We start from the raw sequence: 40,790 nt of genomic DNA on the forward strand, positions 1-40,790 counted from the left end.
CACCTCCGACTCGGACGTGGTCACCGCGCTGCTCGCGCACGCCTCCGCCGATTCCAGCATCGAGCAGGCCGCGATGGAGTTGCTGCCCACCTTGAAGGGCGCGTTCTGCCTGACCTTCATGGACGAGCACACCCTCTACGCCGCGCGCGACCCGCACGGGGTGCGCCCGCTGTGCCTGGGCAGGCTGGAGCGTGGCTGGGTCGTTGCCAGCGAGACTGCGGCGCTGGACATCGTCGGCGCGGCGTTCGTCCGGGAGATCGAGCCCGGCGAACTGCTGGCGATCGACGCCGACGGCGTGCGCTCGATGCGCTTCGCCAACCCCGAGCCCAAGGGCTGCGTCTTCGAGTACGTGTACCTGGCCCGGCCGGACAGCACCATCGCGGGCCGGTCGGTGCACGCCACCCGGGTGGAGATCGGCCGTCGCCTGGCGAAGGAGCATCCGGTCGAAGCCGACCTGGTGATCCCGGTGCCCGAGTCCGGCACGCCCGCCGCGGTCGGCTACGCGCAGGGGTCGGGGGTGCCCTACGGTCAGGGCCTGATGAAGAACGCCTACGTCGGGCGCACGTTCATCCAGCCCAGCCAGACCATCCGGCAGCTGGGCATCCGGCTCAAGCTCAATCCGCTGCGCGAGGTCATCCGGGGCAAGCGCCTGATCGTCGTGGACGACTCGATCGTGCGCGGCAACACCCAGCGCGCGCTGATCCGGATGCTGCGAGAGGCGGGCGCGTTGGAGATCCACGTGCGGATCGCCTCGCCGCCGGTGAAGTGGCCGTGCTTCTACGGCATCGACTTCGCCTCGCGTGCGGAGCTGATCGCCAACGGCGCGGGGACCGAAGGCGACGTCGCGGACATGGTCGAGGGCGTGCGCCGGTCGATCGGCGCCGACACCCTCGGTTACATCTCCCTGGACGGCATGGTCGCCGCCACCGAACAGCCGCGCTCGCGGCTGTGCTGCGCGTGCTTCGACGGCAACTACCCGATCCCGCTGCCCACCGAGGCCGCGATCGGCAAGAACGTGCTCGAGGGCATGCTCACCGGCCAGTCCGAGGCGGCGTTGCTGAGCGACAACGCGAATGCGAGCGCACTGAGCCGCCCGTGAACGCGCGGAGTCGCTGAGCGCTCCGTGCTCACCCGTGCCGATGGGATCGTCCGCTTCCGATCCCACCGGAAATATCGCTCGCTGCGGCGCGTAGTGGTTTCGTGCTTTGCCGCTGTGGGTAGTGTGATCCGTTGTCGCGCACTGGGATCTGGCGTGCTCGAGACATCGCCCGCGCCAATTCTGGACGTACGACCGGTTTTTCTCCGCGTCGTAGGCGTCACGCATAACGCCTGCTGACGACGCCACGGATTTTCTTCGGAAACGTAACGTGCCGAAAATGCTTCGTAGGTACGGTGCCGATCAGATCGGAAGTTCACCCGTGTCCGTACCGGGCCTGCGATCCAGGCGAACGCGGTGCGGCGCTCGAGAAGTGGGGCCGTGATGAGGATTTCGAGGGTTGGGCGCCGGACCGGGAGGCGAGCCGTCGCGACCGCCGGCTTGCTGGCGCTGGTCGCGTCGGTGCTTGCGGGCTGTGGTTCCGGGCGAACGGGCGAGGGCGGTGACGGCGCCGGACTGGTGACCGGCACCACCGACAAGATCTTCGCGCTCGATCCGGCGGCCGCCTACGACAACGGGTCGCTGGTCGCCGAGACGCAGATCTACCAGTACCTGCTCAACTTCGCGCCCGGCGACGCGACGCCGCGACCGGACGCGGCGCAGAAGTGCGAGTTCACCGCGCCCACGGTGTACACCTGCACGTTGAAGGACGGCCTGAAGTTCGCCAACGGCAACCCGCTCACCGCGACCAGCGTGAAGTTCTCCTTCGACCGGATGCTGCGGATCAACGACCCGAACGGGCCCGCGGCCCTGCTGGGCAACCTGGAGAAGACCGACGTGGTGGACGCGCGCACCGTCGCGTTCACCTTGAAGGTGGCCGACGACCAGACCTTCCCCGCCATCCTGCCCACCCAGGCGGGCCCGATCGTCGACGAGAAGGTGTACGCGCCGGACCGCGTGATGCCGGACGAGGACGTGGTGCGGGCCAAGGGTTACTCCGGTCCGTACACCATCGCCAGTTACGACAAGAACAAGCTGGTCGAGTACCAGGCGTTCGCCGACTACAACGGCATCCTCGGCACCCCCGAGACGAAGACCGTGTCGACGAAGTACTACGCCACCACCGACAACATGAAGCTCGACCTGCAGAACGGATCGCTGGACGTCGGGTACCGGTCGTTCACCCCCACCGACATCGAATCGCTGCGCAACGACGGCAGAGTCGCCGTGCACGAGGGCCCCGGTGGCGAGCTGCGCTATCTCGTGTTCAACCTGAACACGATGCCGGGCGGCACGCCGGAGCAGAAATTGGCTGTGCGCAAGGCCGTCGCCTCCACCGTGGATCGGACCGCGCTGGCCGACAGCGTCTACAAGAAGACGTATCTGCCCGCGTATTCGTCCGTGCCGCAAGGCATGCCGGGCGCGACCGAGCCGTTCAAGGACATCTACGGAGCCCAGCCGAACAGGGACCAGGCGGCGAAGTTCCTCGCCGACGCCGGGGTCGCGACGCCGGTCGAGCTGAAACTTCAGTACAACCCCGATCACTACGGTTCCAGTAGTTCCGAGGAGTACGCGGCGATCAAGTCGCAGCTCGAGGCGACGGGTTTGTTCCGAGTCGACCTGCAATCCACCGAGTGGGTGACCTACCAGCGCGAACGAGCGCGCGACGGGTACCCGATCTACCAGTTCGGCTGGTTCCCGGACTTCCCGGACCCGGACAACTACCTCTCGCCGTTCTTCGGCCCGAACAATTTCCTGCAATCGCACTTCGAGGACCCCGGCATCTCCGCGCAGTTGATCGCTCAGGCGACCCAACCGGACAAGGACAAGCGACTCGCGCAGATCGGGCAGGTGCAGCGTGACCTCGCGCAGAACTTCCTGCCGATCATCCCGCTGCTGTCCGGCAAGCAGATCGCGGTGGCGGCCGCGGGCGTGCGAGGCGTGGAGCAGACGCTCGATTCCTCGTTCAAGTTCCGCTATACGGTGCTGAGCAAGTGAGCTCCGGCGACGCGGCCGGGTCGAGGACGACGATCGCGCCGGAGCTCGCGCGCACACCGATCCCCGCCCGGCGCTTCGGCATGCCGCGCCGGGGAAAGGGCGGCGAGGAGCCCCGTCACTCGGCGCTGCTGCGCTACCTGGGCATCCGTCTGCTGCTGATTCCGGTGACCGCGTGGATCCTGGTGACGGTCGTGTTCTTCCTGATGCGCGTGGTCGGCGACCCGATCAGTGCCGCGATGGGCGGGCGGATGACCCAGGAACAGATCGCGGCCCGCAAGGAGGCGGCCGGGCTCAACCGGCCGGTTCTGGCCCAGTACCGGGACTACCTCGCGGGGCTGCTGCGCGGGGACCTCGGGCGCTCGCAGGACAACCGGGAGATCAGCGAGGTGGTGCTCACCTACGGCGCGGCCTCGCTGGAGCTGGTGTGCTGGGCGCTGGTCGTCGCGTTCGCGATCGGCGTCCCGCTGGGCAGATACGCCGCGACCCACCGCGATTCGGCCGCCGATACCACGCTGCGGTTGCTGGCCATCCTCTGCTACGCCGCGCCGGTGTTCTTCGTCGGCCTGCTGCTGAAACTGGTGTTCGCCGTGCAACTGGGCTGGCTGCCGGTGGCGGGGCGCGCCAGCACCAACGTGGAACTGCGACTCCAGCATGTTTCGCCGAAGACGAACGTCATGGTGATCGACGCGATCCTCTACGGCGACACCGGATACCTGCTCGACGTACTGAGGCACGCCGTGCTCCCGGCCATCGCGCTCGGTCTGCTCACCGCGGGCATCTTCTTGCGGCTGGTGCGGATCAACCTGATCCAGACCCTGCGCGCCGACTACGTGGAGGCGGCCAGGGCCCGCGGCCTGTCCCGGCGCGTGGTGACCGGGCGGCACGCCTTCCGCAACGCGATGATCCCGATCGTCACGGTGATGGGCATGCAGATCGCCATGATGCTCGGCGCGTCGGTGCTCACCGAGACCACGTTCGAATGGAAGGGCCTCGGCTATCAGTTCGCGCAGTACCTGTCGGCGCGCGACTTCATCGCCGTGCAGGGCATCGTCGCGTTCATCGCGCTCATCGTGGCGGTGCTGAGCTTCGTGGTGGACGTGCTGGTGGCGCTGATCGATCCGAGGGTGAGGTTCTGATGACCGCTCCGGAGCTGTGGAACGAACCGCTGGTCACGCCGCCCGCGGCGCGCCGGGGTGTGCCGGGCCTGCGGCTGTTCGGCATGACCGCGGGCTTGCAGCGCGCGACGCTGGTCTTCGGGCTGGGCCTGGTCGGTGTGTTCGTGGTCGCCGCCGTCTTCGCCCCGCTGATCGCGCCGTACGGGTTCGCCCAGAGCGCCGCCGACGGGGTCGATTTCGCCCGCCAGCAGGCGCCGTCGGCCGAGCACTGGTTCGGCACCTCGGTGCGTGGGGAAGACGTCTTCTCCCGGGTGATCTACGGCGCGCGGACCGCGCTGTGGGTGATCACGATCTCGCTGGCGCTCTCGCTGCTGATCGGGGTGCCGCTCGGGCTGCTGTCCGGCTACGTCGGCCGGTGGCCGGACCGAGTGCTGGTGTTGTTCACGGACGCGATGTACGCGTTCCCGACGCTACTGCTGGCGATCGTGGTGTCCATCGTGGTCGCGGGCGGCCGCTCGACCAGCCTGGGCGGTGTGCTGTCCGCCGCGGTGGCCATCACGGCGGTGTTCGTACCGCAGTACTTCCGGGTGGTGCGCAACGCGACCGTGGCGGTGAAACAGGAGCCCTATGTCGACGCCGCCCGGGTGACCGGCGCGTCGACCACGCGCATCCTGTTCCGGCACATCCTCGCCAACGTCACCCAGTCGTTGCCGGTGATCGTCACGCTCAACGGGTCGGAGGCCATCCTCACCCTGGCGGGCCTGGGCTTCCTCGGTTTCGGCATCGAACCGACGCAGGCCGCGGAGTGGGGCTTCGACCTGAACAAGGCGCTGTCGGACGTGTCCAACGGCATCTGGTGGACCGGCGTCTTTCCCGGCACAGCCATCGTGCTCGTGGTGCTCGGTATGACCTTGGTCGGTGAAAGCCTGAACGAAGTGCTCAACCCGATCCTGCGCACCCGCCGGGCCGCGACGGTCGCGGTGCCCGCGACTGCTACCTCCGAAGGCCTTTTCGGCGAGCAGGACGCCGTGGATGCCCGAGGGAAGGACGCGACCGATGGCTGAGCCCACCGCGACAGAGCGGCCTCGCCCCGCCTTGTCCATCGAATCGCTGTCGGTCACCTTCGCCACCGACGCCGGGCCGGTGCCCGCGGTCACCGGCGTCTCCTACGAGGTCTATCCCGGGGAGGTGCTGGCCATCGTCGGAGAATCCGGCTCGGGCAAGTCGGTGAGCGCGCGCACGGCGCTGGGGTTGTTGCCGGAGACCGCGACGGTGCGCGGCCTGGTCACCCTGGGGGCCGAACAGGTCACGGCGATGAGCGAGAAGCAGCTCACCGCACTGCGCGGCGGCGCGATCTCGATGGTGTTCCAGGAACCCGGTCTGGCGCTGGACCCGCTGTTCACCGTCGGCTTCCAGATCGGCGAGGCGCTGCGGGCGCACACGAACCTGGGCAAGAAGGCCGCGAAGGCACGAGCGGTGGAACTGCTGCGCCTGGTCGGATTGCCTGATCCGGAGCACCGGGTGGACTACTACCCGCACCAGCTCTCCGGCGGGCAGAAACAACGCGTGATGATCGCCATCGCCATCGCCTGTGAGCCGAAGGTGATCATCGCCGACGAGCCCACCACGGCGCTGGACGTCACCGTGCAGGCCGAGATCCTCGCCTTGCTGCGGGAACTGCGCGACCGGACCGGCAGCGCGATCGTGCTGATCACCCACAACATGGGCGTGGTCGCCGATATCGCCGACCGCGTAGTGGTTATGCGGGACGGCGCGGTGGTCGAGCAGGCACCGGTCGACGAGCTTTTCGCACGACCCACCACGGACTACACCCGTGCTCTGCTGGCGGCGGTGCCGCATCTGGGCACCGAGCAGTCCGAGCACGGCCCGGCCGCCTGCGCCCCCGCCGAGGGCGATCCGGTGCTGGATGTCCGTGACCTGGTGGTCGAATTTCCCGGCCCGTTCGGCCGGCCGCGGTCGCGCGCGGTGGACGGGGTGAGCCTGCGCATCGGAGGCGGGGAGACCCTCGGTCTGGTCGGCGAGTCCGGCTCGGGCAAGTCCACCATCGGCCGCTGCGTCGCGGCGCTGCAACGACCGACCTCGGGGACGGTGCGGGTGCGTGGCCAGGACATCGCGGGGCTGTCACCGCGCAAGCTGCGTCCGATCCGGCGGCGCTTCGGGTTCGTCTTCCAGGACCCGGCCAGTTCGCTGAACCCCCGGCTCACCGTGGGCGAGTGCGTGGCCGAACCGCTGATCGTGCATCGGGCAGGCAGTTCCGCCCAGATCCGCGCCAAAGTGCGCAGCCTGCTCGACGACGTGCGGCTGCCCGCGGGCGTCGAACGCCGGTATCCGCACGAGCTGTCCGGCGGGCAGCGTCAGCGCGCCAGCCTGGCCCGCGCCCTGGTGCTCGACCCGGACCTGCTGGTCGCCGACGAGCCGACCAGCGCGCTGGACGTCTCGGTGCAGGCGGCGGTGCTGGAGCTGTTCGGTCAGTTGCAGCGCGAATGCGGCTGGGCGTGCCTGTTCATCAGCCACGATCTGGCGGTGGTCGATCAGCTCGCCGACCGGATCGTGGTGTTGCGCGACGGAGCGGTGGTCGAGCAGGGTGATCGTGATCGCATCCTGCGCGCGCCGCGGGAGGAGTACACGCGGCGTCTGGTCGCGGCGGTGCCGGTGCCCGACCCGGTGCGGCAGCGCCACCGCCGGGCGCTGGCGGCCGGATTGTTCGACGGGAACGAGATGGACTGATGGTCCCCCTGTACGGCTCGCGCTGCCCTATTGTCAAGAGGGCGAGCCAACACCGGTGCGGGGTCGTTATCCGGCTCCGGTAGCGTGAGCAGGCATCTATCCGCCGATTCGGTTTGGAGCTTTCCCCGAAGATGACTGAACAGACCCCCAGTGGTGGTGCCTCGTACGCCGCGGCAGGCGTGGACATCGAGGCAGGTGACCGCGCAGTCGAGTTGTTCGGGCCATTGGCGAAGAAGGCGACCCGGCCCGAGGTCCAAGGCGGCCTCGGCGGTTTCGCCGGGCTGTTCGCGTTGAAGGGCGGCTACCGGGAACCGCTGCTGGCGGCCTCCACCGACGGCGTGGGCACCAAGATCGCGGTGGCGCAGGCGATGGACAAGCACGACACCGTCGGCCTCGACCTGGTCGCGATGGTGGTGGACGACCTCGTGGTCTGCGGCGCGGAGCCGCTGTTCCTGCAGGATTACATCGCCATCGGCAAGGTCGTGCCGGAGAAGGTCGCCGAACTCGTCTCCGGTATCGCGGAGGGCTGTGTGCGCGCCGGTTGCGCGCTGCTCGGCGGCGAGACCGCCGAGCATCCCGGGCTGATGGATCCGGACGACTACGACCTGTCCGCGACCGGTATCGGCGTGGTCGAGGCCGACGCGGTGCTGGGGCCGGACCGGGTCCGTCCCGGCGACGTGGTGATCGCGATGGGGTCCTCCGGTCTGCACTCCAACGGCTACAGCCTGGCCCGCAAGGTGCTGCTCGACATCGACCGCATGTCGCTCACCGGACACGTCGAGGAATTCGGCCGCACCTTGGGTGAGGAGCTGCTCGAACCGACCAGGATCTACGCCAAGGACTGCCTCGCGCTGATCGCGGAGACCGACGTGCGCACCTTCGCCCACGTCACCGGCGGTGGTCTGGCGGCGAACCTGGCCCGGGTGCTGCCCGCGGGAATGGTGGCCGAGCTGGATCGCGGCACCTGGAACCCGGCGCCGGTGTTCAAGATGATCGCCCAGCGCGGCCGGGTGGAGCGGGCCGAGATGGAGAAGACGTTCAACATGGGCGTGGGCATGGTCGCCGTCGTCGCTCCGGAGGACGTGGACCGGGCGCTGGCGGTGCTGACCGCGCGGCACATCGAGTGCTGGACGCTGGGCACGGTCAAGAAGGCGAAGGACGCCGACGCGGTGCGCGCCGTGCTGGTCGGTGACCATCCGCGGTTCTGACCGCGGCGAAGACACGTCAGAGTCCCGCATCCTCGTTCGATGCGGGACTCTGGTGTGTTGCAAGCCTTTTCGGCGCCTGTGACGTCAACCCGCGACAACGATCGAAGGGGGAGGCCCGTCGGCCTCCCCCTTCAGACGTGAATCCGAGTCAGCGGCGCCAGTCGTCGTAGTCGTCCTCGTCCCAGCGAGACAAGGAGTCGTCCGCGTCGTGCTCATCGGACAGCACACCACTCCGCTGGGAGGTGGGGCTTCCCGAAAGCTCGCGCTGAAGGCTCGCGAAGTCGGTCGGCGTCGAGCTGTACTTCAGCTCGCGTGCGACCTTGGTCTGCTTTGCCTTAGCCCGGCCACGGCCCATGGCTGACCCCCTCGCGTCACAGCGGGGCGGCCTGGGGTTTGGTGGCGGCCCCGTTCGAATTAATACTCTTCCTGACAGACACTTTAGCGTGTGTCCGGCGGTCTCGCTTCCAGGAGTGGGTGAAGAACTCCGGAACTGGGCCGTTTGCCCGCCTGTCGCCCCGGCGTGGAATAGCTAGACGACCCCGGGTATCGCGCGAATCACACCGACTCGAGCACCGCCGCCGAGCACCGCGGGGGCCGCCAGCTCCGCGTGCGCATCGGTCCACTCGATCCCCATCCGGTGCAGAATCGCCAGCGTCAGCGGCATTCGCGCACGATCGTGGCCGTCTTCGATCTTGTACGCGAAAGCCGATCCATCCGGCAGCGCACCGGCGTGCACGCCGTCCGCGCCGATCTTGCACACCAGGCCGGGGGTGGCCAGCATGACGAGCAGATCGGGTGCGTTCGTGCCGGAAATCACTCGCGGATGGGCGCGGATCGCGTCCGCGACCCGGCGTTCGGGAGTGCCGGGCGCGGCCGTCGCCATGGTCGAGAACACCCGCGCGAGGTTGATCAGCGAGACCGGGATGATCGGCAGTCCGCAGCCGTCGATGCCCAGATCGGCCTCCGGCTCGCCGGTCAGCTCGGCCACCGTGGCGAGCACCGCGCGCTGCAGCGGATGCGCCGGGTCCTGGTAGCCCTCGGTGGGCCAGCCGTTGACCGCGCAGGTCGCGAGCATCGCCGCGTGCTTGCCCGAGCAGTTCATGTAGAGCGGGTGCGGCTGCTGTCCTCCGGCGAGCAGCGCGGCGCGGGCGCGCTCGTCGTAGGGCAGATCGGCCGGGCACGCGAGGGCCGAATCGGCGAACCCGAAGCGGTCCAGCAGCCTGCGCACCAGCGCGATGTGGTCCGGCTCGCCATAGTGCGAGGCGGTGGCGACGGCCAGCTCGGCGTCATCGATGGGCTCGAAACCGTTGCGTAGCAGCGTGATCGCCTGCATCGGCTTGTTCGTCGAGCGCGGGAAGATCGGCAGGTGCACTTCGCCGAGCTCGCGGGTGGGCTCGCCCGCGGCGTCGAGCAGCACCACCGAGCCGCGGTGCACGCATTCGCGGAAGCCCGAGCGGACGACTTCGACCAGTTCCACACTCACAGGCGCGCTCCCGTGCCGAGATCGTCGGTGTCGGCCGTCATATCCCGGTTCGCGGCGGCCGCACTCCCGTGCCGGTGGGTGGCGGACGCGGTGGCGTCCCGGTTCGCGGCGGCGCGCGCGGCGTTGGCATGCCGGCGCGCGTGCCGTTCGACCTGCATGCGCACGTCGTCGGAAACGGTCGGCTCGTCGGCGAGCAGGATGGCCAGCAGGTCGAGATCGGCGCCGGTGAACACGTCGCGAACGGTGATGCCGTGCTCGGGGACGTGCACCACCGAGATCCGGTCGCCCGCCCCGATCGTTCCCTCGGTGAGCACCCGCAGATAGGCGCCGGTGTCGCTGCGCAGCGCGAACCGCTTCACCCATTGGCGCTCACCGCTCCAGTGCTGGAACGTCGCGCACGGCACGCGCGGCGCGCTCACCTCGAGCAAGGTGTCGCCGACCGACCAGCGCGCGCCGACCACCGAGTCGCTGATCGGAAGCCCGCTGACACGCAGGTTTTCACCGAACCACCCGGCGGGCAGTTCGCGGCCCAGTTCCGCGCCCCAGCGGCGGGCGTCCTCGTCGGCGTAGGCGTAGACGGCCTGGTGCACGCCGCCGTGGTGCTTGGTGTCGCAGACGTGGTCGCCGGCCAATCCGAGCGCGCGCACCGCGACCCGTCCCGTTACCGGCCTCTTGTCGATGGCGGTGCGGCCGACCCGGCCCGGCACCTCGAGGTCGGCGTGCACGACGCAGGCGGCGAGGACCTCGCCGGAATCACCGACGCGCATGGGCAGCGCTCCTCTCGTCACGAATGGGGAGCTCGGCACTGAGCAAGGGTGGGGCTGTCGGCCGGGGCACGTCCCAAGCCGGAGGGTGGTTCGGCAACTGGTCAGCGCCCGCGCAACCGGTCGACCGCGATCCGCCCCGCCTGCGGTTCGTCGTCGGCGGGCACCGAATCGGGATCGATGGACGCCGCGACCGTGCCGGCGACCAGCGCGGTGTCGGCCGGAACCGCGCGTTTGACCAGGGCGAGGGCGATCGGGCCGAACTCGTAATGGTCGACGACCGTGCCGAGCCTGCCCACCGCGCGACCGCCCGCGGTGACGTCGTCACCGATGGCGGGGCGTTCGTCCGCCGAGCCGTCCAGATGCAGCAGCAGCAGGTGCCGCGGCGGCTTGCCGAGATTGTGCACCCTGGCCACGGTCTCCTGACCGCGATAGCAGCCTTTGTCCAGGTGGACCGCACCGTACTCGGTCACGCCGCCGATCCAGCGCGCCTCGTGCGGGATGGTCCGCTCGTCGGTGTCCAGGCCGATCCGCGGGCGAACGGCCGCAACGCGCAGCGCCTCGAACGTCCACATACCGGCGGGCACGGCGCCCGCCGCGGTGAGCCGCGCCCACTGGTCGGCGAGCTGGTCGCGCGGAACGACCAAGTCGAAGGAGTCGGCCGTCGGCCACGGCATCCGGCGCAGGAAGCCACCGCCGGGCAGCGGCGCCGCCTCGTACACACCGGGCAGAGCGGCGATGCCGAGGGTTTCGGTCAGTCCGGCGACACCCGGCCCGAGCAGGCTCAGCACCGCGTGGTCGGCGGCTTCGACCGGCTCGGCGGCGGCCCAGAAGACCATCTTCCGCAGGAACGCCAGCAGGTCGGGGCCACGCTCGGCCTCGGTATCGATCCAGACGACGCCGTCCAGTTCGGTGAGCACGAAGTGATGCTGCACCCGGCCGTTCAGATCGAGATCGAGGTTCTCCGCGGACTGCCCGTCGCCGAGCGCGGCGACGTGCTGGCTCGAGATGGTGTGCAGCCAGGTGAGCCGCTCCGCGCCGGTGATGCGCAGAACGAAGCGATGCGAACGATCGACGACAGCCGCGCGCTCCACCGCGGCGCGCTGTTCGCCGAACGGATCGCCGTAGTGCCAGGCGACGGCGGCATCGGGTGAACCCGCCGCTCCCGCGACGGCTCCCGACACACTGAGGAGGGGGCTGGGCGCAACGACCACGGACACCTCTCCCACTCTAGGCGGGGCCGCCGGGTGGGGCGAGAACCGGGCCGCCGCGTCCGAGTCCGGCATAGCGGATCGGCATTGTGCGAGCACTACGACCGGCGCTGTGGAGAACCTTGACAAAAGGTCTTGCGAAAGCGGCCGTGACGTAGGCATTGTCCGCCCCTACCGCCTACGCTCGTCGCATGGTGGATCGAGTTCTGGTAACTCTCGATGGCGCGGTGCGGGATGCCGATGCGCCGTTGTTGTTTGCGGACGATATCGGCGTATTGCGTGGCGATGGTGTTTTCGAGACGGTGCTCGTGCGCGCGGGCGTCGCGTGCGCGATCGAATTTCATCTAGGCAGACTGCGCCGCTCCGCTCAGGCGCTCGATCTGCCCGAGCCGGAGCTGGGCAAATGGCGCGAGGCGGTGGAGACCGCCGCCAAGGAGTGGGGCAGCGACCGCGAAGGGGTGATGCGGCTGGTGCTGACCCGCGGCCGCGACTCCGAGCTGGCAGGCACGGCCGACAAGGTCAAGACCGGCGACCTCGCCGCCGCCGTGCCGGTGCCGACGGCCTTCGTGCTCGTGGCGCCGGTGCCCGAGCGCGTGGAGAAGGCCCGCACCGAGGGCATCGCCGTGGTGACCTTGTCGCGCGGCATCTCGGTCGACCTCGCGCAGGCGGCGCCGTGGCAGTTGCTCGGGGCCAAGACCCTGTCCTACGCCACCAACATGGCCGCCCTGCGGTTCGCCGCGCGGATGGGCGCGGACGACGTGATCTTCACCAGTACGGAGAACCGGGTGCTGGAAGGCCCCAGGTCCACCGTCGTGATCGCGCGCGACAAGCAGCTGATCACGCCGCCCGCGAAGAACGGGGTGCTGCCCGGCGTCACCCAGCGCGCGCTGTTCGCCGAGGCCGAGAAGGCGGGCTGGCAGTGCCGCTACGAGTCGCTGTTCACCGCCGACCTGCTCACCTGCGACAGCATCTGGATGCTGTCGAGCATCTCGCTGGCGGCGCGGGTGAATTCGCTGGACGGGCTGCGGATGTCGGCGCCGGACAACGCCGCGGAGATCATCGAATTGGTCGATCGCGGCATCGAACGAGCGGGCGCCATCGGCGACTGGTGACGCTGTTCCGCGTCTCCGGGTATCCAGGCCGTACCGGTTGAGCAGCCGGGGGTTTGCGTCGGGTCCTGCGTTGTGGTGGGTGGGTTCTGGCGTCCCCGGTGAGTTACCCATGTGCTCGCGAGATCAGTTGTCCCGTCAGGGAGGTGTGGTCGGCGGGCTAGTGATCGCATTGGGGAGGCTGGCCGCGGTGTCGGCGGGTCAGTTGTCGGCGAGTTCAGTTGTCGCGTTGCGGTTCAGGCGGGCGGCGGTGTCGGCGGCCTAGTTGTCGCGTTCGGGCGGCGGTGTCGCCGGGCCGATTGGCGCGTTGGCTGGTGGGGCGCGGAGTTGGCGTGATCAGTTGTCGTGTCCGCGTGCGCGTCGGGCCGATGGCGATGGCTCCTACCGATCGCGGCTGTCCGTGATCTCCGTCCTAGTCGGCGGGGAGATGGGTGGCAATGAGCACGGGAAACGGCTGGTGAGGGCGGGAATGTCCGGGTTGCCGTGTTCCAGGACTCATTTTTGCGGGGTGCCTCCGGCGTTAGTCTTACTACGACACGTCGTAGACACAGGAGGTCGGCTTGAACGCCTTGGACATCTCCCGATGGCAGTTCGGCATCACGACGGTCTATCACTTCCTTCTGGTGCCGCTGACCATCGGACTCGCACCGCTGGTCGCGGCCATGCAGACGGCGTGGGTGATCACCGGCAAACAGCACTGGCTGCGGCTGACCAAGTTCTTCGGCAAGCTGTTCCTGATCAACTTCGCGCTCGGCGTGGCGACCGGCATCGTGCAGGAGTTCCAGTTCGGGATGAACTGGAGCGAGTACTCCCGGTTCGTCGGTGACGTCTTCGGGGCCCCGCTGGCGCTGGAAGGCCTGATCGCCTTCTTCATGGAGTCGACCTTCCTCGGACTGTGGATCTTCGGCTGGACCCGATTGCCGAAAGTGCTACACCTCGGCGCGATCTGGATGGTCGCGATCGGCGTGAACGCCTCGGCGTACTTCATCGTCGCGGCCAACTCGTTCATGCAGCACCCGGTCGGCGCCCGCTACAACCCGGAAACCGGTCGCGCGGAGTTGCACAGCATCGTGGAACTGCTCACCAACAACACGTTGCTGGCGGCCTTCCCGCACGTGGTGGCCGGATCCTTCCTCACGGCGGGCACTTTCGTCGCCGGCATCGCGGGTTGGTGGATGGTGCGCAACGCCCGCGGCGGCAACTCGGCAAAAGCGGCCGAGGCCCGCGAGATGTGGCGACCGGCCGCGCGGGCGGGCATCGTCGTGATGATCGTTTCGCTGGCCGCGCTGGTCTACACCGGCGACGTACAGGGCAAGCTGATGTTCGAGCAGCAGCCGATGAAGATGGCCTCGGCGGAATCGCTGTGCCACACCGCGACCAACCCCGCCTTCTCCGTGCTCACCGTCGGCACGCACAACAACTGCGACAGCGTGACCCACGTGCTCGAAGTGCCGTATGTGCTGCCCTGGCTGGCCGAGGGCCGGTTCACCGGCGTCACGCTGGACGGCGTCGTCGACCTGCAGAAGGCATACAACGAGCACTACGGCGTCGGTGACTACCGGCCGAACCTGTTCGTCACCTACTGGTCCTTCCGCGCCATGATCGGCCTGTCGGCGGGCTCGGCACTGCTCGCGCTGGCCGGGCTGTGGCTCACCCGGCGCGGTCGGGTACCGGACCAGCGCTGGTTCTCCTGGCTGAGCCTGCTGGTCATCCCGACGCCGTTCCTGGCCAACAGCGCCGGATGGGTGTTCACCGAGATGGGCCGTCAGCCCTGGGTCATCGTGCCCAACCCCACCGGTGACCCGAACCTGCGCCTCACCGTGCAGCAGGGCGTGTCGAACCATTCGCCGGGCGTCGTGCTGTTCTCGCTGATCGTCTTCACGCTGCTGTACGGCGCGCTCGCGATCGTGTGGTTCTACCTGATGCGCCGGTACGTGATCCACGGGCCCGATCCGGCCGCGCCGGTCGCGTCCGAGTCGCACGACAAGGACCAGGCCTCGGGCGGGCGTCGCGCCGAAGAGCCCGCCGTCGAACAACTTTCGTTCGCCTACTAGGAGCCGGCGATGAGTTTGCAAGAGTTCTGGTTCGTCTTGATCGGCGTGCTGTTCACCGGCTACTTCGTGCTGGAGGGCTTCGACTTCGGCGTCGGCATGCTCATGCCGATCCTCGGCAAGGGGTCCGACGCGCGCAGGCGCACGGTGCTCAACACGATCGGCCCGGTGTGGGACGCCAACGAGGTCTGGCTGATCACCGCGGGCGCCGCGATGTTCGCCGCGTTCCCGGAGTGGTACGCCAGCTTGTTCTCCGGCTTCTATCTGGCATTGCTGCTCGTGCTCGTCGCGCTCATCCTGCGGATCTGTGCCATCGAGTACCGCGGCAAGATCGACGACCCGCGCTGGCGGGCCCGCTGCGACATCGGTATCGGCATCGGTTCCTGGGTACCGGCGCTGGCTTGGGGCTGGTTGTTCGCCAATGTGGTGCACGGGGTCCCGCTGAACGAGAAGAAGCAGTTCGCGGGCTCGGTGGCCGACCTGTTCGGGCCCTACGCGGTGCTCGGCGGGTTGGCGACCGGACTGCTGTTCGCGCTGCACGGTGCGATGTTCCTGGTGCTGAAGACCGCGGGCGTGGTGCGCGACGACGCGCGGCGCACGGCCCGGTTGCTGCTGGTCCCGGCCGTGCTGGTGGTCGGCGGATTCGGCGTGTGGACCCAGCTGTCCTACGGGACCGGCTGGACCTGGATTCCGCTGGCGCTGGCCGTCGGCGGCCTCGTCGTGGCGACGGCGGCGGATCTCGCGCACCGCGACGGGTGGGCGTTCACCGGCACCACGCTGACCGTCGCTGCGGCCACCGCGCTGCTGTTCGGGTCGCTGTTCCCCAACGTGCTTCCCTCGACCATCGACGCGGCATTCGATCTGACGGTCTACAACGCGTCTTCGACGCCGTACACGCTGAAGGTGATGAGCTGGGCCGCGGCGCTGGTCACGCCGGTCGTGCTGCTGTACCAGGGCTGGACGTACTGGGTGTTCCGCAAGCGGATCACCGTCGAGCAGATTCCGGCCTCGGTCGGGCTGCCCCTGCGGCACGGGCAGGATTGATGCCATGGCCCGTCCGCCGATCGATCCGCGCCTGTGGCGGTACGCCCGCTCGGCACGCAGCTACCTGGCGCTGAGCGTAGCGCTCTCGCTGGTCGTCACCGCCGCGATCGTGGTGGCGGCGGTGACGATCGGACGGGTGCTGGCCGGGGTAGTCACCGACCCGGGCCTGCGCACCCTCGGCGCGTGGACGGCCGAACTGGTCGTGCTGGCGCTCGCGATCGCGGGGCGGGCGCTCGCCACCTGGTGGCAGTCCCGGCTGGCGCACCGGGCGGGCGCGAGCGTGGTTGCGGAACTGGAGAGCGCGGTGCTCGGCGCCGGCGCGCGCCTGTCCCCCCGCGAACTCGACGCCCGCCGAACGGAGTTGGCGGTGGTCGTCGGCACGGGATTGTCCGGACTGCGCGGCTATCTCGTCGGCTACGTGCCCGCGCTGTTGCTGGCGGTGCTGGTGCCGCCGATCGTGCTCGCCGTCATCGCGGCCCACGATCTCACCTCCGGCGTGATCGTGGTGGTCACGTTGCCGCTCATCCCGATTTTCATGATCCTCATCGGCCTGCTGACCCAGGGTCGGGCCGAGGCCACGCTCGCGGCGACCACCCGGCTGTCGGACCAACTGCTCGACTTGTTCGCGGGCATGCCGACATTGCGTGCGCTCGGACGGGAGACGGGCGCCGCCGAAGCGGAACCCCCTTCGCGAGAAGGGCAGCAGGGCGGCGCCGGGGGCACCATGCGGCACCGCGTGCGCGATCTCGGTGACGCGCTGCGGCAGCGCACCATGCGCGCGCTCCGCATGGCCTTCCTGTCCTCGATGGTGCTGGAGATGCTCGCCACGCTGAGCGTCGCCCTGATCGCGGTGTCCATCGGGTTGCGGTTGGTGTTCGGTGAGATGAGCCTCTACGCGGGCTTGGTGGCGCTGGTGCTCGCGCCGGAGGTGTATCTGCCGTTGCGCATGGTCGGCGAACGGTTCCACGCCGCTCAGGACGGTATGGCGGCCGCGGACAAGGCGTTCGCGATTCTCGACGACACGCCTCCGGGGCGGGACGACATCCCGACCGGCGCGGGTGCGGCGGCAGCGGAGCAGCCGAGGCCCCGCGGTGCGGGCAAGGGCCGGTCCACTACGGCAAAGGCGGCGACGGAACGGCGCGGAAGTTCCGTGAGCCCCGGCACGGTGGAACTCCACGATCTCTGGGTCCAGGCCAGGGACGGGTTCGCGCCCGCGGGTCTGTCCGCGACGTTGCGGCCCGGCTCGCTCACGGTGCTCGCCGGTCCCAACGGAAGCGGCAAATCGACCGCGCTGCAAGCCATCCTGGGTCTGCTCGGGCCGGACCGAGGCGCCGTGACCGTCGACGGTGTCGACGTCCGCGCACTGGACCCGGAGCGATGGTGGGCGCGCGTGGCTTGGCTGCCGCAGCGGCCGGTGCTGGTGCCGGGCACGTTGCGAGACAACCTCGAATTGCTCGGTGCGCGTCCCGTGGATCATGCCGCACGCGGCCCGGTACGCCTCGTCGACGATCTCGAAGCCGCCTGTCTGGCCACCGGTTTCGACGCCGTGCTCGACGATCTGCCCGATCGGTGGAACACCGTGGTCGGCCCCGGCGGCATCGGCCTGTCGCTCGGTCAGCGCCAACGCCTCGCGCTGACCAGGGTGCTGGCCTCCGACCGCCCGATCCTGCTGCTCGACGAGCCGACCGCACACCTCGACGCCGCCGCCGAAGCCACCGTGCTGGCCGCCCTCCAGCTCCGGGCCCGCGCAGGCGCCACGGTCGTCGTCATCGGCCACCGCCCGACCGTCCTGGCCGCCGCCGACCACGTTGTGGAGGTCCGCTCCGATCGAGCGGTGGGTGTCCCGGTCGCCGCCGACCACGTTGTGGAGGTTCGCTCCGATCGAGCGGAGGGTGTCCCGGTCGCCACCGAGCACGTCGCTCAGGTTCGCGCCGAACGCGGGAAGATGCTGCGGTGAGCGCCGCGAATAGTACGGCCGTCGGTGCGCACACCCTCGACCAGGAAGGACCGGCAGTCGGTGCTCGGCGATGGCACGATCGATTCGGCGCGCTGCGGCTGGGCCTCCGCTACGCATTTGCGCGGCGCGTCGAGGGACCGGCCGTTCGCGAATCGGTGGCTGGTGGATCGGCCTCCGCGATCCGACACGGGAGCCGGGCGAGAGGAGCGATCGCGATGACGCGGGCAGTCCCGCGCGACACCGGCGCCACGGTGCTCGGTGATCTGCGGCGGATGTGGGCGCTGCTGGAACTGTCCCGCCTGCGGGTCGCGGTGGCGATCGGGTGGGGCGTACTGGCGCTCGGCAGCGGGCTCGGGCTCGCGGCGCTGGCGGCGTGGCTGATCGCGCGGGCCTGGCAGATGCCGCCGGTGCTGGACCTGAGCATCGCCGTGGTCGCGGTGCGCGCGCTCGGCATCTCGCGGGGCCTGTGCCGGTACCTGGAACGTCTCGCGACGCACGACGTCGCCCTGCGAGCCATGACCACGGCGCGAACCACGGTCTATCGGACGCTGGCCCGCTCGGACCACTGGCTGCGCCGGCCCGCGGCCGCGCGCGGCGGTGACGACCGGCCGGACGCGTGGCCCGAAGAGACGAAGCCGCCGCGCCGCGGTGATCTCCTGGTCCGGATCGGCAGCGACATCGATGACTTGGGTGCCGTGGTGGTCCGCGTGTTCGTGCCGGTCGCGGTCGCGGTCGTCCTCTCGGTCGTGGCCGTCGCGCTCCTGGCCACGATCTCGCCGCTCGCGGCCGCGATCCTCGCGGGTGCGCTGGTGCTGTCGGGCATAGTCGCGCCGTGGTTGTCGGCCAAGGCGGCGTCGGAAGCGGAACGCGGCGTGCGCGCCGACCGGGCGGAGTTCACCGCACAGGCACTCACGGTCCTCGACCACGCCGCCGAACTGCGCGTCGCCGGTCGCCTCGACGCCGCCCTCGACGCGGCCTGCGACGCCTCCCGCCGGGCGGTCGTGGCCGAGGATCGCGCCGCCGCCCACAGCGCGTGGTCGGCCGCCGCCACGCCGCTGTCCATCGGAGCCGCCGTACTCGGCGCCTTGCTGATCGGCATCACCGTCTACGGTCCCGACGGCGGCACCGCGGGCGCGATGACACCCATGGCGCTGGTGATCCTTGTTCTGCTGCCCCTGTCCGCCTTCGAAGCGGTCGGCCCGCTGCCCGCGGCGGCGCAGGCCATGACGACCGCCCGTGCGGCGCTGCGTCGCCTGGACGGGCTGGAAGCCGATTCACCCACCGGCACGTCGACGGACCCCCGGGAGGCTGCCCAGCCACTGCACGCCGGGGAGTCGGCGAACGTCGCGCGACTCGAAGCCCCCGTGCCGGAACTGCCACGGGGACGGCGGATCGCGGTGGTCGGCCCCAGCGGCGCGGGCAAGACGACTCTGCTGATGAAGTGGGCAGGGTTGTTCGACGTCTCGCGCCCCGGCGTCACCTTCTTCGCCGAGGACGCGCACGTGTTCGGCACCTCCGTGCTGGAGAATCTGCGGGTCGCGCGCGGTGATCTGACCGCGGAAGAGGCCGAGAAGGCGTTGCGGACCGCCGGTCTCGGCGAATGGCTGGACGGGCTGCCGGAGGGAGTGCACACCGATCTGGTCGGGGGAGCGGCCGCGGTGTCGGGCGGCCAACGCCGCCGGATCCTGCTCGCGCGGGCACTCGTGTCACCGGCGCGGGTGTTGCTGCTCGACGAGCCGACCGAGCACCTGGAAGCCGAGGCCGGGGCGCGACTGCTGCGCGACCTGCTCGACGCGGAGAGCGGTCTCGTCGCACCCGATCGCGTCGTGATCGTCGTCACGCATCAACTGCCCCATGACCATCAGGCCGACGCGGTGCTACGGATCGCCGCATCAGGCGAGGTCACAACCGATTTCGCCGGTGACGAACCAGCGCGCCGCGCGGCCGTTTCAGCCCACCGAGAAATTCCGTTGCCGAGCTACTGACGCATCGCTAGATTCGTTCGTACACGAGGAAGGAGGTGGTTCGAAGAATGGATATTCATAGGACACGTGAGGTGGCTGTCCGCTAGCGCCACCGCTGCAGGTGGATTTCGCCCGCGCGAGCGCTGAGCGAATTCCAGGCAGTCACCCGGCCCCCGAGCCCCGGTCTGTCCGACCGGACCCGTGCGACGCAAGAAGCACTGGTATGGCTCGGGGGCTGTTCTGTTTCCGCCTCTCCGGATATTCAGGCGTACCAGTGGGTGGGTGGCGGCGGCCCGCGAAAGGGCGGCGCTTCTCAGGATGACTCCGCGTAACAAGTGAGGATTGCGGCGGCGCGGTCACGCAGAGAGGTGCGTAACCACTGCGGACTCAAAGCTTCCGCGTCCGTGGCGAGCTGCCACAGCGCCCACTCGGCGTGTCTGGGATCTTGAAAGGTCACCTCCAGCCGCAGCAGGCCGTCTGCGTCGGCTTCTTCGGAGCGAACCGCAATCGCGGTGCTCACCAGGTCCTCTCGCCGCGCCGGATTCACCCGCACCAGGACGGTGACCTGGTCGCCGCCGATCCGAAACCGCGTGCTCCGTTCCTGCCAGGCCCGGTCCAGATCGACCCGGTCCGGTCGTTGGGCGGGTTCGGGAAGTTCCTCGGCGGCCAACACCCGCGACAGCCGGTAGGTGCGGTCCGCGCCGGACCTCGTGGCCAGCAGATAGCCCTGGCCGCGTACGGTGACCAGCCCGATCGGGTCCACCGTGCGCCACTGCGGGGCCTGGTCCACCGCCGCGTAGCGGATGCGCAGCTTGTGTCCGGCGAACACCGCGCGCCGCACCTCGGTCACGATGGTGTCGGGCACCTCCTCGGCAACCAGCCGCCGCGAGAGGAGGTCGGTTTCCGGTTCGATGAGCAATCGCCGGGCCGCGTCGCTCGCGGTGGCCCGGTAACTTTCCGGCAGCGCGTCGACCACCTTGAGCATGGCCGAGGCGAGCGCCGAGCCGAGGCCGAAAACCTGCGCGCCGCGCCGTGACCCGGCGACCAGCAGGGCGAGCGCCTCGTCGTGATTCAGTCCGGTGAGCTCGGTCTGGAAACCGGGCAACAACGCGAAACCGCCGTGGCTGCCGCGTTCGGCGTAGACCGGGACGCCTGCCGCGGAGAGGGCTTCGATGTCGCGCAGCACGGTACGGGTGGACACCTCCAGCTCGCGGGCGAGCGTGTCCGCGGTCAACCGACCGCGCTGACGCAGCAGCAGCACCAGCGAGACCAACCGGTCGGCGCGCATACGAAAAACCTACCGGAATACCTGACCGAAGATGTCGTGATTTGTTGGGAGGCTGATGGGCGTACGGATTCTCGATGGATTGGAGCTGATGTGGTGCTGGAACGAACGGCGGTCAACCCGGTGACGTGGGCGGCGGAGCTGGGATTCAACCAGGGTGAGATCGTCTCCGGGCACACCCGGACCCTGTACTGCTCCGGGCAGACCGCGATGAGCGGCGATGGCAAGCCCCAGCATGACGGTGACATGGCGGCACAAGTGGCGCTGAGCCTCGACAACCTGGAGGCCGTGCTCGGCGAGGCCGGCATGTCCCTGGCGAACCTCGTCCGGCTCAATGTCTACACCACCGACGTCGATCTGCTCTTCTCGCACTACGGCGTGCTGGCCTCGCGGTTGGGCGCGGCCGGGGTGGCACCGACCACCACGATGCTGGGTGTGACACGGCTGGCGATCCCCGGCCAGATGGTCGAGCTCGAGGGGACCGCCGTCGCGTGAGATGACCTCGCGCGCCCGCTACTCGTGCCGGTCGAACCGGTACGAGTAGCACGGTTGATCACCTGGTCGCGCGGCAGAGCCCGGATCAGCCGATGTAGCGCTGGAGACGGGCGGACAGGCGGGGTTCGAGGGGGCCGTCGGCTACCACGCGCTCCTCGACGTAGGCCAGGTCGCCGCCCTCGACGATGCCGTAGAGGCGCTTGGCGCCGCCTACGACGACGCCGGACTGGCTGCGGATCACCACGTCGGTGGCCAGTTCCCAGGACGACTGGGTCAGCGCCTGCCCGTAGAACAGCTCCACGATGCCGCCGCTGTGCGCCAGCAGCAATTCGATGACCTCGTCGTCGCCGTCGATGCCGACCCGCCAGAACCCGCTCTCCCGCAGGTCGGGGCCGTCGTAACCGCCCTCCGCGCCGATGACCCAGGACCGCGACTCCCAGGCCAGGTAGTCGCCGCCGTCGTGCGAGACGACGATCTGCTGGCCGAACCGGTAGTCGCCGCGCTCGGGGTCGTTGCCCTCGCCCTCGCCGCGCCACACGCCCACCAGGGGGAGCAGCGCGAGCATGGAGGCGCTCAGATCCGGGCCGAGCCGCAGATTGGCGGTGTCGTCGGGCAGCGGAAGATCCGGCAGGACCGGGATGTTCCGGGCGCCGGTCGACTTCGCCCGTTCGGCGGCGTCGGCCACGGCCTGGTCGCCGCTGCGGCGGCCGGCGGCGTCGGCCGGAGCGTTACCGTTCAGTTGTTCACTCGCTCGCTCGGCCGGGTTGGAACCTTCGCTCGCGAGTTCGCTCATGATTCGGTGAACAGCCGGTAGAAGACGTAGAGGCCGAACCAGCCGATCAGCACGGCCACGGCCACCAGCAGAATCTCGAAGAAGAGGACCACGATCCCGAGTCTAACGACCCGCTCGCGGCGGCACGCAAACGGCCCCGGCGCTTCCGCGGAGCGGAAAACGACCGGGGCCGTCGGCGTGAGTGCGATGTATTACTTGGCGACCGCGACGTCCACCGAGTGGATGCCCGCGCCTTCGGGGCGCACCTCGGCGGAGCCGTTGCCCGCCGAGGACAGCGCGCGAACGGTCCACGAGCCGGGAGCCGCGAAGAACCGGAAGTCACCGGTGCCCGAGGCGACGACCTCGGCGGTGAAATCACCGTTGCCGTCGAGCAGGCGCACGAACGCCCCGCCCACCGGCTGGCCGTCGGTGCTCAGGACACGGCCGGTGATGACCGTCTCCTTCTCCACGTCGACTCCGGCCGGGATGGCCTGACCCTGAGTAGGTGCTGCACACATATCGATTACTCTCCCAACTCGATCGGAGCGCCGACGAGGGAGCCGTATTCGGTCCAGCTCCCGTCGTAGTTCTTGACGTTCTGGTGGCCGAGCAGCTCCTGCAGCACGAACCAGGTGTGCGAGGAGCGCTCGCCGATCCGGCAGTACGCGATGGTCTCCTTCTCGCCGTCCAGGCCGGCTTCTTTGTAGATCTCGGTCAGCTCGGCGTCGGACTTGAAGGTGCCGTCCTCGTTCGCGGCCTTGCTCCACGGCACGTTGATGGCGCCGGGGATGTGGCCCGGACGCTGGCTCTGCTCCTGCGGCAGGTGCGCGGGCGCCAGGATCTTGCCGGTGAACTCGTCAGGAGAACGCACGTCGACCAGGTTCTTCGTGCCGATGGCGGCGATGACCTCGTCGCGGAAGGCGCGAATGGACAGGTCGGGCGCGGAGGCCTTGTACTGGGTGGCGGGGCGGTTCACCGGCTCGGTGGACAGCGGACGGCCGTCCAGCTCCCACTTCTTGCGGCCACCGTCGAGCAGCTTGACGTTGTTGTGGCCGTACAGCTTGAAGTACCAGTAGGCGTACGCGGCGAACCAGTTGTTGTTGCCGCCGTACAGGATGACCTCGTCGTCGTTGGAGATCCCGCGCGCCGAGAGCAGATCGGAGAACTGCTCCTGGTTCACGAAGTCGCGACGAACCTGATCCTGCAGGTCCTTCTTCCAGTCGAGCCGGACGGCACCTTCGATGTGACCACCGTCGTAGGCGGAGGTGTCCTCGTCGACCTCGACGAAGACGACGCCGGGGGCGTTGAGGTTCTCTTCGGCCCAGTCAACGGAGACCAGGACATCGGAGCGAGCCATTGTTTTCCTTTCAGAGATGACGTGCAGGGTCAGTTCGATGCCGGTGACGGGCTCCGGCGGAGGCGGGCTGCCAGCGGATAGATCCGGCAGCCCAGGCAGATCCCGAACGCCGCGTTCAGGAACGCCGCGAACAGGGCGAAGCCGGCGAATACCGCGCCGACGACTGTGGAGCCGAGCGCGAAGCCCAGCAGGCTGACGGCCGCGAAGACGAAACCGAGCAGCTGCGCGAATCGCAGCGGAGCCGTCGGCTCGGTCGCACCGGCCGGCGCGAGACGCGGCGCGACGACGGCCGCGTAGATCCGACCGTACGGGTGGCGGCGCGGGCCCAGGGCGGCGCCGAGCGCGAAGACGACCGCCTGCAGGGCGATCAGGACCGCCGCAGCGACCGGCGAGACCGCGGCGGCGAGCAGGACGAGGACGAGCACGCCGGTGGTGACCCAGGCGACGAAACGCGGTCCGCGTACGTCGACCTGGTCGGTGGCAATGGGAGTGGTTCCGGAACTGTTACGGATCTCGGTGGACATTGTGCGTACTCCTGCGCTGAATAAGTCCGATGACTGAAGATTTGCCAATTCGCCGGGGGATCGTTCGATCACTCGCGCGGCGGACAAAGGTCGGCGTCAGGAAATCCCGGGGAAGCCGACCGATCAGCGGCACAGGCAGCAACAACCACCGAGCCGACACAGATCCACTGTGCGGCGTCGGGTGAGCATCAGCTCGTGGTTGGAAAGCACGTCAAGCAGTTTACCCAATTCGGCGGGAGAATTGGACCCGGGGTGGATCACTTCCGTCCAGGGGGCTTGTCCGCGCAGCTCAGGCCGCCGCGGTGAGCGGCTCGAGGGCGGAGTGCAGATCGGTGTCCTTGGGCACGCCGGAGATACGGAACCGCTCCCGGCCCGCGGTGTCGAAGACGAACGTGGTGGGCAGCGAGAGCACGTTCAACTCCCGCGCGAGCGCGGGCTCGGCGTCGATGTCCACCTCGATGTCCTGCGGCGGCTGCGGTGATCCCGCGAGCTGGCCGGTGACATTGGCAACTACGCGGCGAACCGCCGCGCACGGGCCGCACCATTCGGCGGAGAAATGCAGCACGGTGGGACCGGCTCCGGTCACGCCGACGGCGGCGAGCAGTTCGGCGCGGGCCGGCTCGGACGCGTCGATGCTCGCGCCGGCGCGGACCTTGCCTTCGCGCCTGCGCAGCAGGATGCCCACCGCCAGCGCGGCGAGCAGTACCACTGCCAAAATGGTGATCTGGATCATGGTCGCTGCAATCGGTCGAGGTCGATCGTGACGTTCACGCCCTTGCCCTCCACGACGATCTGACCGCCCTGGGCGGAGACCTTGGTGGGCCGGACACCGAACGGCAACTCCTTGGTGTCGATGGTACGGGTGAACCGGGCGAGCACCGCGGGGCGATCGGCCTCGGTGATCACCGCCACAGGCATGGTCTCGGTGCCGGGCGGGCCGCGATAGAAGCCGGTCGCGACGATCTTCACCTGGTCGCCGTCGAGGAACAGATCGGCTTGCACGCTGACCTTCTCCCCGCCGTACTGCGCGCCGGGGGTCTCCGGCAGGGTGCCGGTGAGCACCAGTGCGCCGGTGGTGGTCATGCCGGAACCGCCCGATCCACCGGTCCCGTCGGACTTGTCCGCGGGCCGCGAATGCACCTGGAGATCGGGAATGGTGAACAGCCTGCCCAGTTCGGTGGGCTCCACGCGCAACCGGCTGTCCACCCGCTCCACGGGGACGGCACGCAGACTGCCGTCGACCAACTCGCCGACCGGCAGCCGCACCCCGGTCAGCGTCGCCTCCAGCGCGGTCTCGCCGGGGATGTCCGCGCGCTTGGCGCGCGCCCTGATCTCCACGTGGTCGTAGCGGCTGTCCCAGGCCTGGCCGAAGAACGGGAAACCGTGAATGGTCACCTCGGGATCGGCGGTGAGATCGGCGCCGTCGCGCAGCGCTCGGGACACGCGGTACTCCGAGTAGGCGGCGGTGCTGAAGTCGGCGACGACGGCGAATCCCGCCAGACACAGCAGGCCGATGATCAGCTTGCGCATGCTCCCCCGTCTCTCCGGGTCTCGGGCCGCGGCGGCTGGGAGCCGCGCGGCGCACGTCCTGGTGTCGTGCCGGGCGTCCCGCCGGTGGCAGGGCTGCCCGGTACGCAACCCATGTAGGCACCATATCGGTTGTCCCGCGCCGGGCTCCCGGGTGGCGGCGGGTGCGGCCGCACACCCGGAATGCGTGGTCATGCCTTGTTACGCGCTAATCTTGCATCCGATTACCTGTGATTAGCGACGCGGCCGCGGCGGTGCTGCCGCATCCGCGTGGCTACGAGATGGGAGGAGGGCCCTGTGGAGCTGCTCCTGCTTACCTCCGACCCCAACCCCGAGTCGGTGTTGCCCTCGCTGGCGTTGCTGGCCCACAACGTGCGGCCCGCGCCCACCGAGGTGGCCTCACTGCTCGAGGCAGGCACCGCGGACGTCGCCCTGGTGGACGCCCGGACCGACCTGGCCGCCGCCCGCGGCCTGTGCCGCCTGCTCGGCAGCACCGGGTCCTCCGTGCCGGTCGTCGCGGTGCTCACCGAGGGGGGCCTGGTCGCGGTGAACGCGGACTGGGGACTCGACGACATCCTGCTGCCCGGCACCGGCCCCGCCGAGCTCGACGCCAGGCTGCGGCTGCTCGTGGGGCGCAACGGCGGCGTGGCCAGCCCGGAGAACACCGGCAAGATCACCCTCGGTGAGCTGGTCATCGATGAGGGCACCTATACCGCGCGGCTGCGTGGCCGCCCGCTCGACCTCACCTACAAGGAGTTCGAGCTGCTGAAGTACCTCGCGCAGCACGCGGGCCGGGTGTTCACCCGCGCGCAGCTGCTGCAGGAGGTGTGGGGCTACGACTTCTTCGGCGGCACCCGCACCGTCGACGTGCACGTGCGGCGGTTGCGCGCCAAGCTCGGCAGCGAGTACGAGTCGCTGATCGGCACGGTGCGCAATGTCGGTTACAAGGCCGTGCGCCCGTCGCGCGCGGCGGCCAAGGGCGAGCCGGTGAATTTCCCGGAGGACGAGAACGAGGGCACCGACGATTCCCCGCTCACGCCGGTCAACGGCTCCGCACAGTGAATTCCCGCGGTCGGTGGCCGGAGTCCCGATAGTGCGGGCATCGGCCGAAATGCCGCGGGCTTCTGCGACGTTTCCAGGAGCGGGTCCCGCGCGGGGCCGGCTGGCTCGATGAACGGAGGCCGATGAGCGGCGCGACGACAGAGTGGACCGACCGTCCCGACCCGGGCACGGCGCGGGCGATCACCGATCTGCTGGCGCGTGCCACGGCGGCGGACGGGGTCGCCCCGATCTCGGAGCAAGCCGTGCTGTCGCTGACTTCGGGCGACGGCGCCGGAGCGCGCCATCTGCTCGCGCGACGCGACGGTGCGATCGCCGGTTACGCGAATCTGGTGCCTGCGCACGGCGGACATCCCGCGATGGCCGAGGTGGCGGTGGATCCGTCCCAGCGCGGCCACGGGTTGGGGACCGATCTGGTCACGGCCGCCCTGGCCGCGGGCGGTCCGGGCGCGCGGGTCTGGGCGCACGGCGACCGGCCGGCGGCGAAAGCCGTCGCGGCGCGGCTCGGGCTGCGTACGGCGCGGGAGCTGTGGCAGATGCGGCGCTCCTTGGCTACTTCAGAGCTACCGGAATTGGCGGTGCCGGAGAGCATCACGGTGCGCACCTATGCCGGTGCCGCCGACGACGCGGAATTGGTACGGGTGAACGGCGCCGCCTTCGCCTGGCATCCCGAGCAGGGCGGCTGGACCGCACGCGACATCGAGATCCGCCGGGCCGAGTCGTGGTTCGACCCGGCTGGCCTGTTTCTCGCGTTCGATGCCGCCGTCCCCGACCGGCTGCTCGGTTTTCACTGGACCAAGGTGCATTACGCGGAGGATCCGCCGCTCGGGGAGGTCTACGTGGTCGGCATCGACCCCGCTGCGCAGGGGCGCGGCCTCGGTCGGCTGCTCACCCTGGCCGGCTTGCGCCACCTGCGGGATCGCGGGGTGCCCGAGGTATTGCTCTACACCGAGGCGGACAACGTCGCCGCGGTGCGCACGTATACCCGGCTCGGCTTCGCGCCCGCCCACGTCGACGTCGCCTACGCCGCGGCTGAATAGCAAGCGGCAGACCGGCTATCGCCGAGTAAAACTGGGGCAAACGTCACATGCACCAGGGGCAATCGCGCCAGCCTGTTCACTCTCCGTTCACTCAGGTCGGTCCAACTGTCAACCACGTGACCTTAGGTTGTGTGAGGGCAGCACACTGCTGCCTGGTGCGCAAGTTCCCCGCGAACAGCACCACGACACCCGTCCGGGCCGGTGAGGGACCGGACGAGTAGGACGCCATTCCGGAGGAATACGTGAATTTCAAGCGCAGCAGCGCCCTGGTCGGTGTGCTGGCCGTCGGCGCCATGACGCTGGCCGCCTGTGGCAGTGACGACAACACCTCGACCGACACGGGCAACGTGGCCAAGGTCGACGTCGCCTGTGGCGGCAAGGAGGCCCTCAAGGCCAGTGGCTCCTCGGCGCAGAAGAACGCGATGGAGCGCTTCATCGCCGCGTACGAGAAGAACTGCGACGGCGCCACGCTGAACTACACCTCCAGCGGCTCGGGCGCCGGTGTGAGCGAATTCATCGGCGGACAGACCGATTTCGGTGGCTCCGACTCGCCGCTGAGCTCGAAGAAGGACGAGCCGAAGAAGGCCGCCGAGCGCTGCGCCTCGCCGGCGTGGAACCTGCCGACCGTGTTCGGCCCCGTCGCGATCACCTACAACATCGACGGCGTGACCGACCTCGCGCTGGACGGCCCGACCGCCGCCAAGATCTTCAACGGCGCCGTGACCACCTGGGACGCTCCCGAGATCAAGGCGCTGAACCCGAACGCCAAGCTGCCGTCCGAGCCGATCGCGGTGATCTTCCGCAGCGACGAGTCGGGCACCACGGACAACTTCCAGCTCTACCTGGACGCCGCTTCCGACGGCGCCTGGGGCAAGGGCGCGGGCAAGGCCTTCAACGGCGGCGTCGGCGCGGGCTCGAAGGGCAACGAGGGCACCTCGGCCGCGGTGAAGACCACCAAGAACGCCATCACGTACAACGAGTGGTCGTTCGCGAAGGCGCAGAACCTCTCGATCGCGCGCATCATCACCTCGGCCAGCAAGGACCCGGTGACGCTGAGCGTCGAGTCGGCGGGCAAGGCGATCGAGTCGGCGAAGATCTCGGGCCAGGGCAACGACCTGATCATCGACACCTCCTCGTTCTACAAGCCGTCGGCGGCGGGCGCGTACCCGATCGTGATGCCGACCTACGAGATCGTGTGCTCGAAGTACGCCGACGCGAACACGGCCAAGGCGGTGAAGGCTTTCCTCACCTCCGCGGTCACCAACGGTCAGCAGGGTCTGGACGAGGCCGGGTACATCCCGATCCCGGAGCAGTTCAAGACCAAGCTGACCACCGCCATCAACGCCATCTCCTGATAGCAGACCCCACATGACCGTGCACGACGAGGTCGCCGCCGCTGGTCAGTCGGATTCGACCGACCAGCGAGCAGGCGGAGATACTGCGCTCATGCCGAGCAAGCCGAGCAACGAACCGGCCGCCAGGAGCGGTCGCCCGCACAGCCCCCGAGCGGAGATCATCTTCCGCTCGCTGGCGACGACCGCGGGTGCGATCATCGTCGCTGCCATCGCGCTGATCGCGCTGTTCCTGCTGATCCGAGCGGTGCCGTCGGTGCTGGCGAACGAGGCGAACTTCTTCACCAGCACCGACTTCAACACCTCGGATGCCAACAACCTCCGTTTCGGCATCCGCGATCTGTTCATGGTGACGGTGCTGAGCTCGATCTTCGCTCTGGTGCTCGCCGTTCCGATCGGCATCGGCATCGCGCTGTTCTTGACGCACTACGCGCCGAAGACGCTGGCGCGGCCGTTCTCGGTGGTCGTCGATCTCCTCGCGGCGGTGCCCTCGATCGTGTTCGGTCTGTGGGGAATCCTGGTCCTGGCTCCGCAATTGGAGCCGATCCAGACCTTCCTGAACGACAACCTCGGATGGCTGTTCCTCTTCTCGGACGGCAATATCCCGCTGGCCAGCGGCGGCACGATCTTCACAGCGGGCGTCGTGCTCGCGGTGATGATCCTGCCGATCATCACGTCGGTCAGCCGTGAGGTGTTCAACCTCACCCCCCGCGCGCACATCGAGGCGGCGCAGGCGCTCGGCGCGACGAAATGGGAAGTCGTGCGGATGACGGTGCTGCCCTACGGTCGCAGCGGCATGATCGCGGGCGCCATGCTCGGCCTCGGCCGCGCGCTCGGCGAGACGATCGCCGTACTCATCGTGCTGAAGACGGCCGCGCAGCCGGGACAGTGGTCGGTGTTCGACGGCGGCTACACCTTCGCCTCCAAAATCGCCTCGGCCGCGGCGGAATTCAGTGACCCGCTGCCGACCGGCGCGTACATCGCGGCAGGCTTCGTGCTGTTCGCGCTGACCTTCGTCGTGAATGCGCTGGCTCGTCTCGCCGCGGGCGGAAGGGTGAACGGGTGATGACCACCTCGACTCTGGACCGGCCGATCAAGCCGCCCACCTTCCGGGATGTGAGTTTCTCCCGCAAGGTGCGCAACAACCTCGCGACCGGCTTGGTCTGGCTGGCGTTCGGTATCGCGCTCGTGCCGCTGGCCTGGGTGCTGATCATGGTGATCACCAAGGGGATCGGCGCCGTGGTCCGGCTGAACTGGTGGCAGAACTCCCTGAAGGGTGTGCTGCCCAATCAGGTCGCGGGCGGCGTCTACCACGCCATCTACGGCACCCTCGTGCAGTCGCTGGTCGCGACGGTGATCGCCGTGCCGCTGGGCATCATGGCCGCGGTGTATCTGGTCGAGTACGGCCGCGGCGTGCTGGCCAAGACCACCACCTTCATGGTCGACATCCTGGCCGGCGTGCCGTCGATCGTCGCGGCGCTGTTCATCTTCGCGCTGTGGATCGCGACCCTCGGCTTCCCGCAGAGTTCGCTCGCGGTGTCGCTGGCGTTGGTCTTGCTGATGTTGCCGGTGGTGGTTCGCAGCACCGAGGAAATGCTCAAACTGGTGCCCGACGAACTACGCGAGGCGTCCTACGCGCTGGGCATCCCGAAGTGGAAGACCATCGTCCGGATCGTGGTGCCGACCGCGCTGCCCGGCATGATCAGCGGCATCCTGCTTGCGATCGCCAGGGTGATGGGTGAGACCGCTCCCGTGCTGGTGCTGGTCGGCTACAGCAAGTCGATCAACACGAACATCTTCGACGGCAATATGGCGTCGCTTCCGCTGCTGATCTACCAGGAGTTGGCGAACCCCGAAGCTGCCGGACGCGAGCGGGTCTGGGGCGCGGCTCTGACCCTCATTCTCATCATCGCCTTCCTGTACCTCGCGGCTGCGGTCCTCAACCGCCTGCTCACCCGGAACCGATAGAAGCGGAACGGATTACCGAAAATGGCCAAGCGGATCGACGTCAAAGATCTGAACATCTACTACGGCAAGTTCCATGCCGTTTCCGATGTCTCGCTGACCGTGCTGCCGCGCAGCGTGACCGCCTTCATCGGTCCCTCGGGCTGTGGCAAGTCCACCGTGCTGCGTTCGCTCAACCGAATGCACGAGGTAACCCCGAACGCCAGGGTCGAAGGCGCGGTGCTGCTGGACGGCGAGGACATCTACGGCACCCAGGTCGACCCGGTAGGTGTGCGCCGCACCATCGGCATGGTCTTCCAGCGGCCGAACCCGTTCCCCACCATGTCCATCAAGGACAACGTGGTCGCGGGCCTGAAGCTGCAGGGTGTGCGCAACAAGAAGGAGCTCGACGAGGTTGCCGAGCGCTCGCTGCGCGGCGCCAACCTGTGGAACGAGGTCAAGGACCGCCTGGACAAGCCGGGCGGCGGCCTCTCCGGCGGTCAGCAGCAGCGTCTGTGCATCGCGCGCGCTATCGCCGTGTCGCCCGACGTGCTGCTCATGGACGAGCCCTGTTCGGCGCTGGACCCGATCTCCACCTTGGCGATCGAGGACCTGATCACCGAGCTGAAGAAGGAATTCACCATCGTCATCGTCACCCACAACATGCAGCAGGCCGCGCGTGTGAGTGACCAGACCGGCTTCTTCAACCTGGAGGCCCAGGGCAGGCCGGGCAAGCTGATCGAGATCGACGACACCGAGAAGATCTTCTCCAACCCGTCGCAGAAGGCCACGGAGGACTACATCTCCGGCCGCTTCGGTTAAATCCCCCCGGCGCAGCCCGCGTTCCACGCGGCTGAGCGAAGCGAAGGCCCTGGCCAGCGTATTGCTGTCCAGGGCCTTCGCCATATTCGGCGCAGGGAATACGCTGCCGCTACTCGTTGGCGTGCGGGGTCTCGAACAGCGGGGTCGGCTCTGCTTGTACTCGACGCGTGTGTTCCGAATCCGATTGCCTGCTCGCCGCTGGTGCGCCGAGCAGACCGGTGCTCGCCGGAGCGGTCGACGGGGAACCAGGCGCGGGAGTACCGCCGGGGTTGGCGGATTCCGTGCCGGTATAGCTCGCGGTCCGGACGGAGTCCGGTTGGTTCGGGTTGGATTCCGCGGGCTGCGAGGAATTCGGTTTGTCGGCTTTGCTGTTATCGGTGCTCGCCGAGTTGTCCGTCTTCGATTTGTCGGCCTTGCTCTCGTCGGTCTTCGCCGAGCTATCCGCCGCCGAATCGGTGGCTTTCGCGTTCGGGTCGGTGGCGGGATCGGTGGGCGCCGGCGTTTCGGCCTTGGCCGGGTCGCCGGTAGCCGGGGAAGTCGCGGGCGTGCCATCGGCCGCACGGTCGACGCTGGTGATCACCGTGTCAGCCGCATTCGCGAACTTCTCCGCCGCCGTAGCGGTGGACTCGATCAGGTTCTTGCCCGCCTCGCCGCCCGCTTTGATGATGTCGGCGAGATTGTCGTCCAACTTGCTCACGGACTCGATCAAGGTGGGCACGTTGCCGGTGATCTGGCCGATCGTGGAGATGAGAGTTGTCACGTCCGACGGCTTCCACGAATTCGGGTCGCTGGCCGCACCGGTGGAAGCGGGTTGGCCGGATTTGTTCGTTTCCGTACCGTCGCCGGTCTTGTTCTCGTCCTTCTTCCCGGATTGATCGGCGCCGTCTTGCTTCCCGGATTGATCGGTTCCGTCCTGTTTCCCGGGTTGGTCGGTTCCGTCTTGCTTGCCGGATTGATCGGCGGCGATCGGACTCGCCTGTGGCGTCCCCGCCGGTGTGGTGGGGGCGGCCGCCTTGTCCTCCTGCTTCGACTGATCCTCCGGCTGATCGCCGGTGGGCGCGCCGGATGGTTGGCTGTACACCGCGAGCATCGGGTCGCCCTCCGGCGCCTGGCCGCTGTCGAGCGGGTCGCCGTCGCCGAGCTGTTCACTGCGGGCACGGACGTCCCCGCTTGCCTGCTCGATCTTGGTGGCGAGATCCGACTGGGTGCCCAGCAATTCGTTCAGCGCGGTGGTGATGGCGGTCTGATGGGTGTACTGGGATTCGCCGTCCTCATCCGAGCCGCCGGGGCCCGGAGTAACCTGCCAATCCTCGGAGACGGTGAATCCGGCCGCTACGGCCTGGTCGACCTTGTCCAGCAATGCCTGGCGGAAACCTGCCAGGCTGGTGCCGCTGTCGATCAACGTTTGCGCGAGTTCCTCGGTGTCCAGCGCAACCTTGTTCGCGGCGTCGCGATCGCCGGCGATCCGGTCGTAGGCGGCGTAGTAGGCGTCGCCGCTCCAATGCGCGCCCGCTGCGCGGATCTGCGTGACCGTCTCATCGATCAGCGTGACGAATTCGCCGTTACGAGTTCGTATTTCCGTTCCGGCTTCGCTCAATTTCCACGGCTGCCATTCCGAACGCACCTGGCTGAGGGTGGGCGTCGCGTTCGTGGTCCTCACAGTTGTGCGCCCATCGCGTCGAGCCCGGCGCGAAACTCCTGGTCGGATACCTCGTAATTGGCGGCGCCGCCCTTCGCGATATTCGAGACACGCTTGCAGCGCATGGCCATACGCCGCCACGCGTCTTCGAGATTCGTGCCTGCCGTCGAGCACACATCGCTCAGCGACGAACCCGGCAGAACGTTGCCGAGCCCGTCTGTAGTGGCGCGCACGGTCAAAGCGCCGATATCACCGCCGATTTTGTCCATCGACGCGGCCAGCGCACGTAGCTCTGCTGGATCGACGTTCATAACGCCCCCCTTCGTACCGGATCCCCTCCGGCGTAACGCTATACCCGAGCTATCCCGCCCCGGTGCGCCTCAATCTATCATTCGCCGCCCGCGAAACGTCAAGCCCAGCAAGCCCTTCGGTTATCCCTCCGCATCCGGGTCGGGCGGGAGGATGCCGGTGACCAGGAAGATGACCCGGCGGCCGATTTCGACCGCGTGATCGGCGAAGCGCTCGTAGTAGCGGCCGAGCAGCGTGACGTCCACGGCGGCGGCCACGCCGTACTTCCAGTCCCGGTCCATGAGCAGCGTGAAGAGGTGACGATGCAGATCGTCCATCGCCTCGTCGTCCTCGTTCAACTGCGCGGCGCGCTCGGGGTCGCGGGTCTCGAGCACCTCGCGGGCGCCGGAACCCATGTTCACCGCGATGCGCCCCATCTCGGCGAAGTAGCCGTTCACGGCTTCGGGTAGCGCGTGGTTCGGATGACGCCTGCGAGCGACTTTGGCCACGTGCAGTGCGAGCGCCCCCATCCGGTTGACGTCGCCGACGATCTGGATGGTGCTCACCACTTGCCGCAAATCGCCGGCGACCGGCGCCTGCAGCGCGAGCAAAGCGAAGGCCTTCTCCTCGGCGTCCTGGATCAGCTCGGCGATCCGGTCGGATTCACCGATCACCTGCTCCGCCAGAGCGAGGTCCGCTTGGAGCAGCGACTGGGTAGCCCGCTCCATGGCCGAGCCGGCCAGGCCGGCCATCTCGCCCAGCAGGTGCGCGAGTTCGGCCATTTGCTCGTTGTAGATGACACGCATGGAACCTGACACTAGTTCGCCGCGCTGACCAAGTCACGAACACGGAGTGAATGAGCGGTGTGCATCATTAGCGCGGCGGTTGCTGTTGAGGATTCAACGATCGGGAGTCATCCCACTCGCCGGGCTCGAAGGACGCGATCGGGATGATTTGTGATCTGGGTCGCATTCGGACCGAGGTGCCTTCGAGCGCTACTCGCCGTGCCGAATCCGGTGTTCATGTGCGCCAGGCGCTCGGGCAGGCGGCCGATACCAGCGCTTGGTGAATGAGAACTCGGTCGAATCCGTTTCGGTGAACCTGATCCGACACGTATCTGAGAGCGGCGGGCTCGGTCGCCTACTTGCAGATATCGTCGGCCGCGTTGACGTGTTCCAGATCCGAGGGCAGTACGGTCGGCGTCGTATCCGTCGGGGTGCTGGTCACAACGTTGGTGATCTCGTCACCGACCGGCGTCGGAGCCTTCACGGTGACGCCGTTCGCCGAGTCGGCTCCGATGACGACCTCGACGATGCCGCCGAGATCGTCGGCGGCCTCGATGGTCGCGCCGGGGATCGCGGTTGCCACGGTGGCGGCCTCGGCTTCCAGGCCCGCGGCGTAGCGCACCTTCGTCGTCGCGGATTTGCCGTTGGCGTAATTTGCGGTGTTGTAGATCGTGAAGCCCTGGTTGCCGAGCTTGGTAGCGGCCGTACGCGCCAGACCTTCCAATCCGGAGCCGTTGGACACCAGCAGCGAGACGGTGGAGGGCATCACCGCCGTGTACTTCGTCGGTGTCGGCGCGGCCTGGGTCGGCGCGGGTGCGTCGTCATGGACGGTCGGCTTCTCGCCCGGCAGCGGCTGATCGTCGCGGATCGCCTTGAAGATCGCCTTGATGTCGGATTCGCGGGGGATCTCGTTGCCGTAGGAGGTGGTGCCTGCGGTCGGGACGGTGATGAAGGTAACCGCGCCCGCATCGATTTTCTGCAGTGAGCGTCCCAGCATCAGCAGGTCGTTCGTTTCCACCTTGTTGACCCAGGTGTGTTCGCGGAACGCGCCGATGAAGCCGTTCAGCTTGCCCGGATTGAACAGCACCTTGCTGGACAGCGCGCCGCGCAGCAGCGAAGCGAGGAAGCGTTGCTGCCGATTGATGCGGTCGTAGTCGCTGCGCTCCTCACCGTAGACATGCCTGGCGCGCACGTAGTTCAGCGCGGTCTCGCCGTTGATGCGCTGTTTGCCCGGCTGCTCGAGGATGGTGCCGAGCACTTCGTCGACGAGCGGCTTGGTCGCGCACACCTCGACGCCGTCGAGCTTGTCGACCATGGACTCGAAACCGGCGAAGTCGATGCCGATGAAGTGATTGATCGACGCGCCGGTGAGCCGCTGGATCGTGGAGACGAGGCACATCGGGCCGCCCAGATTGTAGACAGCGTTGAGCTTGTCGCCGATGGCAGAGGGGAACTTCTCGTCGGTGTAGCTGTTCTTCTCGTTGTCCCACCCGTTGCACTGCGGCCTGGTCACGTCCAGGTCGCGCGGGAAGGAGACCACGACGACCCGACTCCGGTTCTTCGGGATGTGGACGAGCATGGTGGTGTCGGCGCGGGACCCTTCGGCGTCGTCCAGCGTGCCGGCGCCGAGCTTGCCGTTGGCGCCTGCGCGGGTGTCGGTGCCGACGAGCAGGTAGTTCTCGTCACCGAGCTGGGCATTGGAATCGACGATGTCCTCGGAGTTCTCGTCGAGGGCGGAGACCTGGTTGAAACTGTCGCTGGTCGAGCGCAGGTAGCTCCAGCCGCCGCCGGTGGTCAGCAGGATGAGGACGGCGCACACGGTCATCCCGGCCCGTGCGGTGGCTCGCAGCCGCTTGTTCCGGCGCGCCCGGGAGGCTTCCAGTCGGGTCTGCGCGGGGGTGCCGACGGTCTTCGGCTTGGCGTCTCTGCCTTCCTTGGTCGGCCAGCCGACCCCCTTGCGCTTGGCGCGCGTCTGCTCTTCGAGGGGAGGAAGGATGTCGGTGACCTCTTCGGCCTGCTCCGGCTCCGGACGCGCGACAGGCCCGGCGGCTACCGGGCGCTCGGCGGTGCGGCGGCTCGTGGGGCGGGCGGCTGGTGTGGCGCCTGTGATGTCCTGGACTACCGGTGAGTTTCCGGTCTGGCGCGGCGGCGGGACGTCGGGTGCGCGCCGGGGACCTGCTGCTGCGCCGCGGCCGTTGGCGGGCTCCGGAGGACGGTTCGCGACCGGGTCGGCGGGGCGGCGGGGAGGTTCCTGCCGCGGCTCGGCGCGGTTGCCCCGTTGCGGTGGCGGGCCCGCCTGCGGCGGTAGTGGCTCGGGACGGCGCGTCCGGTTCGGGGGGGTGCCCGCACCCGGTGGCGGGGGTTCGGCTCGGCGTCCTCGGCTCGGCGCGGCGGCCGGGTCGGGAGGCGTGGGCTCGGCGCGACGGCCTCTGCGGCCGCTGCGTTCGTTGTCGACCCGCTGGACCAGATCCTGGACTGTCAGGGGCGCGGAACTCTGATCGGGAGTGGCATCGGCATGGCGGGAACGACGAGGCGTGCGTGCGGCGTCTGCTTCTGGGTAGTCCTCCGCGGGATACCGCTCCCACGGGGCGCGACCTCCGGGCCGTGGCGAACGCCCGTGCCGATCGTCACCCACCAACGAACCTCGCTTCTCGTCTTGCTTTCCGCCTGGGTCACACCGGACCGGCGGCACCGATCCCGTAATGATAACGATTCCGCCACGGCGGGCCACCCCACGGCGAAACAGAACAGGTCACAACGATGTTTGGCGCTTCGTTCGCTGCGCGGTTGCCCTATCACCCACCGCTGTGCATCACATCGGCGGCTCTCGGCACCGCGGGATCGTCCGGGTCGTCGAGCCAGCCGTGCGGCAGCGCGACCTTGCCCGGTGAGCCCTGGCGCCCGCGCGGGCCCTCCGCGTCCTTCGGGAAGGGCGCGGTCGGATCGAGCTGTCCGACAAGGTCTTCGAGTTGCGCGAGGCTGCCCACCGTGGCGAACGCGCGCCGCAGGTCCGCGCCGACCGGGAAGCCCATCAGATACCAGGCCATGTGCTTGCGCAGATCGCGCATGGCCTTGTCCTCGCCCAGATGCTCCGCCAGCAGCGCGCCGTGCCGGTACAGCACCGCGCCGACCCGGCCCAGATCGGGAGCAGCGGGCAGCGGCTCGCCGCGCAGCGCCGCTTGCAGTTCGGCGAACAGCCACGGCCTGCCCAGGCAGCCACGACCGACGACGACGCCGTCGCAGCCGGTCTCGTCCATCATGCGGACCGCGTCGTCGGCGGCGAAGATGTCGCCGTTGCCCAGCACCGGGATCGTGGTGACGGCCTCCTTGAGCCGGGCGATCGCGCTCCAGTCGGCCTGGCCGGAGTAGCGCTGCGCGGCCGTGCGCGCGTGCAACGCGACCGCCCGCGCGCCCTCGGCTTCCGCGATGCGCCCTGCGTCCAGGTAGGTGAGGTGGTCGTCATCGATGCCGATGCGGAACTTCAGGGTGACCGGTACCCCCGCGGGCTCGGCCGCGCTCACCATGGCGCGCACGATGCGCCGGAACAGCGTCCGCTTGTACGGCAGGGCGGCGCCGCCGCCGAGGCGGGTGACCTTGGGCACGGGACAGCCGAGGTTCAGGTCGATGTGGTCGGCCCAGCCCTCGCCGACGATGATCCGCACCGCTTCGCCGAGGGTGGCGGGGTCCACGCCGTAGAGCTGCATCGAGCGGGGATGCTCGTCGGCGTCGAACGCCATCATGTGCAGCGTCTTCTCGTTGCGCTCGACCACGGCCCGCGCGGTGATCATCTCGCACACGTAGATCGAGGTCGGGCTGCCGAACTCCCGGCACAGCTTGCGGAACGCCAGGTTCGTGATGCCCGCCATCGGCGCGAGCACGACCGGCGGATCGACCGGATACGGCCCGATCCGCAGTTTCGCCATCGCCTCGGTAGTCATCGTCACGCCGACCAGTGTCTCATTTCCGCACGTTCGTCGGCCGGAGCGGGGCGCGGGCCCCGCGCGCATGTCGCCGTGGGGGCGCTACACCGATCCGTTCATACCGCGCCGCCGCCCAGTGCCCGGACGGCGGCGTTGTGCTTCGTCGCGGCGGTCAGCCTACCGAGCTGCCTGCCATCTGGCGGTCGCGCTTGGCGGCTTCGCGAGCGAGCATGCGGTCGCGCTGCTCCTCGAACTTGATGACGTCCTTGGCCAGCTTGTCCAGGAAGAGGCCGAGGCGCTCGCGGACCGCTTCGCCACGGGGGGTGAAGTCGGTGCGCTCGAAGATGTTCCACTTCTTCAGCACCGGCTGGACGACTTCCTCCAGGTGCTGGCGCAGGTCGTAGATACCGTGCTTGGCCATCAGCACGCCGTTGCGGCGGAAGTTGGGCATGCCCGCGCCGGGCATCTGGAAGTTCTCCAGGATCAGTGTGATCGCCTCGATGGCCTGGTCGGGAGCCAGATCGAGGGCGGCGCCGCACATGTTGCGGTAGAAGATCATGTGCAGGTTCTCGTCGGCGGCGACGCGCTGCAGCATGCGGTCGGCGATCGGATCGTCACAGACCTTGCCGGTGTTGCGGTGGCTGACCCGGGTGGCGAGCTCCTGGAAGGTGACGTACGCGACGGAATGCAGGAACCCGGCATCGGCTTCGGCGGGAGAGGCGAAGCCGTTGGTCATATGGACCATGCGGGCCTCTTCGAGGGCGACCGGGTCGACGCCGCGGGTGACGACGAGGTAGTCGCGCATGACGATGCCGTGGCGGTTCTCCTCGGCGGTCCAGCGGCCCACCCAGGTGCCCCACGCGCCGTCCTGCGAGAAGTTCTCGGCGATCTCCCGGTGATAGGAGGGCAGGTTGTCCTCGGTCAGCAGGTTGGTGACCATGGCCGCCTTCGCGACCTCATTGAGCCGGGACTGCTCCGGGTCCCAATCGACCCCACCGAGTGCCGCGAAATTGCGGCCGTCGTCCCACGGGACGTAGTCGTGCGGATGCCATTCCTTTGCCATGGAGAGGTGCCGGTTGACGTTTTCTTCGGCAACCGGCTCCAACTCCGTCAGAAGCTCGAGTTGAGTCAGATCCCTTGCCATGTATGAACCCTTCAGTGTGTGCTTCCGGTCGTGCAGGTCATCCCAAGGTAGACCGATACCGATGCGGCCATACCTTACGGCACCGTAGGTGTGATGCGAAACGCATCTGTTAGACGATCGATGCCCTGGTGATCCACCTCATACGACGTCGTCGCCGATCAGTGATCCACACGAGTGTATGGGTTCCACCCGTGGCGAGGGGACTATCGACGCGGGGCGCGACGTGTTAGCAGAACGTGCTCGACCGCACAAACCCGGTCGCGGACCGGCATGCCGCGTGCGACCGGTGCTCGAGTGAGTCGGATCGTCCCGCCGTGTCGCGCCGACGGAGTTCCGGCCGGCGACTCGCCGACATGAACTCGGAGACCGGGGCGTCCACCGACAGCACCCGCGTAACCCGCCCCCCGGCGTGCTCGCCGCCACCCGGGCGGCAATGTCCTCGGTCGGCCACCCGCCCGCCCTCCGTGCATTTGTGCCCTTCCTCACAAGCCGACCGGTACCCACTCCGGTGCAACGGCTCGTTCGGGTCTCTGGCTCTATTGTCACGACCCGGCGTGAATCTGTCCGGAAACGGCGTCTGCGGCCTGACTCGCGCTCATCGGCAGAAGGCCTCTATATCCGCCTGCGCTCAGTGTGGTCGGAAACGGAGCGCCGAACGGCCTGCGGAGGGAGTAGCGGCGGCGGCGCCGGTATGACCCACCATGGAGAACTCGGCGAAACAGATCGGGCGCCCGGAGTGACCGGGCGCCCGACGCGTGTGCCCCCAGTAGGGCTCGAACCTACGACCTGCGGATTAAAAGTCCGTAGCTCTACCAACTGAGCTATAGGGGCGCGCGGAGGAACAGTGTAGTGCGATAGGGCGCCGATGCCCCAATCGGGGGAGTTCGTGTCGGCGGGACGGATGGATGGGTGGTGTCGGTGTGGCGGGCCGGGTGCGTCGCGGGGCGGAGTGGGGAAGGGTAACGCCATGTGCGCAGAGGGCGATGCAGGCGGTAAACATTTGGTACCCAGCTTTGTTCATCTCCGCCCGATCTGGATATCATTCAATCATGTTGGCTGGCAATGAGTTTGGATTTGCAGGGGGTGAAC

Annotated in this window: 35 protein-coding genes and 1 tRNA gene (1 of these 36 only partly in view); 18 read left to right on the plus strand and 18 right to left on the minus strand. The window is 68.6% G+C overall.

Translation table 11 applies throughout. The features are described 5' to 3' along the window. From purF to purM, 6 genes are all read left to right on the plus strand, one after another. On the plus strand, positions 1–1,099 hold the 3' portion of the coding sequence (gene purF, locus HOV91_RS10705) for an amidophosphoribosyltransferase (RefSeq protein WP_174185298.1). Its footprint begins 494 nt before the window's first position; the window shows 1,099 of its 1,593 coding nt (coding positions 495–1,593); its start codon lies beyond the left edge, outside the window; its stop codon occupies positions 1,097–1,099. A 381-nt stretch (positions 1,100–1,480) separates the two neighbouring features. Then, entirely contained in the window at positions 1,481–3,094 is a 1,614-nt protein-coding gene (locus tag HOV91_RS10710; RefSeq protein WP_174185299.1) for an ABC transporter substrate-binding protein, read from the plus strand. A gap of 80 nt (positions 3,095–3,174) precedes the next feature. Further along, positions 3,175–4,230 carry an ABC transporter permease gene (locus HOV91_RS10715; RefSeq protein WP_174185327.1) on the plus strand — a complete coding sequence of 352 codons (1,056 nt, stop codon included), beginning with the start codon at positions 3,175–3,177 and terminating at the stop codon, positions 4,228–4,230. After that, positions 4,230–5,273, plus strand: a complete 1,044-nt coding sequence (locus HOV91_RS10720; RefSeq protein ID WP_438822650.1) for an ABC transporter permease — start codon at positions 4,230–4,232, stop codon at positions 5,271–5,273. Before HOV91_RS10715 ends, HOV91_RS10720 begins: the two co-directional genes overlap by 1 nt. Next, positions 5,266–6,957 carry an ABC transporter ATP-binding protein gene (locus HOV91_RS10725; RefSeq protein ID WP_174185300.1) on the plus strand — a complete coding sequence of 564 codons (1,692 nt, stop codon included), beginning with the start codon at positions 5,266–5,268 and terminating at the stop codon, positions 6,955–6,957. The genes HOV91_RS10720 and HOV91_RS10725 overlap by 8 nt, the downstream gene beginning before the upstream one ends. Before the next feature lie 131 nt (positions 6,958–7,088). Continuing rightward, the gene (gene purM, locus HOV91_RS10730; RefSeq protein WP_174185301.1) at positions 7,089–8,165 is read left to right on the plus strand and encodes a phosphoribosylformylglycinamidine cyclo-ligase; all 1,077 of its coding nucleotides are present in this window, start codon (positions 7,089–7,091) and stop codon (positions 8,163–8,165) included. A gap of 148 nt (positions 8,166–8,313) precedes the next feature. Here purM and HOV91_RS10735 read toward each other — a convergent pair whose 3' ends face one another. The 4 genes from HOV91_RS10735 to ygfZ all read right to left on the minus strand — a co-directional run bounded on the left by HOV91_RS10735 (position 8,314) and on the right by ygfZ (position 11,632). Continuing rightward, a complete protein-coding gene (locus tag HOV91_RS10735) occupies positions 8,314–8,520 on the minus strand; it encodes a DUF3073 domain-containing protein (RefSeq protein ID WP_062968610.1) in 207 nt (68 codons plus the stop codon). Positions 8,521–8,694: 174 nt separating this feature from the next. Continuing rightward, positions 8,695–9,648, minus strand: coding sequence for an asparaginase (locus HOV91_RS10740; protein ID WP_174185302.1), 954 nt, complete (start codon positions 9,646–9,648; stop codon positions 8,695–8,697). Next, a complete protein-coding gene (locus HOV91_RS10745) occupies positions 9,645–10,415 on the minus strand; it encodes an MOSC domain-containing protein (RefSeq protein ID WP_174185303.1) in 771 nt (256 codons plus the stop codon). The genes HOV91_RS10740 and HOV91_RS10745 overlap by 4 nt, the downstream gene beginning before the upstream one ends. Positions 10,416–10,516: 101 nt before the next feature. After that, complete coding sequence (ygfZ, locus tag HOV91_RS10750) at positions 10,517–11,632, minus strand: CAF17-like 4Fe-4S cluster assembly/insertion protein YgfZ (RefSeq protein ID WP_312884556.1); 1,116 nt, start codon at positions 11,630–11,632, stop codon at positions 10,517–10,519. 182 nt (positions 11,633–11,814) lie between these two features. Between ygfZ and HOV91_RS10755 the strand changes: the two genes are divergently transcribed. The 5 genes from HOV91_RS10755 (at position 11,815) to cydC (ending at position 19,769) form a co-directional block, all read left to right on the plus strand. Continuing rightward, positions 11,815–12,735 (plus strand): aminodeoxychorismate lyase, encoded by a 921-nt coding sequence (locus HOV91_RS10755; RefSeq protein ID WP_174185305.1) that lies wholly within the window; start codon positions 11,815–11,817, stop codon positions 12,733–12,735. Between the two features lie 557 nt (positions 12,736–13,292). After that, positions 13,293–14,786, plus strand: a complete 1,494-nt coding sequence (locus HOV91_RS10760; protein ID WP_174185306.1) for a cytochrome ubiquinol oxidase subunit I — start codon at positions 13,293–13,295, stop codon at positions 14,784–14,786. 9 nt (positions 14,787–14,795) lie between these two features. Then, a complete protein-coding gene (gene cydB / locus HOV91_RS10765; RefSeq protein WP_174185307.1) occupies positions 14,796–15,827 on the plus strand; it encodes a cytochrome d ubiquinol oxidase subunit II in 1,032 nt (343 codons plus the stop codon). Between the two features lie 4 nt (positions 15,828–15,831). Continuing rightward, positions 15,832–17,784 (plus strand): ABC transporter ATP-binding protein/permease, encoded by a 1,953-nt coding sequence (locus tag HOV91_RS10770; protein WP_174185308.1) that lies wholly within the window; start codon positions 15,832–15,834, stop codon positions 17,782–17,784. 215 nt (positions 17,785–17,999) lie between these two features. Beyond that, a complete protein-coding gene (gene cydC, locus HOV91_RS10775) occupies positions 18,000–19,769 on the plus strand; it encodes a thiol reductant ABC exporter subunit CydC (protein ID WP_174185309.1) in 1,770 nt (589 codons plus the stop codon). Positions 19,770–20,061: 292 nt separating this feature from the next. On the opposite strand, the gene HOV91_RS10780 is transcribed toward cydC, so the two are convergent. Continuing rightward, complete coding sequence (locus tag HOV91_RS10780) at positions 20,062–21,036, minus strand: helix-turn-helix transcriptional regulator (RefSeq protein WP_174185310.1); 975 nt, start codon at positions 21,034–21,036, stop codon at positions 20,062–20,064. A gap of 96 nt (positions 21,037–21,132) precedes the next feature. Between HOV91_RS10780 and HOV91_RS10785 the strand changes: the two genes are divergently transcribed. Next, positions 21,133–21,528 (plus strand): RidA family protein, encoded by a 396-nt coding sequence (locus HOV91_RS10785; RefSeq protein ID WP_174185328.1) that lies wholly within the window; start codon positions 21,133–21,135, stop codon positions 21,526–21,528. Positions 21,529–21,613: 85 nt separating this feature from the next. On the opposite strand, the gene HOV91_RS10790 is transcribed toward HOV91_RS10785, so the two are convergent. The 6 genes from HOV91_RS10790 to HOV91_RS10815 all read right to left on the minus strand — a co-directional run bounded on the left by HOV91_RS10790 (position 21,614) and on the right by HOV91_RS10815 (position 25,711). Beyond that, a complete protein-coding gene (locus HOV91_RS10790) occupies positions 21,614–22,321 on the minus strand; it encodes a heme-binding beta-barrel domain-containing protein (RefSeq protein ID WP_174185311.1) in 708 nt (235 codons plus the stop codon). A 191-nt stretch (positions 22,322–22,512) separates the two neighbouring features. Beyond that, positions 22,513–22,818: a DUF1416 domain-containing protein gene (locus tag HOV91_RS10795; protein ID WP_043686601.1), complete on the minus strand. Its 306-nt coding sequence runs from the start codon at positions 22,816–22,818 to the stop codon at positions 22,513–22,515. Positions 22,819–22,823: 5 nt separating this feature from the next. Then, positions 22,824–23,657: a sulfurtransferase gene (locus HOV91_RS10800; RefSeq protein WP_159842241.1), complete on the minus strand. Its 834-nt coding sequence runs from the start codon at positions 23,655–23,657 to the stop codon at positions 22,824–22,826. Between the two features lie 29 nt (positions 23,658–23,686). Then, positions 23,687–24,181 (minus strand): DUF4395 domain-containing protein, encoded by a 495-nt coding sequence (locus tag HOV91_RS10805; protein ID WP_174185312.1) that lies wholly within the window; start codon positions 24,179–24,181, stop codon positions 23,687–23,689. Between the two features lie 289 nt (positions 24,182–24,470). After that, positions 24,471–24,914 (minus strand): thioredoxin family protein, encoded by a 444-nt coding sequence (locus HOV91_RS10810; RefSeq protein ID WP_174185313.1) that lies wholly within the window; start codon positions 24,912–24,914, stop codon positions 24,471–24,473. Further along, a complete protein-coding gene (locus HOV91_RS10815) occupies positions 24,911–25,711 on the minus strand; it encodes an LmeA family phospholipid-binding protein (RefSeq protein ID WP_174185314.1) in 801 nt (266 codons plus the stop codon). Before HOV91_RS10815 ends, HOV91_RS10810 begins: the two co-directional genes overlap by 4 nt. Before the next feature lie 294 nt (positions 25,712–26,005). Between HOV91_RS10815 and HOV91_RS10820 the strand changes: the two genes are divergently transcribed. The 6 genes from HOV91_RS10820 to pstB all read left to right on the plus strand — a co-directional run bounded on the left by HOV91_RS10820 (position 26,006) and on the right by pstB (position 31,925). Next, positions 26,006–26,770: a winged helix-turn-helix transcriptional regulator gene (locus HOV91_RS10820; RefSeq protein ID WP_174185315.1), complete on the plus strand. Its 765-nt coding sequence runs from the start codon at positions 26,006–26,008 to the stop codon at positions 26,768–26,770. A gap of 122 nt (positions 26,771–26,892) precedes the next feature. After that, a complete protein-coding gene (gene mshD, locus HOV91_RS10825) occupies positions 26,893–27,807 on the plus strand; it encodes a mycothiol synthase (RefSeq protein WP_174185316.1) in 915 nt (304 codons plus the stop codon). 242 nt (positions 27,808–28,049) lie between these two features. Further along, positions 28,050–29,162 (plus strand): phosphate ABC transporter substrate-binding protein PstS, encoded by a 1,113-nt coding sequence (gene pstS, locus HOV91_RS10830; protein ID WP_174185317.1) that lies wholly within the window; start codon positions 28,050–28,052, stop codon positions 29,160–29,162. 91 nt (positions 29,163–29,253) lie between these two features. Then, positions 29,254–30,225 (plus strand): phosphate ABC transporter permease subunit PstC, encoded by a 972-nt coding sequence (pstC, locus tag HOV91_RS10835; RefSeq protein WP_174185329.1) that lies wholly within the window; start codon positions 29,254–29,256, stop codon positions 30,223–30,225. Further along, on the plus strand, positions 30,225–31,127 hold the full coding sequence (gene pstA, locus HOV91_RS10840) for a phosphate ABC transporter permease PstA (RefSeq protein ID WP_174185318.1): 903 nt from the start codon (positions 30,225–30,227) through the stop codon (positions 31,125–31,127). The genes pstC and pstA overlap by 1 nt, the downstream gene beginning before the upstream one ends. A 21-nt stretch (positions 31,128–31,148) precedes the next feature. Then, the gene (gene pstB / locus HOV91_RS10845; protein ID WP_174185319.1) at positions 31,149–31,925 is read left to right on the plus strand and encodes a phosphate ABC transporter ATP-binding protein PstB; all 777 of its coding nucleotides are present in this window, start codon (positions 31,149–31,151) and stop codon (positions 31,923–31,925) included. Between the two features lie 109 nt (positions 31,926–32,034). Here pstB and HOV91_RS10850 read toward each other — a convergent pair whose 3' ends face one another. The 7 genes from HOV91_RS10850 to HOV91_RS10880 all read right to left on the minus strand — a co-directional run bounded on the left by HOV91_RS10850 (position 32,035) and on the right by HOV91_RS10880 (position 40,532). Then, on the minus strand, positions 32,035–33,585 hold the full coding sequence (locus HOV91_RS10850; protein ID WP_174185320.1) for a hypothetical protein: 1,551 nt from the start codon (positions 33,583–33,585) through the stop codon (positions 32,035–32,037). Then, positions 33,582–33,875, minus strand: a complete 294-nt coding sequence (locus tag HOV91_RS10855; protein WP_174185321.1) for a hypothetical protein — start codon at positions 33,873–33,875, stop codon at positions 33,582–33,584. Before HOV91_RS10855 ends, HOV91_RS10850 begins: the two co-directional genes overlap by 4 nt. 120 nt (positions 33,876–33,995) lie before the next feature. Continuing rightward, the gene (gene phoU, locus HOV91_RS10860) at positions 33,996–34,658 is read right to left on the minus strand and encodes a phosphate signaling complex protein PhoU (RefSeq protein ID WP_043719140.1); all 663 of its coding nucleotides are present in this window, start codon (positions 34,656–34,658) and stop codon (positions 33,996–33,998) included. 334 nt (positions 34,659–34,992) lie between these two features. Beyond that, complete coding sequence (locus HOV91_RS10865) at positions 34,993–37,272, minus strand: LCP family protein (protein WP_174185322.1); 2,280 nt, start codon at positions 37,270–37,272, stop codon at positions 34,993–34,995. A gap of 160 nt (positions 37,273–37,432) precedes the next feature. Continuing rightward, entirely contained in the window at positions 37,433–38,560 is a 1,128-nt protein-coding gene (gene dusB, locus HOV91_RS10870; protein ID WP_217440144.1) for a tRNA dihydrouridine synthase DusB, read from the minus strand. A 169-nt stretch (positions 38,561–38,729) separates the two neighbouring features. Next, a complete protein-coding gene (locus tag HOV91_RS10875; protein WP_174185323.1) occupies positions 38,730–39,701 on the minus strand; it encodes an acyl-ACP desaturase in 972 nt (323 codons plus the stop codon). 758 nt (positions 39,702–40,459) lie between these two features. Further along, positions 40,460–40,532 (minus strand) — tRNA-Lys (locus tag HOV91_RS10880). Positions 40,533–40,790 lie beyond the last annotated feature (258 nt).

Origin of the sequence: Nocardia barduliensis, assembly GCF_013315795.1 — a bacterium.
GTDB lineage: Bacteria > Actinomycetota > Actinomycetes > Mycobacteriales > Mycobacteriaceae > Nocardia > Nocardia barduliensis.

Excerpts from the sequence above, each read along its gene's own strand:
- dusB (WP_217440144.1), bottom strand. The coding sequence starts at position 38,560 with ATGGCGAAACTGCGGATCGGGCCGTATCCGGTCGATCCGCCGGTCGTG.
- HOV91_RS10795 (WP_043686601.1), bottom strand. The coding sequence starts at position 22,818 with ATGTGTGCAGCACCTACTCAGGGTCAGGCCATCCCGGCCGGAGTCGAC.
- cydB (WP_174185307.1), top strand. The coding sequence starts at position 14,796 with ATGAGTTTGCAAGAGTTCTGGTTCGTCTTGATCGGCGTGCTGTTCACC.
- pstC (WP_174185329.1), top strand. The coding sequence starts at position 29,254 with ATGCCGAGCAAGCCGAGCAACGAACCGGCCGCCAGGAGCGGTCGCCCG.
- HOV91_RS10710 (WP_174185299.1), top strand. The coding sequence starts at position 1,481 with ATGAGGATTTCGAGGGTTGGGCGCCGGACCGGGAGGCGAGCCGTCGCG.
- mshD (WP_174185316.1), top strand. The coding sequence starts at position 26,893 with ATGAGCGGCGCGACGACAGAGTGGACCGACCGTCCCGACCCGGGCACG.
- HOV91_RS10735 (WP_062968610.1), bottom strand. The coding sequence starts at position 8,520 with ATGGGCCGTGGCCGGGCTAAGGCAAAGCAGACCAAGGTCGCACGCGAG.
- HOV91_RS10715 (WP_174185327.1), top strand. The coding sequence starts at position 3,175 with ATGCCGCGCCGGGGAAAGGGCGGCGAGGAGCCCCGTCACTCGGCGCTG.
- cydC (WP_174185309.1), top strand. The coding sequence starts at position 18,000 with ATGACGCGGGCAGTCCCGCGCGACACCGGCGCCACGGTGCTCGGTGAT.
- HOV91_RS10805 (WP_174185312.1), bottom strand. The coding sequence starts at position 24,181 with ATGTCCACCGAGATCCGTAACAGTTCCGGAACCACTCCCATTGCCACC.
- HOV91_RS10875 (WP_174185323.1), bottom strand. The coding sequence starts at position 39,701 with ATGGCAAGGGATCTGACTCAACTCGAGCTTCTGACGGAGTTGGAGCCG.
- HOV91_RS10720 (WP_438822650.1), top strand. The coding sequence starts at position 4,230 with ATGACCGCTCCGGAGCTGTGGAACGAACCGCTGGTCACGCCGCCCGCG.
- HOV91_RS10790 (WP_174185311.1), bottom strand. The coding sequence starts at position 22,321 with ATGAGCGAACTCGCGAGCGAAGGTTCCAACCCGGCCGAGCGAGCGAGT.
- pstB (WP_174185319.1), top strand. The coding sequence starts at position 31,149 with ATGGCCAAGCGGATCGACGTCAAAGATCTGAACATCTACTACGGCAAG.
- HOV91_RS10745 (WP_174185303.1), bottom strand. The coding sequence starts at position 10,415 with ATGCGCGTCGGTGATTCCGGCGAGGTCCTCGCCGCCTGCGTCGTGCAC.
- HOV91_RS10810 (WP_174185313.1), bottom strand. The coding sequence starts at position 24,914 with ATGATCCAGATCACCATTTTGGCAGTGGTACTGCTCGCCGCGCTGGCG.
- purM (WP_174185301.1), top strand. The coding sequence starts at position 7,089 with ATGACTGAACAGACCCCCAGTGGTGGTGCCTCGTACGCCGCGGCAGGC.
- pstA (WP_174185318.1), top strand. The coding sequence starts at position 30,225 with ATGACCACCTCGACTCTGGACCGGCCGATCAAGCCGCCCACCTTCCGG.
- HOV91_RS10855 (WP_174185321.1), bottom strand. The coding sequence starts at position 33,875 with ATGAACGTCGATCCAGCAGAGCTACGTGCGCTGGCCGCGTCGATGGAC.
- HOV91_RS10755 (WP_174185305.1), top strand. The coding sequence starts at position 11,815 with ATGGTGGATCGAGTTCTGGTAACTCTCGATGGCGCGGTGCGGGATGCC.
- phoU (WP_043719140.1), bottom strand. The coding sequence starts at position 34,658 with ATGCGTGTCATCTACAACGAGCAAATGGCCGAACTCGCGCACCTGCTG.
- HOV91_RS10800 (WP_159842241.1), bottom strand. The coding sequence starts at position 23,657 with ATGGCTCGCTCCGATGTCCTGGTCTCCGTTGACTGGGCCGAAGAGAAC.
- HOV91_RS10770 (WP_174185308.1), top strand. The coding sequence starts at position 15,832 with ATGGCCCGTCCGCCGATCGATCCGCGCCTGTGGCGGTACGCCCGCTCG.
- HOV91_RS10815 (WP_174185314.1), bottom strand. The coding sequence starts at position 25,711 with ATGCGCAAGCTGATCATCGGCCTGCTGTGTCTGGCGGGATTCGCCGTC.
- HOV91_RS10725 (WP_174185300.1), top strand. The coding sequence starts at position 5,266 with ATGGCTGAGCCCACCGCGACAGAGCGGCCTCGCCCCGCCTTGTCCATC.
- HOV91_RS10780 (WP_174185310.1), bottom strand. The coding sequence starts at position 21,036 with ATGCGCGCCGACCGGTTGGTCTCGCTGGTGCTGCTGCTGCGTCAGCGC.